At 72.3% G+C, this 56080-nt stretch carries 47 protein-coding genes (2 of these 47 running past the window's edge); 22 read left to right on the plus strand and 25 right to left on the minus strand.

From position 1 onward, the window contains the following. Window positions 1–426, plus strand: partial view of a hypothetical protein gene (locus ACLQ2N_RS20230; protein WP_425814889.1) — the 3' portion only. 12 nt of this gene lie to the left of the window's left edge; 426 of the gene's 438 nt are visible here — the last part of the coding sequence; its start codon lies off the left edge, out of view; its stop codon occupies window positions 424–426. 43 nt (window positions 427–469) lie between these two features. On the opposite strand, the gene ACLQ2N_RS20235 is transcribed toward ACLQ2N_RS20230, so the two are convergent. After that, window positions 470–751, minus strand: coding sequence for a hypothetical protein (locus ACLQ2N_RS20235; protein ID WP_425814891.1), 282 nt, complete (start codon window positions 749–751; stop codon window positions 470–472). A 143-nt stretch (window positions 752–894) separates the two neighbouring features. On the opposite strand from ACLQ2N_RS20235, the gene ACLQ2N_RS20240 reads away from it, so the two are divergent. Further along, a complete protein-coding gene (locus tag ACLQ2N_RS20240; RefSeq protein ID WP_425814893.1) occupies window positions 895–1260 on the plus strand; it encodes an arsenate reductase family protein in 366 nt (121 codons plus the stop codon). Between the two features lie 160 nt (window positions 1261–1420). On the opposite strand, the gene ACLQ2N_RS20245 is transcribed toward ACLQ2N_RS20240, so the two are convergent. After that, entirely contained in the window at window positions 1421–2314 is an 894-nt protein-coding gene (locus ACLQ2N_RS20245) for an alpha/beta fold hydrolase (protein WP_425814895.1), read from the minus strand. Window positions 2315–2384: 70 nt separating this feature from the next. Between ACLQ2N_RS20245 and ACLQ2N_RS20250 the strand changes: the two genes are divergently transcribed. Continuing rightward, window positions 2385–2852 (plus strand): MarR family transcriptional regulator, encoded by a 468-nt coding sequence (locus ACLQ2N_RS20250; RefSeq protein ID WP_425814897.1) that lies wholly within the window; start codon window positions 2385–2387, stop codon window positions 2850–2852. Between the two features lie 72 nt (window positions 2853–2924). Here the strand turns inward: ACLQ2N_RS20250 and ACLQ2N_RS20255 are convergent, their stop codons facing one another. Continuing rightward, window positions 2925–3836 carry a Gfo/Idh/MocA family protein gene (locus ACLQ2N_RS20255; RefSeq protein ID WP_425814899.1) on the minus strand — a complete coding sequence of 304 codons (912 nt, stop codon included), beginning with the start codon at window positions 3834–3836 and terminating at the stop codon, window positions 2925–2927. 224 nt (window positions 3837–4060) lie between these two features. On the opposite strand from ACLQ2N_RS20255, the gene ACLQ2N_RS20260 reads away from it, so the two are divergent. The 5 genes from ACLQ2N_RS20260 to ACLQ2N_RS20280 all read left to right on the plus strand — a co-directional run bounded on the left by ACLQ2N_RS20260 (window position 4061) and on the right by ACLQ2N_RS20280 (window position 9749). Continuing rightward, window positions 4061–5533: a hypothetical protein gene (locus tag ACLQ2N_RS20260; protein WP_425814901.1), complete on the plus strand. Its 1473-nt coding sequence runs from the start codon at window positions 4061–4063 to the stop codon at window positions 5531–5533. Next, a complete protein-coding gene (locus tag ACLQ2N_RS20265) occupies window positions 5530–6657 on the plus strand; it encodes an ARPP-2 domain-containing protein (protein ID WP_425814903.1) in 1128 nt (375 codons plus the stop codon). Before ACLQ2N_RS20260 ends, ACLQ2N_RS20265 begins: the two co-directional genes overlap by 4 nt. Before the next feature lie 171 nt (window positions 6658–6828). Continuing rightward, a complete protein-coding gene (glnII, locus tag ACLQ2N_RS20270) occupies window positions 6829–7863 on the plus strand; it encodes a glutamine synthetase (protein ID WP_425814905.1) in 1035 nt (344 codons plus the stop codon). A gap of 80 nt (window positions 7864–7943) precedes the next feature. After that, a complete protein-coding gene (locus tag ACLQ2N_RS20275; protein ID WP_425814907.1) occupies window positions 7944–8855 on the plus strand; it encodes a DUF6891 domain-containing protein in 912 nt (303 codons plus the stop codon). Window positions 8856–9164: 309 nt separating this feature from the next. Further along, entirely contained in the window at window positions 9165–9749 is a 585-nt protein-coding gene (locus tag ACLQ2N_RS20280) for a winged helix-turn-helix domain-containing protein (protein WP_425814909.1), read from the plus strand. Window positions 9750–9823: 74 nt separating this feature from the next. On the opposite strand, the gene ACLQ2N_RS20285 is transcribed toward ACLQ2N_RS20280, so the two are convergent. Continuing rightward, a complete protein-coding gene (locus ACLQ2N_RS20285) occupies window positions 9824–11956 on the minus strand; it encodes an MMPL family transporter (RefSeq protein WP_425814911.1) in 2133 nt (710 codons plus the stop codon). A 240-nt stretch (window positions 11957–12196) separates the two neighbouring features. On the opposite strand from ACLQ2N_RS20285, the gene ACLQ2N_RS20290 reads away from it, so the two are divergent. Next, a complete protein-coding gene (locus ACLQ2N_RS20290; protein WP_425814913.1) occupies window positions 12197–13465 on the plus strand; it encodes a sensor histidine kinase in 1269 nt (422 codons plus the stop codon). Further along, window positions 13450–14097 carry a LuxR C-terminal-related transcriptional regulator gene (locus tag ACLQ2N_RS20295; RefSeq protein ID WP_425814915.1) on the plus strand — a complete coding sequence of 216 codons (648 nt, stop codon included), beginning with the start codon at window positions 13450–13452 and terminating at the stop codon, window positions 14095–14097. Before ACLQ2N_RS20290 ends, ACLQ2N_RS20295 begins: the two co-directional genes overlap by 16 nt. Before the next feature lie 19 nt (window positions 14098–14116). On the opposite strand, the gene ACLQ2N_RS20300 is transcribed toward ACLQ2N_RS20295, so the two are convergent. Beyond that, window positions 14117–14620, minus strand: coding sequence for a MarR family winged helix-turn-helix transcriptional regulator (locus ACLQ2N_RS20300; RefSeq protein ID WP_425814917.1), 504 nt, complete (start codon window positions 14618–14620; stop codon window positions 14117–14119). 69 nt (window positions 14621–14689) lie between these two features. Between ACLQ2N_RS20300 and ACLQ2N_RS20305 the strand changes: the two genes are divergently transcribed. The 3 genes from ACLQ2N_RS20305 (at window position 14690) to ACLQ2N_RS20315 (ending at window position 18064) form a co-directional block, all read left to right on the plus strand. Continuing rightward, entirely contained in the window at window positions 14690–15235 is a 546-nt protein-coding gene (locus ACLQ2N_RS20305) for a carboxymuconolactone decarboxylase family protein (RefSeq protein ID WP_425814919.1), read from the plus strand. Window positions 15236–15309: 74 nt separating this feature from the next. Beyond that, window positions 15310–17250 (plus strand): hypothetical protein, encoded by a 1941-nt coding sequence (locus tag ACLQ2N_RS20310; protein ID WP_425814921.1) that lies wholly within the window; start codon window positions 15310–15312, stop codon window positions 17248–17250. Between the two features lie 91 nt (window positions 17251–17341). Then, window positions 17342–18064: a TetR/AcrR family transcriptional regulator gene (locus ACLQ2N_RS20315; RefSeq protein ID WP_425814923.1), complete on the plus strand. Its 723-nt coding sequence runs from the start codon at window positions 17342–17344 to the stop codon at window positions 18062–18064. 36 nt (window positions 18065–18100) lie between these two features. Here the strand turns inward: ACLQ2N_RS20315 and ACLQ2N_RS20320 are convergent, their stop codons facing one another. The 5 genes from ACLQ2N_RS20320 to ACLQ2N_RS20340 form a co-directional block, all read right to left on the minus strand. Further along, the gene (locus ACLQ2N_RS20320) at window positions 18101–19336 is read right to left on the minus strand and encodes a hypothetical protein (RefSeq protein ID WP_425814925.1); all 1236 of its coding nucleotides are present in this window, start codon (window positions 19334–19336) and stop codon (window positions 18101–18103) included. Window positions 19337–19408: 72 nt separating this feature from the next. Continuing rightward, the gene (locus ACLQ2N_RS20325; RefSeq protein WP_425815050.1) at window positions 19409–19759 is read right to left on the minus strand and encodes a 5-carboxymethyl-2-hydroxymuconate Delta-isomerase; all 351 of its coding nucleotides are present in this window, start codon (window positions 19757–19759) and stop codon (window positions 19409–19411) included. 103 nt (window positions 19760–19862) lie between these two features. Then, window positions 19863–21899: an ATP-binding protein gene (locus tag ACLQ2N_RS20330; RefSeq protein WP_425814927.1), complete on the minus strand. Its 2037-nt coding sequence runs from the start codon at window positions 21897–21899 to the stop codon at window positions 19863–19865. A 140-nt stretch (window positions 21900–22039) separates the two neighbouring features. Then, the gene (pulA, locus tag ACLQ2N_RS20335) at window positions 22040–27364 is read right to left on the minus strand and encodes a pullulanase-type alpha-1,6-glucosidase (RefSeq protein ID WP_425814929.1); all 5325 of its coding nucleotides are present in this window, start codon (window positions 27362–27364) and stop codon (window positions 22040–22042) included. A gap of 94 nt (window positions 27365–27458) precedes the next feature. Further along, entirely contained in the window at window positions 27459–29177 is a 1719-nt protein-coding gene (locus ACLQ2N_RS20340; protein ID WP_425814931.1) for a carbohydrate-binding module family 20 domain-containing protein, read from the minus strand. A 714-nt stretch (window positions 29178–29891) separates the two neighbouring features. Between ACLQ2N_RS20340 and ACLQ2N_RS20345 the strand changes: the two genes are divergently transcribed. Continuing rightward, on the plus strand, window positions 29892–30710 hold the full coding sequence (locus ACLQ2N_RS20345; protein WP_425815052.1) for a hypothetical protein: 819 nt from the start codon (window positions 29892–29894) through the stop codon (window positions 30708–30710). Window positions 30711–30757: 47 nt separating this feature from the next. Next, window positions 30758–31225 carry a hypothetical protein gene (locus tag ACLQ2N_RS20350; protein ID WP_425814933.1) on the plus strand — a complete coding sequence of 156 codons (468 nt, stop codon included), beginning with the start codon at window positions 30758–30760 and terminating at the stop codon, window positions 31223–31225. A 43-nt stretch (window positions 31226–31268) separates the two neighbouring features. Here ACLQ2N_RS20350 and ACLQ2N_RS20355 read toward each other — a convergent pair whose 3' ends face one another. From ACLQ2N_RS20355 to ACLQ2N_RS20375, 5 genes are all read right to left on the minus strand, one after another. Next, window positions 31269–32339 carry a LacI family DNA-binding transcriptional regulator gene (locus ACLQ2N_RS20355; RefSeq protein ID WP_425814935.1) on the minus strand — a complete coding sequence of 357 codons (1071 nt, stop codon included), beginning with the start codon at window positions 32337–32339 and terminating at the stop codon, window positions 31269–31271. Further along, window positions 32324–34000, minus strand: coding sequence for an alpha-amylase family glycosyl hydrolase (locus tag ACLQ2N_RS20360; RefSeq protein WP_425814937.1), 1677 nt, complete (start codon window positions 33998–34000; stop codon window positions 32324–32326). The genes ACLQ2N_RS20355 and ACLQ2N_RS20360 overlap by 16 nt, the downstream gene beginning before the upstream one ends. Window positions 34001–34257: 257 nt before the next feature. After that, window positions 34258–35148, minus strand: coding sequence for a sugar ABC transporter permease (locus tag ACLQ2N_RS20365; protein ID WP_425815054.1), 891 nt, complete (start codon window positions 35146–35148; stop codon window positions 34258–34260). Next, window positions 35142–36158, minus strand: a complete 1017-nt coding sequence (locus ACLQ2N_RS20370; RefSeq protein ID WP_361019025.1) for a carbohydrate ABC transporter permease — start codon at window positions 36156–36158, stop codon at window positions 35142–35144. The genes ACLQ2N_RS20365 and ACLQ2N_RS20370 overlap by 7 nt, the downstream gene beginning before the upstream one ends. 21 nt (window positions 36159–36179) lie before the next feature. After that, window positions 36180–37463, minus strand: a complete 1284-nt coding sequence (locus ACLQ2N_RS20375; RefSeq protein WP_425814940.1) for an extracellular solute-binding protein — start codon at window positions 37461–37463, stop codon at window positions 36180–36182. A 371-nt stretch (window positions 37464–37834) separates the two neighbouring features. Here ACLQ2N_RS20375 and ACLQ2N_RS20380 point away from each other — a divergent pair, with 371 nt between their 5' ends. Then, on the plus strand, window positions 37835–38899 hold the full coding sequence (locus ACLQ2N_RS20380; protein WP_425814942.1) for a LacI family DNA-binding transcriptional regulator: 1065 nt from the start codon (window positions 37835–37837) through the stop codon (window positions 38897–38899). A gap of 162 nt (window positions 38900–39061) precedes the next feature. Beyond that, window positions 39062–39967, plus strand: coding sequence for a phosphatase PAP2 family protein (locus ACLQ2N_RS20385; RefSeq protein ID WP_425815056.1), 906 nt, complete (start codon window positions 39062–39064; stop codon window positions 39965–39967). A 178-nt stretch (window positions 39968–40145) separates the two neighbouring features. Here the strand turns inward: ACLQ2N_RS20385 and ACLQ2N_RS20390 are convergent, their stop codons facing one another. The 6 genes from ACLQ2N_RS20390 to ACLQ2N_RS20415 all read right to left on the minus strand — a co-directional run bounded on the left by ACLQ2N_RS20390 (window position 40146) and on the right by ACLQ2N_RS20415 (window position 46107). After that, window positions 40146–43136, minus strand: a complete 2991-nt coding sequence (locus ACLQ2N_RS20390; RefSeq protein ID WP_425814944.1) for a bifunctional [glutamine synthetase] adenylyltransferase/[glutamine synthetase]-adenylyl-L-tyrosine phosphorylase — start codon at window positions 43134–43136, stop codon at window positions 40146–40148. 85 nt (window positions 43137–43221) lie between these two features. Continuing rightward, the gene (locus tag ACLQ2N_RS20395) at window positions 43222–44025 is read right to left on the minus strand and encodes a putative protein N(5)-glutamine methyltransferase (protein ID WP_425814946.1); all 804 of its coding nucleotides are present in this window, start codon (window positions 44023–44025) and stop codon (window positions 43222–43224) included. A gap of 313 nt (window positions 44026–44338) precedes the next feature. Then, a complete protein-coding gene (locus ACLQ2N_RS20400) occupies window positions 44339–44692 on the minus strand; it encodes a hypothetical protein (protein ID WP_425814948.1) in 354 nt (117 codons plus the stop codon). After that, window positions 44689–45147, minus strand: a complete 459-nt coding sequence (locus ACLQ2N_RS20405; RefSeq protein WP_425814950.1) for a tetratricopeptide repeat protein — start codon at window positions 45145–45147, stop codon at window positions 44689–44691. The genes ACLQ2N_RS20400 and ACLQ2N_RS20405 overlap by 4 nt, the downstream gene beginning before the upstream one ends. Window positions 45148–45241: 94 nt before the next feature. Beyond that, a complete protein-coding gene (locus ACLQ2N_RS20410) occupies window positions 45242–45616 on the minus strand; it encodes a hypothetical protein (protein WP_425814952.1) in 375 nt (124 codons plus the stop codon). Window positions 45617–45618: 2 nt separating this feature from the next. Further along, on the minus strand, window positions 45619–46107 hold the full coding sequence (locus ACLQ2N_RS20415; protein WP_425815058.1) for an NUDIX domain-containing protein: 489 nt from the start codon (window positions 46105–46107) through the stop codon (window positions 45619–45621). An 18-nt stretch (window positions 46108–46125) separates the two neighbouring features. On the opposite strand from ACLQ2N_RS20415, the gene ACLQ2N_RS20420 reads away from it, so the two are divergent. The 3 genes from ACLQ2N_RS20420 (at window position 46126) to ACLQ2N_RS20430 (ending at window position 48458) form a co-directional block, all read left to right on the plus strand. Continuing rightward, window positions 46126–46905 (plus strand): GntR family transcriptional regulator, encoded by a 780-nt coding sequence (locus ACLQ2N_RS20420; RefSeq protein ID WP_425814954.1) that lies wholly within the window; start codon window positions 46126–46128, stop codon window positions 46903–46905. A gap of 642 nt (window positions 46906–47547) precedes the next feature. Continuing rightward, window positions 47548–48069, plus strand: coding sequence for a contact-dependent growth inhibition system immunity protein (locus ACLQ2N_RS20425; protein WP_425814956.1), 522 nt, complete (start codon window positions 47548–47550; stop codon window positions 48067–48069). A 26-nt stretch (window positions 48070–48095) separates the two neighbouring features. After that, window positions 48096–48458, plus strand: a complete 363-nt coding sequence (locus tag ACLQ2N_RS20430; protein ID WP_425814958.1) for a hypothetical protein — start codon at window positions 48096–48098, stop codon at window positions 48456–48458. Between the two features lie 80 nt (window positions 48459–48538). Here ACLQ2N_RS20430 and glnA read toward each other — a convergent pair whose 3' ends face one another. Further along, window positions 48539–49900 carry a type I glutamate--ammonia ligase gene (gene glnA / locus ACLQ2N_RS20435; protein ID WP_365679520.1) on the minus strand — a complete coding sequence of 454 codons (1362 nt, stop codon included), beginning with the start codon at window positions 49898–49900 and terminating at the stop codon, window positions 48539–48541. 226 nt (window positions 49901–50126) lie between these two features. Between glnA and ACLQ2N_RS20440 the strand changes: the two genes are divergently transcribed. Next, complete coding sequence (locus ACLQ2N_RS20440) at window positions 50127–50810, plus strand: DUF3105 domain-containing protein (RefSeq protein WP_425814960.1); 684 nt, start codon at window positions 50127–50129, stop codon at window positions 50808–50810. Between the two features lie 293 nt (window positions 50811–51103). Then, on the plus strand, window positions 51104–52858 hold the full coding sequence (locus tag ACLQ2N_RS20445) for an NAD+ synthase (RefSeq protein ID WP_425814962.1): 1755 nt from the start codon (window positions 51104–51106) through the stop codon (window positions 52856–52858). A gap of 91 nt (window positions 52859–52949) precedes the next feature. Here the strand turns inward: ACLQ2N_RS20445 and ACLQ2N_RS20450 are convergent, their stop codons facing one another. From ACLQ2N_RS20450 to ACLQ2N_RS20460, 3 genes are all read right to left on the minus strand, one after another. Then, window positions 52950–54176 carry an MFS transporter gene (locus ACLQ2N_RS20450; protein ID WP_425814964.1) on the minus strand — a complete coding sequence of 409 codons (1227 nt, stop codon included), beginning with the start codon at window positions 54174–54176 and terminating at the stop codon, window positions 52950–52952. Window positions 54177–54425: 249 nt separating this feature from the next. Continuing rightward, window positions 54426–55454 (minus strand): endonuclease/exonuclease/phosphatase family protein, encoded by a 1029-nt coding sequence (locus tag ACLQ2N_RS20455; protein WP_425814966.1) that lies wholly within the window; start codon window positions 55452–55454, stop codon window positions 54426–54428. Between the two features lie 165 nt (window positions 55455–55619). Beyond that, window positions 55620–56080 carry the 3' portion of a TetR/AcrR family transcriptional regulator gene (locus tag ACLQ2N_RS20460; protein ID WP_425814968.1) on the minus strand. The gene runs 202 nt beyond the window's last position, so the window shows 461 of its 663 coding nt (coding positions 203–663); its start codon lies off the right edge, out of view; it ends in the stop codon at window positions 55620–55622.

The following is a 56080-nucleotide window of genomic DNA, read 5'->3' on the forward strand; positions in this document are numbered from 1 at the left end:
ACTCCGCCCGGCGGTCCGGTCCCGCCGCCTCCCCGGCGGCGGATGTGGCCGTGGGTGCTGCTGCTCGTCGCCGTGCTGCTGGCACTCGCCGCGGGCGCGGTCATGGCGGTGCTGTCGGACGTGCTCCGCTCGGAGGGCTCGCGGAAGGTGCACATCCGGTACGAGGTGACGGGGACCGCCCGCGATGCGGTGCTGACGTACAGCACCTGGCGGGGCGAGGAGCTGTCGACCGGGCGGCTGGCGCTGCGGTCGCTGCCGTGGGCCGGGGAACTGGACACGAAGGGCTTCATGAGCGGCGGCTCGTTCGTGGTGAGCGTGGGCCGGGGCGGCGGCGACGTGTCGTGCTCGGTGATCGTGGACGACGGCACGCGGCGTACGGACTCGGCCTCGGGGGCGTACGCGACGGCGACCTGCGACGGGTACTGAAGGGCGGGCCCCGGAAGGTTTCCGGGGGCCCGCCCTGTGCCGGTCAGCGGCCGTAGCGGATGAGGGCGCGGACCATGCGGCAGGTGATGTCGGACGGCGGGTGTATGCCGAGGCGCGCGGCGGTCGTGCGTATGCGGGCGTTGTTGGCGCTGGACGGGAGGTAGACGCCGGTGTCGAGCAGGGCGATGGCGAGGCGCATCGCCTTCAGCCGGCGGTTGTGCGAGACGTACCACTCGCGGGGGCGGCCGGCGGGGAGCGGCTTCTTGGTCAGGGGCTGGTGCGGGGGCTTGTCGAGCGGCTTGGTCGTGACTGCGGCGACGGCCATGGGGCGACCTCCTGGCACGGTGGCGGAACTCTTCGGAAACCCTCACGAACTGACTCCCATTCTACCGGTCCGCACTGACAATCGGCCCTGGCCAGAGGGGCTTTCGGCCCTTCCGGCGAGGTCCGTCCCGTACCTTTGGCCCCATGGAGATCTGGATCAATCCCGCGTGTTCCAAGTGCCGCAGCGCGGTGCAACTGCTCGACGCGGAGGGGGCCGATTACACGGTCCGCCGTTACCTGGAGGACGTGCCGTCGCCGGACGAGATCCGGGCGGTGCTCGACCGGCTCGGCCTCGAACCGTGGGACATCACGCGGACCCAGGAGGCGGACGCGAGGGAGCTGGGCCTGAAGGACTGGCCGCGTGAGGCGGGTGCCCGGGAGCGGTGGATCGCCGCGCTCGCCGAGCACCCGAAGCTGATCCAGCGGCCGATCATCACGGCGGAGGACGGCACGGCGGTCGTAGGCCGCACGGACGAGGCGGTCCGGGACGCGCTGGGACGTAATGCCTAAGGGCTGTCCCGTCATCCCTGGTGGATCAGCGCGCGGCGTCGGATGCGGTGCATCGCAAGGCGGAAGGGCGCCCGCGTACTGGATGTATTCGGGCGTTCCGACAACGCGGCGAGGCGCCGTAGCCGTCGTCGTGCGCCCGCCGGGGATGACGGGACAGCCCTTAGGGCTTTTCGTTTGGATCAGGCCGGAGGAACTCGCCCATCCTGCGGTTGAGTTCCGGGGCCGTCGGGGCGTGCAGGGGCAGCGCGTGGTGGGAGACGTCCGGGAGGACGGCCGTCTCCGCCCTCGGCAGCAGCCGGTGCGCGGTGGCGGCCGTCTTCGCCGCGTCGTGGGCGCGGCTGTCACCGGCGAGCAGGATCAGCGTCGGTACGTCGAGGGCGCGCAGGGCGTCCGGCTGGGGGCGGGGTCCGGTGACCGGGCGGGCCGAGGGGAAGCCGGCCGCCGCCTCCCGCAGCCGCAGCCAGTGGGGTTCGAGCTCGGCGCCGCCGGTCTCCCAGGCCAGGAAGGCGCGGGTGCGGGCGGCGTTCGGGCGGAGCAGCATCGGCAGGGCGTGCAGCAGGTAGCCGGGGCGGAATCCGCTGAAGCAGCCGGTGGGGTCGAGGAGGACGAGCTTCCGCAGCCGGTCGGGCGCGTGCAGGGCGTAGTGCAGGGCGATCCAGCCGCCGTACGAGTGGCCTGCGAGGGCGACCGGGCCGGTGGCGCCGAGGCCGTCGAGCAGGGCGTCGAGCCAGCCGCGGAGGTCGGCGACGCTGCGGACGGGGCGCTCCCCCGCCGTGCTGCGACCCGGTTCGCCGATGAGGTCGGCGGCGTGGACGCGGTGGGTGCGGCCCAGGGCGGCGGCCTGGGCGTACCAGGCGGTGGAGGTCGCGCCGCCGCCGGGCAGCAGGACCAGGGGCGGGGCGTCTTCGGGGCCGTAGCTGTTGAGGTGGGTGATGCCGTAGGGGGTGGGGACCGTGGTCGGCGTGGTGCCGGGCGGCCAGGTGGCCGCGATGGTCGCGTCGTAGGCGGCGAGGAAGGCCGCGTCGGCGGTCGTCGCGGGCGGGGTGGGTGTCATGGGCGCTCCCTGGACTCCGTACACCTGGATATTATCTCGCTGAGCGAGACAATAGCGGGAGGTGTCGGAGATGAGTGAGCAGGGGCCGGAGTTGGAGATCGTGCATCTGCTGCGGAAGGTGACGTCCGCATTCGGGCTGCGCCAGGCGGAGTTCGCGGCCCGGCACGGGATGCATCCGACGGATGTGCGCGCCCTGGTGTGCCTGCTCGACGCGGAGCGCGAGGGGTCCGGGGTCACCGCCGGGCGGCTGGGGGCGGAGCTGGGGCTGAACTCGGCGGGCACCACGTCGCTCATCGACCGGCTGGAACGGCTGGGGCATCTGACCCGGACGCGCGACGAGCGGGACCGGCGGCGGGTGCTGCTGCGGGTGACGCCGCAGGCGGTGGAGCTGGGCTGGGTGGCGTTCGGCCCGGCGATCGGGAGCGCGGTGGCGCTGCTGCGGGAGTTCGACGCGGGGGAGGTCGCCGCGGTGCGGCGGTTCCTGGACGGGTTCCTGGCGGCGGTGTCGGAGGGCGGCGGGGCGGGGTCCGCCGGCTGACCCCGCCCCACCCGGCGCCTAGGGCCTGTCCGGCCCTGATCCGCCGGACAGGCGGGACTTTCGAAACACGTCCTAAGCGCCGCGGACCTGGGCCTCCGCCTCCGCCAGGAGCTCCGTCAGCCGGAGGCCGAACCGTACGTCGCAGGGGTGGGCCTCGCCCGTACGCACCGAGGCGATCAGCGCGTCCACGGCCGCCGCGAAGGCGTCCACCGCCCCGTCCCACCTCGGCAGCGCGGCGACACCGTGCTCGCCCCGGAGGACGACCTCCACCCCGGCGGCGGCCACGGGTGCGCCGAGGGCCAGGGTGACCGTGCTGGAGGCTCCCGAGGCGTGGCGCAGGACGAGGTGGTGGACGTCGGAGGGACCCCGGGCGGCGGTCAGCTCGGTGACGTCGCCCAGGACCGGGAGCAGGATCGAGAGGGCGTGCGGGCCGACGTCCCAGAGGCCGCCCCGCTCGCGGCGCCAGGGGGACGCGGCGTACGCGCTGTCGGTTCCGGGGGCCCAGAGCGCGCCGATCCACTCGGCCCGGGCGGTGAACCAGTCGCCCGCCGCGGCCTGTTCGGCGATCCAGGCGGCGGGCTGCGGGGCGAACCTGAGCGTGCAGAACACGACGGAGGCGACCCGCGCCTGCTCGGCGGCCTCGGCGACCTCCCGGGCACCGGCGACCGTGGTGGCGACCGGCTTGTCCAGGATCAGGTGGCAGCCGGCCGCGGCGGCGCGGGCGGCCAGCGGGGCCTGCACGTCCGGCGGCAGCGCGAAGGCGACGGCGTCGCTCGTGGCGAACAGCTCGTCGAGCCCCGCGTCACCGGAGAACGCCGGGGCGCCGTGCGCGGCGGCCAGCTCCCCGGCGGCCTCGGCCCTGCGGCCCCACACCCCGCTGAGCACGACGCCGGGGTGTGCGGCGAGGGCGGGGGCCTGGGTGGTGCGGGCCCAGGGTCCGGTGCCGGCGAGGCCGATGCGCAGGGGGTTCTCGGGTGTCGTCATGGGTCCCAGTGTGCCGGGTGGGGGGCGGGGCGTCGGGGCCCGCCCGCACAATGCGGTGGCGTCCTCCCCGCCCGGGCGGTTACGTTGGCCGGGCCGGCCGCGGGACTCCGGTGCGACTTCCGGGACTTGCCTCTGAAGCAATCATTTCGCTGCTCGCCCCTCCTTTCCCCGGCCGGCTTCCGCATGCGCGACCGGCCGTGCGGGACACCACGGGGGACCCCACCATGACGACCGCCGCACCGGGCACCGAGACCTTCGCCGACCTCGTCGCCGCCGAGGACGTGCTCCTCTTCGTGAACGCCGCGATCACCGCGACGGGGCAGCGCGAGTTCCGCACGACGGCGGACCGGCAGCGGCTCTCGCTGGACTTCCTGCACGCGTACGTGCGGATCAACTACCGCCGGGTGTACGCGTCTTCGCTGGCTCTGGACATCAACGACCACAACGCCGTACGGATCGTGCGCGGGCTGCTGGAGTACGCTGCCGACGCCTCGCCGGAGGAGAAGCACACCGAGGGGCGGCTGATCGCGGCCCGGCTGTCGGCGCTGCCGCCGCAGCGGGTCTACCGGCTGTTCCGGGAGCTGCGCACGGCGAAGGTGAACAACCGGCGGACCCGGGCGATCATGCGGGACTGGCTGGCCGCACGGCCGGACGCGGCGCACGACGCGGTGAAGTACCGGGCCGGGCTGAAGGCCGCCGTCCGCCACGCCCATCTGCGGCTCGGCGAACCGTCCGGCGAGCTGGGCGCCTTCCTGTTCCGGCCGGGGACGCTGCCGCGCTACGAGCACCGGCTGCTGGACGCCTGGCGGCGCGCGCACCACGAACAGGGCGCGGTGGGCGAGCTGCCGTTCACCGTCGCGGAGGGCTTCGCGGCCCGGCACGGGATGGCGCGCGAGGCGTTCGTGGAGCGGATGGCGCCCCGGATGACCCGCCTTGAGAGGCTGCGCTCCCAGGGGCGGCGGGCAGCCGCTCCGGACGGACTGCCGGACGTCGATCTGACGGTGATGCCGCTGACCCGGCTCGCTCTGTACGTCCTGTCGCTGGACCGGGACGCGCGGGTGCGGTACCGGGCGGAGCTGACCCGCGCCCTGCGTGCCGCCGCCCGGCGCGCGGCCGGGCCGCATGCCGGGGGCTGGGGGCGGGTGGCCGGCGTGCTGGACGACAGCTACTCGTCGTCCGGTTCGGGCGAGAAGCGGCGGCGTCCGCTCGCCGTGGCGCTGGCCTGCCACTACCTGTTGGAAGCGCTCGCCGGGCCCGGCGCGTACACCCCGCTGTGGACCACCGGGGCCGGCGATCCGCTGCTCGTGCGCCCGTGGGGGCCGACGCCGCTCGGCACCCGGATCATCGACGCCCTGGAGCACGGCCCGGAGCGGCTGGTCATCGTCTCGGACGGCTGGGACAACGCGCCGCCGGGGCTGGCGGGCGAGGTGCTGCGGGTGTGGCGGACCCGGCTCGATCCGGACCGGCGGACGGCGGTGGCGCATGTGAACCCCGTATACGACGCGGACGGTTTTGACGTGCGGCGGCTGTCGGCGAGCGTGCCGACGGCGGGCATCCGGGACGCGGAGGACCTGCCGGCGCTGGTGGAGATCGCGCGGTTCTCCGAGGGGCGCACGGGGGCCGCCGAGCTGCACGCGTATCTGGACCGGCGGGTCGCCCGGTTCACGGCGACGGGTGAGGAGGCGGGGCCGCGATGAACAGGCTGGAGCTGACCGGGCTCGCCATCCGGCCGTCGCAGGTGTGGGGCGGCATCCGGATGGTGCCGCTGGTGCGCGAGAGCCCCGTGGCCGGGCTGCGGCTGCACCGGGAGGTGTACGGCGGGCTCGGCGCGGGGGCGGTGGAGGTGGGTCCGCGGGCCCACTACACCTCGTACATCCCGCACGGTTTCGTCGCCGACTGGTCCGGCGAGGGGGCGCGGAGCGCCGCGTACGGGACGCAGCTCGGCGCGGACGGCGGGGCTCCCGCCCGGACCGTACGGCTGCCGCGCCATCGCCATCACCGGCTCGCCAAGCGGCGGCCCGGGGACCGGCTGCGGTTCCTGCCACTGCACCTGGCGCTGGAGGGCTATCTCGCGCTGCATTTCGGGGGCCCGTCGACGGCCTGGGAGGAGTGGTCGCGGCAGGCGCTGCGGGACGGGCTCTCGCCGCGCGCCGAGGACGCGTACCTCGGCTGGTCGGTGCGCGGACTGGGGGACGCGCTGAGGGCGTTCGAGATCCACCCGGGCCAGTGCGGGGTGCTGGTGTACGCCGCCGATGCCCTGGCCGCCGCGTTCGTCGTCCCGCACCCGGACGACTACCGGATCCTGCACCCGACGCTGGTGGAGGACCTGTACGGGGAACTGGTGCACCAGTACGCCTGGTACGGCGCGCCGGTGCCGGAGTACGGGGCGCGTATCGCGGACGGCCCGCACCTGCGGACGCTCGACGCGCTGCGGGCGGCCGCGCGGGAGGAGGAGCGGGCGTGGGCCGAGGCGCACGGGACGCTGTTCGCGCGCGACCTGCTGGACGGCTCGTACGGCTTCGACCAGGTGTACCGGATGGGGGCGTTCACACTGTGGCGTTTCCTGCCGCCCTTCGTACGCGACGGCAGCGGGCAGCACATCGGCGAGACGGTCACCGACCACAAGGGCCGGGTCGCGTACCTGAAGACGTTCCGCCTGTCCGACGCGCAGATCCGCCGCGGCCACCTGCTGCACCGGCTGGCCGGCGTGGACTGGCGGCTCCCGGACGCGGCGCGGGCTCTGGGGACCAGCGAGGCGGAGCTGCGGCGCAGGATCAGGAGCGCGGGCTTCGATGCGCTGCTGAGGGACCGGACCGCCTGAGCCTCCAGGGATTCGGCGAGCCGGATGATCACCGACCGCCCGGGGGCCGACCGGCTCCAGGCGCCGGGGGAAACCTCGGTAACACGGGGTTCACACGAGGGCAACGGCCGGGAAATCGCGGCTTGCGAGGCTGCGGCGCATAGACCGCAGCACCCGCAAAGGATGGCGTCCGTGACGTTCAAGGCTGAGTACATCTGGATCGACGGCACCGAGCCGACCGCCAAGCTCCGTTCCAAGACGAAGATCATGTCCGGCAGCGCGTCGTCCGACGTGGCCGCGCTGCCGGTCTGGGGCTTCGACGGGTCGAGCACCAACCAGGCCGAGGGCCACGCCTCGGACCGGGTGCTGAAGCCGGTCTTCAGCTGCCCGGACCCGATCCGCGGCGGCGACGACATCCTGGTCCTGTGCGAGGTCTTCGACATCGACATGACCCCGCACGCGTCCAACACGCGGGCGCTGCTGCGTCCGGTCGCCGAGCGGTTCGCCGGGCAGGAGGCGATCTTCGGCATCGAGCAGGAGTACACCTTCTTCGACGGCCACCGGCCGCTCGGCTTCCCCGAGGGCGGCTTCCCGGCCGCGCAGGGCGGCTACTACTGCGGCGTCGGCTCGGACGAGATCTTCGGCCGCGAGATCGTGGAGAAGCACCTCGACAACTGCCTGAAGGCCGGTCTGGGCATCTCCGGCATCAACGCCGAGGTCATGCCGGGCCAGTGGGAGTTCCAGGTGGGCCCGCTGTCCCCGCTGGAGGTCTCCGACCAGCTGTGGATCGCCCGCTGGCTGCTCTACCGCACCGCCGAGGACTTCAACGTGTCCGCGACCCTCGACCCGAAGCCGGTCAAGGGCGACTGGAACGGTGCGGGCGCGCACACCAACTTCTCCACGAAGGCGATGCGCGAGGGCTACGACGCGATCATCACGGCCTGCGAGTCGCTGGGCGAGGGCTCGAAGCCGATGGACCACGTCAAGAACTACGGCGCGGGCATCGACGACCGGCTGACCGGTCTGCACGAGACCGCCCCGTGGAACGAGTACAGCTACGGCGTGTCCGACCGCGGCGCTTCGGTGCGCATCCCGTGGCAGGTCGAGCAGGACGGCAAGGGCTACATCGAGGACCGCCGCCCGAACGCCAACGTCGACCCGTACGTCGTCACGCGGCTGATCGTGGACACCTGCTGCACGGCCCTGGAGAAGGCCGGCCAGGTCTGATCCCCACCGACGACGAAGGGCGCCCACCGCACGAACGGTGGGCGCCCTTCGTTGTCGGTGCCGTATGCCAGGCTGATCCCATGCTCAGCGTCAAGGTCGAGACCGAGAACCAGCAGACCCACACCCGTGTTTCCGCCGGGAAGCTCGGGGAGCTCGTGCACCGCATCGGCGGGCGCGGGGACAACTTCCTGGTCGTCCAGCGGATACCGGACCTCCCCGGCACCTTCATCCAGGTGTGGCACGAAGCGGGCGGGGACTACGAGTTGGAGCACCGTACGGGCACGGCGACGAGCCATGTCCGTACCGTCATCGGCGATCCCGAGCGCGTCGTCGCACTGATGACCCGCTGGGCGCGCGAGGAGCCCGGCTGGGACGCGGGGACCGCGTGGGAGAGCGCCGGGATACCGGAGCCGGAGCCCGTGCCGGAGCTCGCGGAGGAGGTCCGGGAGCAGGTGGAGGCCCGGGTCCGGGAGATGCTGCGCGGCGGTTACGGGACCGTGCGGACGCTCACCGAGTCGGCCGAGGACCACCTGGTGAAGGACGGGGTGCGGCCGGTCTCCCGGGAGCAGGCGCGGGAGTTGGCGGAACGGCTCTGGCTGGAACGGGTCCAGGAGCAGCGGGGCTGGGCGGATGTGACGGACCCGGACCGGCTGGAGCGGGCGTTCGCCCGGCTGGACTGGGGCGGCATCACGGCCAGGGAGCACTTCACGTGCTGCCGCTCGTGCGGGATGAGCGAGATCGGGGCGGCCGGGCGCGAGGACGCCAGGGGCTTCGTCTTCTTCCACGGTCAGGGCACGGAGAGCGCGGCGGCCGGACACGGCCTCGCGCTGTACTACGGCGGGTTCGACGACTCCGCGGAGACGACGGCCGCGGTGGGCCGCGAGGTGGTGGCGGCGCTGGAGGAGGCCGGACTGGCGGTGGAGTGGGACGGTTCACCGGACAAGGCGATCGGGCTGACGGGCCTCGACTGGCGCAAGCGGCTGGTGGGGTAGGGCGGTTGAGGCCGGTCCGCCCCCGGAGTGAGGAACGTAACGCACAGGGGCCGTATCGACGGGTGAGAGAGGTCTGCTCCCCGGCCGGGTTCTCTGCTTCAATGGGGGCATGGCCAGCTTCCCGCACCCCTCGACCGGTCGCAGCGACCTCGAGCCGTTCTGGCCCTCCCGTCAGCACCACGACTTCGACCGGGTGTGTTGCCGCGCGCTGAACGCGCCGGCCCACTGAGCCCTCACCCGGCCTTCGGTCCGCGCGCACGCAGCAAGTCCGTCCACCGACGACTCCTTCGCGCGAAAGAGCTGACCCTCATGGCGAACACCCGTACCTTCTCCGCTGTCGCTGCGACCTCCTCGGTCCGCCCCTCCCCCCCCGACCGGCACCGGCTGCGTGCCGTCGCCCCCGACGAGGTCGTCCGGCCGGCCGACGTCTCGGCGCTCCTGACGCCGGGCGCGACCTGGCTGCCCGCCCCCCAGCACACCCTGCCCAGCCTGCCGGGCCGCCCGCCGATGGTCGGCTACCTGGTGCTCGTACCCGCCGACCAGCAGCCGGCCCTCGCCGCCGTCGCCGCGCAGTACGCGGTGGCGGAGCCGGCGAAGGCGGAGCCGGGGACGGCGGGCCCGGTGACCATCGACTCCGTACGGCGCTCCGCCTCGGTGAGCGGGCGGACGCTGGACCTCACCTACCTGGAATTCGAGCTCCTGGCCCACCTGGTGGCCCATCCCCACCGCGTCCACACCCGCGACCAGCTGGTGACCACGGTCTGGGGTTACGGGCACGTGGGCGACGGCCGCACCGTCGACGTCCACATCGCCCGGCTGCGCCGCAAGCTGGGCGCCGAGCACCGCCGCTCGATCCAGACCGTGCGCCGGGTCGGGTACAAGTACACGCCCTGACGGGCAGGCCGCAAGGGCGGGCCCCGGTTCCGGTACGCGCTGCCGGAGCCGGGGCCCGCCCTCGTACGCCCGGGTCAGCGCGGTGCGGGCCCGACCGGGTACGCCGGCGCGGGGGCCGCGGCGGGCTCGCCGCGGTCCAGGCCCGGCAGCCGGCCGAGGCCGCGCGGGGTGCGCCAGTTGCGCTCGCCGAGCAGCGCCATCGCGGAGGGCAGCAGCACCATCCGTACGAGCGTGGCGTCCAGCAGGACCGCGACCGCGAGGCCGACGCCCATCTGCTGCATGTCCTGCATGGACAGGGTCGCGAAGACCGAGAAGACCGCCACCATGATCACGGCCGCGCCGGTCACCGCGCCGGCCGTGCGGCGGATGCCCTCGTCGATCGCGGCCCGGTTGCCGATCCCCCGGCCGTGGGCCTCGCGGATCCGGGAGACCACGAAGACGTGGTAGTCCATCGAGAGGCCGAACAGGACGACGAGGACGAACAGCGGCATCCAGGACTCGACCGCGCCGACGCCCTCCGAGCCGATGAGCCCGGCGCCCCAGCCGTGCTGGAAGACCGCGGTCATCACCCCGTACGCGGCGGCCACGGAGAGCAGGTTGAGGACGATGGACGTCACGGCGATCACGTACGAGCGGAAGCAGAACAGCATCAGCAGGAACGTCACGGCGGCGATGAAGAGGAAGACGGGGGCGATGCCGCGCTTCAGCTGGTCGTTGAAGTCGACGGACCCGGCCACCTCGCCGGTGACGTGGGCGCGGGCGCCGGTGGAGTCGAAGGCGGCGGGCAGGCGGTCCTCGCGCAGGGCGGTGAGGTCCTTCTCGCCGCCGGGCAGCGGGACCTCGAACTCGGCGACGTTCTCCGCCCGGTGCACGGTGACGTGGTCGAAGCCGGCGAGGGCCTTGCGTACGGCCGGGGCGGTGATGTCGTCGGCCTCCACGACAACCTGGGCCGGGGCGGGGCCGCCGGGGAAGGTCTCACTGATGTGGCGGTAGGCGACGGACAGCGTGGAGTCGGAGCCGAACTGCTTCTCCAGGCCCAGGGATTCGGTCTTCATGCCGATCGCGGGCGCGGCGAGTACGAGCAGGACGGCGACGGAGGCGGCGGCGAAGAACTTCGGGCGGTCGAGGACGGGGCGCAGCACCCGGCCGGCGATGCGGCCGCTCTGCTTGTCCCCCCGCTCGCCGCGCCGGTTCAGCAGCGGCACCCGCCCGGCATCGACGCGGTCGCCGAGCCAGGACAGCAGGGCGGGCAGCACGGTGACGGAGCCGAGCATGGCGATGAACACGACGGTGATCGTGGCGAGGGCGAAGCCCTTGAAGAGCATGAGCCCGGACAGGAACATGCCGGCCATGGCGACCATCACGGTGATCCCGGAGACCAGGACGGCCCGGCCGCTGGTGGCGGCGGCGATGCGCAGGGCGGTCTCGGCGTCGCGTCCGGCGGCCCGCTCGTCGCGTTCGCGGCGCAGGTAGAACAGGCAGTAGTCGACGCCGACGGCGAAGCCCATCAGGAACATCACGGAGTACGTGGTCTGGAACAGGTGCAGCTGGTGGCTGGCGAGCGAGAGCAGGCCGAACGCGGCCATGCACGCGGTGAGCGCGAGCCCGACGGGCAGCAGGGCGGCGACGACGGCGCCGAAGGCGACCAGCAGGATACCGAGGGCCAGCGGTACGGCGGTGAACTCGGCCTTCTTGAAGTCGTCCGTGAGCAGGTCGCCGAGCCACTTGCCGGCGCTGGCGTCCCCGAACTGGCTCACGGTGACGCCGGAATGCCGCTGCTCAACCCCGGCGACCGCGTCCAGCACGGGCTGCACCCGGTCGGGGGCCGTGTCCGGGTCGCCCTTCATCTCGAAGGTGATCAGCGCGTCCTTGCGGTCCTGGGACGCGACCGGGTGCGCGAGGCCGGTGACCTCGCCGGTGTCCTGGATGGCGGTGGTCAGCTCGCGGGCCGCCGTGCGCCAGCCGTCGGGCTCGGTGGAGGAGACCATGACGAGTTCGCCGGCCCGGTGGCTGAGTCCCGCGTCGGAGAGGATCTGCTCGGCGCGGGCCGAGTCGCCCGCGCCGTTCTCGGCGTCGGTCATCTCGACCATGCCCGAGGCACCGCCGATGCCCGCGGCGAGTACGACGAAGAGCAGCCAGCCGAGAACGGCCGTCTTGCGGTGGTGTGCGCTCCACACACCGATACGTGCCGCGAGGTTACGCCTCATGGCGGGTTCGCCCCCTGTGGGTGGAAGTCCGACGATGCCCCTCGAATCTAGGAACGCCGGGCCGGCCGCCCCAGCCGGTGAAACCCCCGGTCACCCGGTACACAGGGCGAGGAACGGGGGGTGGTGCTGGGTACACCCCCGCCGGGTGGCGAACCGGCTGCCCGGCGCGGGGTGCGCCGGGTCAGACTGGGTGCGTCACGGGGCCGGAACGAGGGCCCGGCGAGGGGAAGAGGGACCGGGATGGACGCGAAACGGGGCCGGATCGGGGCGGCGCTGCTGGCAGCGGGGCGCGGGCTGGTGCTGTCCTTCGCGGCTCTCGCGGGGTCGTGCACGCTGTTCGTGCTGGCGCTGGTCTCCATCGTCATGATTCCGCTGGGCATCGGCCTCGTGACCACGCCGTACATCCTGGAGGCGGTCCGCAAGCACGCCAACCGGCGCAGGCTGCTGGCGATCACCTGGTCGGACGTGCGCATCCCGGTCCCGTACCGGCCGTTCCCGAAGGATCTGCGGAGCGGGTTCGCCGGGCAGGTGGAGCGGACCACGCTGATGCTGAAGGACCCGGCGACCTGGCGGGACATGCGGTGGATGGTGGTCGACATGACGGCCGGCTACACGGTGTCGGTCCTGGCGGCGGCGCTGATGGTCTACCCGGTGGAGGGGTTCGTCCTGGCGGCGGGGCTGTGGCGGGTGTTCACGGACGACCGGTACTGGTACGCGTTCGTCCCGGTCGACAGCCAGGCGACGGGGCTGATGGCCGCCGCGCTCGGCGTGGTGATCTTCGCCTGCGGGGTGCTGGTGAGCGAGCGGCTGCTGCGGGCGCACTTCGTGCTCGCCCGGTCGGTGCTCGCCCCGACTCAGGAGCAGGAACTCGCCCAGCGCATCGACCGGCTGACCGAGACCCGGCACGAGGCGGTGGACACGGCCGCCTCCGAGCTGCGGCGCATCGAGCGCGATCTGCACGACGGGGCGCAGGCCCGGCTGGTGGCGATGGGGATGAACCTCGGCACCGTCGAGGCGCTGATCGAGAAGGACCCGGCGCAGGCGAAGCGGCTCCTGGCGATGGCCCGGGAGTCCTCGGCCGAGGCGCTGACCGAGCTGCGCGACCTGGTCCGGGGCATCCATCCGCCGGTGCTCGCGGAGCGCGGGCTCGGGGACGCGGTGAAGGCGCTGGCGCTGCGGCTGCCGGTCCCGTGCGAGGTGGACGTGGAGCTGGACGGCCGGGCGGAGGCGCCGGTGGAGTCGGCGGCGTACTTCGCGATCAGCGAGGCGCTGACGAACGCGGCGAAGCACGCTCGGGCCGGGCGGATCTGGGTGGACCTGCGCCACCGGGACGGGGCGCTCAGGTTCTCGGTCACGGACGACGGGAAGGGCGGCGCCTCGGTGGGCGCGGGCTCGGGGCTGAGCGGAATCGAACGGCGGCTCGGTACATTCGACGGCATCATGGCCGTCAGCAGCCCCGCGGGCGGTCCCACCATGGTGACCATGGAGATCCCTTGCGAGTTGTCCTAGCCGAAGATCTCTTCCTGCTGCGCGACGGTCTGGTGCGGATGCTGGAGGCGTACGACTTCGAGATCGCGGCCGCCGTCGAGACCGGGCCGGAACTCACCAGGGCCCTCGCCGAGTTGGAGCCGGACGTCGCCGTCGTCGACGTCCGGCTGCCGCCGTCCCACACGGACGAGGGCCTCCAGTGCGCACTGGCGGCCCGGCGGGCGCGGCCCGGGCTGCCCGTCCTCGTACTCTCCCAGCACGTGGAGCAGTTGTACGCGCGCGAGCTGCTGGCGGACGGCGCCGGCGGGATCGGGTACCTGCTCAAGGACCGGGTGTTCGACGCGGACCAGTTCATCGACGCTGTCCGCCGGGTCGCGGCGGGCGGTACGGCGATGGATCCGCAGGTCATCTCGCAGCTGCTGACGCGGCGTTCGCAGGACAAGCCGATGGGCGGTCTGACGCCGCGCGAGCGGGAGGTCATGGAGCTGATGGCCCAGGGCCGGTCGAACGCGGCGATCGCCTCGCAGATGGTGATCACAGAGCGGGCGGTGGCCAAGCACACCTCGAACATCTTCGGGAAGCTGGGCCTGCCGCCGTCCGACGACGACAACCGCCGCGTTCTGGCCGTACTGGCGTATCTGGACCGGGGCTAGGGCGTCCGGAGGGCCGCGCTCAGCCGTTGAACCAGGCCGCCACATCGAGCCGGAAGGCGCCGTCCGGGGCCATCGTGCGCAGGTCGTCCTCCAGGGCGCGGACCCGCTCGGCGCCGAGGACCCGGGCCCACTCGGCGCGCAGCCGGTCGAAGCCGTCGGCGGACCGCCGGAGCACATCGATGCCGCGCGAGGTCAGCAGGACCAGCTTGCGGCGCCCGTCGGCGGGGTCGTCGGCGCGTTCCACGTAGCCGAGGCTTTCCAGCCTGTCGACGGTCTTGCCGGCGGCCTGTTTGGAGACGCCGAGGCGGCGGCCGATCTCGCTGGCGGTCGCCCCCTCGACACCGACGGCCTGGAGGGCGTAGCCGTACGCGGGCCGCATCTCGGTGTGGCCCTGCTCGGCGAGGTCGCGGTGGAGCGCGTCGATGACCGTGCGGAAGCCGGCGAACAGCAGAAGGGGCAGCTCGAAGCCCCTGCCGATCTCCTCAGGAGGCACTTCTCCACGCCCGCCCGCACGCTCAGCCATTGCGAAACTCGACAACCTGGTTTACGTTTTCGTCAATCACGTTGTCGAGCTTACGCGAGAGGCCCCACCATGCCCGCGACCGCCTTCCCCGACCACACCCTCGAATCCGCCCCCGCCGCCGCCCGCCCCGCACTGGCCGCCATCGCCGGGAAGCAGGGCTTCCTGCCGGCCGCCGCCGGGCGGATGGCCGCCTCCCCCGAGGTGCTGAACGGCTTCCTCAGGATGAACGCGCTCTTCGAGTCCACCACCCTGGACAAGCTCTCGCGCGAGGTCCTGAGCATGACCATGGCCACCCGGAACGGCTGCCACATCTGCGTGGCGATGCACACCGGCATCCTCACCGCCCTGGACGCCGCGCCCGCGCTCGTCGCCGCCCTGCGCGAGGGCACCCCGCTCCCGGACGAACGGCTGGAAGCCATGCGGCAGTTCATTCTTGCCGTCCTCGCCGCGAACGGGGCCGTGGACGACGCGGCGATCGAGGCGTTCACGGCCCACGGCTACACCGCGCGCAACGCGCTGGAGGTGACCCTCGGCATCGCCGCCTACACCCTGTCCACCTTCGCCAACCGGATGACCGGAGCCCCGGTCGACGGCCCCCTGGCCCGGTTCGCCTGACGCCTGACGCCTGCGGAGCATCCGGCGCACGCCGCCCGGAGTGACCATCGCACCATTCGCTCGTTCAGCTGCACGTGCGCCCACCGTCAGAGCTACCGCCGCCCGTCGCCCCGGCCGACGCGGAACAGGCCGAGGCCGCGCTGGTCGAGCACTACCCGCGGCTGGCGCGGATCGGCTACCTCCTGCTGCCGCCCTCGCCGAGCCGTGCCCGGCGCGTGTTCGCCGCCCACGCCCTCGCCCAGCGCTCACTCCAGGCGGCCCACCGCGCCGGAGCCGCCGCCGTCCCCCTCCCCCGACGAGCCGGCCGCCCCGGCCGCACCGACGACGCCGACCCCGCGTACACCTACGTGCGGCGCCAGGTGCTGCGCCGGGCGCTGGCGGCGGGGCGCGCCCGGCGCCTCCGGTTCTGGCCGCGCCGCGCCCCGTTGCCGCCCGCCCTTCCGTCGGCATGGGGCCTGCGCCTGCTCCCGCACCCGGGCGGCGCCGGGGAACTCGCCCTGGAACGGGAGTTGGCGGCGCTCACCGCCCCCGCCCGGGCCGCGTTCGTCCTGCGCGGCCTGGAGGGGCTCGCGGACGGGGAGGTCCGGCGGGAGCTGGCCGCCGCCGGGGTCGCCGATCCGCACGCGGCCCTGACCGAGGCGGACGGCGTGCGGGCCGGCTACGCGCTGCTGCGCTCACCGGAGTTCGACCCCTGCTCGCTCCAGGCCCGGCCGCCCGATCTGCCGGGCCGCCGCAGACGCGCCCGCACCGCGCTCGCGGCCGGCGCCGCGCTCCTGGTGTGCGGGGCGCTGCTCGGGCTGCCCGGCGACGGCTGGGGGCACGCGTCGCGGTCCGCCCCGCTGTACGCGCGCAATCCGGCGTCCGAAGCGGCCCTGGACCCGGGCGCGTTGCGCCGGGTGCCCGCGTCGTACTGGCTCCACTCCGCACGCACGGACTTCACCGTCTGGCCCACCCGCGGCGACCGCACCCAGGACACCCGGCTGCTGCGGCGGGCCCTTGAGGTATGGGCCCGGCCGGGCGCCGGAGTCCGGACCTCGGCGACGCCCGGCACCCCCACGGGCCCGCCGATGGGCGCCCCGCAGCTGCTGTACGCGGGTGAGGTGGGGGACTCCGCCGTGGTGCTGTTCCACGACGGGCTGCGCGCCGTGCGGTACGCCGAGCCGCGCAACGCCGACCCCGCGCTGGGCGCCGCCCTCGACTTCGCCCGGGTGGACGGGGCGGACGAGGCGTCGTCGGGTGCGCTGGTGGTGGCCCGGACCGGGGGCCAGGTGCGCTATCTGACGGCGCCCTGGGTGCGGGGGGTCACCGTGCGGGACCTGCGCGGCCCGGACCGGGCGCCCCGCCCGCTGGACCGCTCCCCCGACGGGGTGACCGCCCCGCTGGCCGACCCGGCGGCGGGACCCGGCTGCCGGTCCTGGGCGGCCGTCGAGCTGACCGGGGGCTCATCGGCGCGGCTGGTCACGGACCTGGGCGAGCTGGCCCCGGCCCGGCTGACCGCGGGCGCCCCGGGGAGCCCGCACGACGTCACGGGGCGGGCCGAGCGGGAGAGCTGGGCGCGGGCCGCGTGTCTGCTGCGGGAGGTCCGGTCGCACGGGGTGCGGTCGGTCAACTCCTGGGCCTACGCCCGGCAGGCGCTGCCCGAGGACGGTGGCACGGCGCGCTGGCTGTGCACCCGGGCGGAGACCTGGCGGGGCTCGGGGAGCAGGGTCATCGCCCAGTTCCAGGCCCCGTCCGCCCGCCCGGCGGCGCCCGGCGCGGTCGCGGCGCGCGCGCAGGACGTGCCGGAGTGCGGGGCGCGGACGCCCAGGGTGTTGGCGGGCGTGCTGTGGCAGTCGCCGGGCGGGCGGTGGTACGTCCTGGCGGCGGGCAGCGCGGAGTTCGCGTCGCTGTCCACGTCGGGCGGGGTGACGGGCACCGCCCGTGGGCGGCTGCTCGCGGTCCCCGCGGCCGAGGGCGTCCGGCCGCGGCTCGACGGACGGCTGAAGGACGGCAGCCGGGTCGGGGCGCTGCACTGAACCCGCGGGCGGTTCCGGCAGCGGACGCGGTCGTTCCGGCCGCGGCGGACCTGCGATCCCGGCGGACCCACCGGTCGGTACGCTGGGGGCCATGACGACCGGGGTGCGGCGCAGGATGGGCGTCGAGGAGCGCAGGCAGCAGCTGATCGGCGTCGCGCTGGAGTTGTTCAGCCACCGGGCACCGGACGAGGTGTCGATCGATGAGATCGCGGCGGCGGCCGGCATCTCGCGGCCCCTGGTCTACCACTACTTCCCGGGCAAGCAGAGTCTGTACGAGGCTGCGTTGCGCCGCGCGGCCGACGAGCTGGCGGCCAGGTTCCTGGAGCCGCGCGAAGGTCCGCTCGGCGCCCGGCTGCTGCGGGTGATGGACCGGTTCTTCGACTTCGTGGACGAGCACGGACCCGGGTTCGCCGCGCTGATGCGGGGCGGCCCCGCGGTGGGCTCGTCCACGGCCAACGCCATGGTCGACGAGGTGCGCCGGGCCGCCTGCGAACAGATCGTGGCCCATCTGGACGTCGGGGAGCCCCCGGCCCGGCTGGAGTTGGTCGTACGGTCCTGGGTCTCGCTCGCCGAGTCGACGGCGCTGCTCTGGCTGGACGGCCGGCGGGTGCCCCGGGCGGAGCTGGAGTTGCAGCTCGTGCACGACTTCGCCGCGCTGGCCGCCGTGAGCGCGGCGTACGACGAGGAGATGGCGGGGATCGTGCTGCGGGTGCTGGCGCAGGAGCCGGCGGACGGGCCGTTCGGGGACCTGCTGGCCCGGCTCTCCGCGCTGGCACCGGCCGTGCCGGCGGTGCCCGCGCAGCGGGTGCCGTAGGGGCGGCACGCGAGGGTCGCGCACCGCCCCCGGGCGTCACCGCCGTACGGACACGAACGGCTGGGGCTCGGCGCCCTGGGCGGTCGAGGTGCCGACCACCGTGAGCCCCGCCCGGCCTCCGGTCACCGCGCTCGCGACGTTCTCCACGGGGACCGAGGGGTCCGTCGCCGAGGGCTGCGGAAGGGCCAGGTCCTTCCACGGGGTCCGGCTCCCGGGCTGCCAGGCCCACGCCAGCGCGTTCCGCCGCTCGCCGAGGGTCTGGCCCACGACGGCGATCCCGCCTCCGGAGCGTGCGGTGACGCCGAAGAGCCGTGCGGGCACGTCCGGCACGGCGAGCTTGTGCCAGCCCGTGGCGTCGTGGCGGGCGACCAGGGCGCGCGTCGATCCGTCCTCCGGCGACCAGTCCTCGCCGACCACCCACACCGCGCCGTCCTCGGACAGGGCGAGCTTCTGGGCCTGGCCGGGGATGTCCGTGACGCCGGGGGCGTCCACCCGCTCCCAGGAGGTGCCGTCGTAGTGCAGCAGCAGCGGGCTGCCGCTGTCACCGTCGTAGCCGGTCGCCCAGACGTCGTCGTCGGTGACCGCCTGGACCCCGTTCAGGTACCAGTAGTCGCCGGGCAGTTCGGGGAGCGGCACGTCACGCCAGGCCGTCCCGTCGAAGTGGCGGACGATCCCGGCGTCCCGGTACTGGATGCTCCAGTTCCCCTTCGCCTCGTTCCAGGTGCGGGAGACCTCGATCTGCGCGACGCCCGCGGCCCAGGCGCCGCCCGGACGGGCGTCCACGTCCAGCAGGGAGCCGTAGTCCGCCTTCTCCGGCAGGTCCATCGGCACGACCTGCCAGCCCTTGCCGTCGAAGTGCTGGGTGTAGACCCGCCCGTCGAGAGCGGCGGAGTCGTCGCCGACGAGCCAGACGTCACGGGCGCCGTTCGCGTCCATGGCGTTGACCCGGCTGCTGATCTCCCCTGCGGCCGTGGTCGCCGCGGGCACGGGCGTCCACGCCGCCCCGGGCTCGGCCCGTTCGGCCACGACGGGCTGGAAGCGGGTCACCTTGCCCTCCTGGCGGATGGCGAACCCGGCCGCCCAGGTCTTCCCCCGCCCCATGTTCACGAGGTCGAGCAGAGTGGTGTCGCTGTACGGTGCCGCCTCGGCCGCCCAGGGGCGTACGGACGTGCCGGCCAGGGCGGACGCGGGCAGGGGGGCGGACAGGGCGACGGCCAGGGCGGCCGTCGCCGTGGCGGCCCGGAGCAGCGGGCGGCGGCTGTACTTCAGCACAGGTGGTTCCTTCCGAAGAGGTCTCACCCGGTAAGTGCCGTGGCCCGTCTGCCGGGTTGCACCCGGTCCGGGTCAGATCTTGCGGTAGGAGGGGTCGAGGTCCCGGGTCTCGGCCGAGAGGTGCAGGGCCGTGCCGGTGACCGTGCCGAGGTGGGCGCGCAGGAGCTCCAGGACGGCCTCGGTGAGCCGGGCCTTGGTCTCCGGGGTACGGCCGGGCAGCAGCGAGATGTCCACGTGCACGAGCGCGTCACCGCCCGGGGCGTCCGCCACCACGGTCTCCTCGGCCCGCCGGAAACGGGTCTTGCAGGCGGCGATCTTGGTGTTGACCGTCTCGGCGACGACCGGGTGCAGCGCGAGGGCGAAGGCGGGGCGGTCGAAGGCGTCGCCGAGTGCGGCGGAGTAGTCGACGGTGATCTGCGGCATGGCGGTCTCCAGGTCGGGCGCGGGGACGGACACCGTCCAGCCTTTCCCGTACGGGCGGTGGCGCACAACACCGATTCACTATGTGAACCGGTGGGCCGAGCCGTTACGTCAGCAGCTCCCCGTGGAGCGCCAGCGCGAGGCCGGCCTCCGCGCTGTCGGCCCGGCCCTGTTCGAACGCGCGCCGGTACGCCGCGTCGCCGACCGCCTCCCGGGCGCGCCGCTCGCAGGTCTCGCGGACCGGGCCGAGCTCGGGGGTGCCGCGCTGGGGGTGGCCGACCATGCGCCAGTAGACCTGTCCGGTGCCGTAGACCCGGGCGGCCCTGGCCCCCTCGCCCTGGGCGGCGATGGCGGCGGCCAGGATGTCCAGGCCGAGCGCGATGCCGAAGCGGTCGCGGAGCCGGTGCTTGCCGGCGAGCATGGCCCGGGCGTGCGCGGCGGCGGGTGCGGCGCGGCCCTGGAGCAGGGCGATCAGGGCGAGTTGGTAGTCCACGTAGGACCGGGTCCAGCACTCGTCCTGGGCCTCGCAGGCCGCCCGCAGCACGACGGCGGCCGACGCGGCCTCCTCCAGCCGGCCGAGCCCGGTGAGGGCGAAGACGGTGATGAGGTGGCAGCGCAGCCGGTAGGCCGCTTCGAGGCGGGTGCCCGAGGCGGTGGTCCGGAGCACCCGCCGCCCCTCGCGGAGGCCCTTCTCGGGTTCGCCGGTCATCAGGTGGGTGAGTCCGCGCAGATACGCGGCGGCCAGGATGCCCTCGTCGGTGCCGTCGGCGGCGGCCTCGCGGACGCACTCGCGGCCGATGTGCTCGGCGGCCGGGTAGTCGCCCTGGAGCAGGACGCAGATGCCGAGCACCCACAGCACCCGGGTGCGGTGGGGGCCGTCGGCCGGTCCGGTGTCCAGGGCACGCTGGGCGTATCCCCGGGTCTGCGGGAGGTGGCCGCAGCAGCACCAGAAGAAGCCGATGCGGCCGGCCATCTCCTGGGCGGCGGCGGTGTCGTGCGCGAGGAGGTGGTCGAGCGCGGCGCACAGGTCGGCGTGCGCGTCGGCGATGCGGTGGTACCAGAGGATCTGGTCGTCGCCGGTCCAGCCGGCGTGGGCGTTCCGGGCGAGGCTCAGGAAGCAGGCGGCGTGCCGGTCGGCGGCGGCCCGTTCCTCGCCCAGCTCCGCGAGCCACATCCGGCCGTACTCGCGCAGCGTGTCGAGCATGCGGTGGCGGGTGCCCTCGCGGGTGACGACGGACTTGGCGGCCAGGCCGCGCAGGGCGGTGCGGACGCCGTCCCCGGTGAGGGGGCCGCCGGCGCAGACGGTGACGGCGGTGTCCTCGTCGAAGTCGCCGCGGAGCACGGTGAGCCGGGCCCAGAGGAGCCGTTCGAGCGGGGTGCACAGCTCGTGGGACCAGCCGATGGTGGTGCGCAGGGTCCGGTGGCGGACCGGGCGGAGGGTGGTGTCGGCGAAGGCGTCGAGCCGGGTGCCGAGGCGCTGGGCGATCTCCTGGACGCTCTGCCGGCCGACCCCGGCGGCGGCGAGTTCGATGGCGAGCGGGATGCCGTCGAGGCGGCGGCAGATCTCGGCGGCGGCCTCGGCGGTGCCCGGTTCCCTGAAGGGGGTGGCGGGGGCGGCGGCCGTGGCCCGTTCCCGGAAGAGGGTGAGCGCGTCGGCGGCGCCTTCGACGGGCAGCGGGTCGACCTCCACGAGCTGTTCGCCCCGGAGTTCCAGGGGCTGGCGGCTGGTGGCGAGGACGGTGAGTCCCGGCGAGGTGGTCAGGATCTCGCCGAGGAGGTGGGCGCAGGCGGGGCGCAGGTGCTCGCAGGAGTCCAGGACGAGCAGGAGCTGTTTGTCGGCGAGCCATTCGCACAGCACGTCGATGGGCGGGCGCAGGGTGTGGTCGCTGAGGCCGACCGCGTCGGAGACGGTGGCGAGGAGGAGTTCGTCGTCGTGCAGGGGGGCGAGGTCGGCCCACCGGACGCCGTCGCGGTAGCCGGGTGCGGCACGGCGGGCGGCGCGGAGCGCGAGCCGGGTCTTTCCTACGCCTCCGGTGCCGGTGAGGGTGGTCAGCCGGCCGGTGGCGAGGGCGTGTTCGAGCCCGGTGAGCTCGGCCGTCCGTCCGACAAAGCTGGTGGTCTCCTCGGGGAGGTTGCTGGCCATCGTCACCGTCGCTGCACAGGTGGAATGAAAGGCGTGCCCGGGGGTAGGGCGTGCTCCGAAAGCCCCGCCTGCCGGGCCTCATTTCGGAGCACGCCCTGCGACACCCCCGGGCGGCTGCCCATACGGTAGCCCTGTGGCGGTCAGCGCAGGGTGAACACCGCCACTGTGCGTCCCGGAACGGTGAAGCTGCCTGAACTCCGCTCGTACGAGGACTTCTTGACGGTAGAATCCGCGCCCTTCGCCTGGACGGGGTGCAGGGCGTAGTCCTGGCCGGCGAGTGCGGGGACCTTCTGGGTGGTGGTGCCGGGCGCGGCGTCGAAGACGACGACGAGCGTGCCGAGGCGCATGGTGATCACGCCGGGCGTCTCGTCCTCGCCGGACAGCGGGAAGGAGAGCCGGGACTGCACCTGCGCGGCGGACGTCAGGTCGAAGTCCTTCTCCGTGGTGCGGATGGTGAGCAGGTCGCGGTACGCGGCCGAGGCTCCGTTGATCTGTGCGCAGCCCGGGGTGACCGTGTCGTTCGTCAGCAGGGGCTTCGCGTAGGGCCACTTGGCCTCGTTGTCCGCGGCCGGCGGCAGTCCGCGCCCGAAGCCGTTGCCGGCCCGGCAGTCCCAGTGCAGGGCGTTGAACCAGTCGCCGCTGTCGAAGGAGTTGCGGTCCAGCGACTTGGAGCGCAGCAGGTCCGTGCCGGCCTGGGAGAGCGCGGGGCCCTGCGAGAGGGTCGCCGTCGCCATGGCCAGGACCTGCGTGCGGGCCCGGTCGGCGGCCGGGGTGCCCGCCGGGAGCTTGAACGCGAGCGCGTCGTACAGGGTCTCGTTGTCGTGGGCGTCGGCGTAGGCGAGGGCGTCACCGGGTGCGGCGGCGTAGCCGGCCGGGGCGCCGTTGTAGTCGACGCCGGAGCCCTTGACCGTGTTCCCGGAGGTGTCGGTGAAGGTGTAGTCGGCGAGGTTTCCGGTGAGGCCGACCTTGATCAGGTCCTGGTAGTGCAGCAGGCGGGCCTTCTGCTCGGCCCGCGTGCCGTTGGCGGTGGAGGTGTTGGGGTCGGTGTAGAGGCCGGTGGCGAAGCCCTGCACGCCGGGGTCCTCGTCGAACGGGGAGCCGCCGCGTACGGCGTCGCGGGCGCGGTCGGAGAAGGTGGCGATGCCGGTGCCGGCCATGTTCTTCTGGGTGGCCTGGACGAAGCGGGCGTCGTCGGCGATCTCACCGAAGTTCCAGCCCTCGCCGTACAGGATGATCTTCTTGCCGTCCACGCCGTCCTTGGCGACGGTCAGCGCGTCGAGGGCCTTGCGGACGGCCAGGATGTTGGCCTTGGGGTGGTGACCCATCAGGTCGAAGCGGAAGCCGTCGACCTTGTACTCCTTGGCCCAGGTGACGACCGAGTCCACGACGAGCTTGCCCATCATGGTGTTCTCGGGGGCGGTGTTGGCGCAGCAGGTGGAGGTGGCGACGGTGCCGTCCTCCAGGAGCCGCTGGTAGTAGCCGGGCACGATCCGGTCGAGGACGGACTTGCCGTCCTGGCCGGAGGCGACGGTGTGGTTGTAGACGACGTCCATGACGGTCCGCAGTCCGGCGCCGTTGATGCCCTGGACCATCTGCCGGAACTCGACCGTGCGCTTCGTGCCCTCCGGGTCGGAGGCGTAGCTGCCCTCGGGGACGGTGTAGTGCAGCGGGTCGTAGCCCCAGTTGTAGGCGTCCTTCGCGGCGGCCTTCGCCACGCACGCCTGCTGTTCGGCGGAGTCGGGGGCGTAGACGGACAGGTCGCAGGCGGGCTTCTGCTGGTCCTTCTTCCTCTCGGGAATGGTGCCGATGTCGAAGGCGGGCAGCAGGTGGACGTAGCCGGTGCCCGCGTCGGCGAGCTGCCTGAGGTGCTTCATCCCGTCGGAGCGGGTGTCGGTGAAGGCCAGGTACTCGCCGGGGTGCTTCGAGGTGGGGTCCGCGAGGGAGAAGTCGCGGATCTGGAGCTCCTGGATCTGCGCGTCGCGCAGCGGCACGGCGGCGGGCTTGCGGAGTTCGTCCCAGCCCTTGGGGGCGAGCTTCCGGTCCTCCAGGTCCACGACGAGGCTGCGGGCGGAGTCGGTGGTGAGGGCGGTGGAGTAGGGGTCGGTGACCTTGTTGGTGACGAGCTTCTGGACGGTGGGCGCCCAGACGTTCACGACGTACCGGTAGGGCTTGCCGGTCCAGTTCTTCTTGCCGGTGACCGACCAGACGCCGGTGCGGTCGTCGCGCCGCATGGGCACGGTCTTCCCGTCGAGTTCGAGCGCGACCGTACGGGCGGTGGGGGCCCACACGGAGAGGGTGGGGGTGCCGTGGCGGAAGACCGGGCCGAGTGCGGCACCGCGCGCCTCCTCGCCGTAGAGGTCGTCGAGCACTCCGGCGCTCTGCACGCCGGTGGCGGCGAGCAGGGCCCCGTTGGCGGCGCGCTGGGTGGCGATGAGCTGGCCGCGCAGGGCCTCGCGGACGCGGTCGCGGTCCCGGGGTTCGACGGTGAAGGCGGGGTAGTCCTTGAGGTGCGGGTACTTCGCCTCCTGGGCGTCGGTCAGCGCGGACGGGGTGAGGCGCAGCCACTGGCCCTCGTCGCTGAGGGCGCCGTCCTCGACGGTGATGCCGCCCTGCTTCGCGTACACGAGCTGCTGGCTGGTGGCCTCGGTGGCCTTGACCTTCCAGACGACGGTGCCGGCGTCGATCCACTGCGCCTCGGCCTTGGTGAGGTCGGGCGTCGGGACACCGCCGGCCTGCGGGAGCAGGTAGCCGGCCCGGCCGCCGAGCAGCCACACCTCGTGGCCGTACGTGGCGAGGTCGAGGGCCTGGTCGCTGGGCAGGTCCTTCTCATCGCCCCGGTGCAGGATGTAGCTGAGGGTGGTGGCCCCGTCGGTGAGCGGGACCTCGAAGGTGAGCCCGGAGGCGTCCCTCTTCACGGGCCGGAGCGGCTTGGCCCAGTCCGTGGGCTCCTTGGCACCGGTCCAGGTGTGCAGCCCCCAGCCGTCGTAGTCGCCGTCGGCGCGGTAGTAGTGCAGGACGGCCTTGGTGGTGTCCGGGGCGGGGTAGGCGCCGTCGGGCGCGGTGCCGGCCTGGCCGTCCTCGCCCTGCGCGATCCACACCTCACCGGTCTTCGCGAGGTCCACGGTGCGCTCGGGCCCCTCGGTGGTGCCGCCCTTCTCGACGGTGTACGGGACGGTCGCGGCGCCCTCGGGGACCTCGACCCACGCGAACGCGCCGTACGCGTCGCGTCCGGCGAAGGCGGCGGTGGTCCCGCCGGACTTCACCTCCCAGCCGTCGTAGTCGCCGTCGGCGCGCTGGTAGTGGACGACGGCGTAGTCGCGCTCGACGGCGACGGGCTTCGCGGGGGCGGGCGCCTGTCCGGCGGTGGAGGAGGCGGTGGCGCTGGCGGTGCGGCCGGTGCGGTCCACCACGACGGCCTTGTAGCGCAGCGGTGTCCCGGCGGCGGTCCGGTCGCTCAGCGTCTGGGTGACCTTGTACGGGGCGTGGTCGGCGGTGCCGAGGGTGGTCCACTTGCCGTTGCCGGTCTGGGCGGCGAAGACGACCCGGTTGAGCGAGCCGCCGCCCACGTCGGCGGTCAGCTCGACGGTGCCGGTGGCGCCGGCTGCGGGGGCCTTCAGGGTGACGGAGGGCTTGGTGGCCGGGGCGGCGAGGGGCTCGGCCGCGCGGAGCACGATGCTCGACAGGGCCGGGACGGTGACCGTGATCTTCTTGTCGGCGCCGCTGCGGACCGTGCCGGTACCGCCGTACAGGGTGCGGAAGTCCATGCGGGCGGACCCGGTGGACAGCTCGACGGTCTTCGCGGAGGCGCCGTTGTTGACGGCGACCAGGTACTCGTCGCCGCGCTCGGCGTCCGTACGCGAGAAGGCGTACACCGGCCCCTCGGCGTACCGCTCGGTCTGGACTCCGTCGCGGAGCGCCGGGTTGTCCCGGGTCAGCTTCGAGAGGGCGGCGATGGAGCGGTAGAGCGGGTGGGTCTCGTCGTACGCGTCGGAGGCGTGCGTGCGGTCGGTGCCCAGCTCGTCGTCGTCCAGGTAGTCGGCGGTCTTCGAGGCGAACATCGTCTGGCGGGCGTCCTTGTCGCCGCCCGCGCCCGTGAAGCCCTGCTCGTCGCCGTAGTAGACGACGGGGTTGCCCCGGCTGAGGAACATCAGCTCGTTGGCCAGCTCCGCGCGCTTCACCAGCTCCGCGTCACCGGCCTTCGGGTTGTCCTGCCCGAGGAAGGTCCCGATGCGGCCCATGTCGTGGTTGCCGAGGAAGGTCACCTGCTCGTAGGCGTTGGCCTTGTCGGTGGTGTACCGGTAGTCGTCGGCGAAGACGGCGGCGAGCTTCGAGGCCGGGGCGCCCTGCGAGGCGTACTGGCGGGCCGCCTCCTGGAACGGGAAGTCGAGCGTGGCGTCCAGCCGGCCCTGCGTGACGTACGGCGAGGTGACGGCGGTGTCCGAGGAGTAGACCTCGCCGAACATGAAGAAGTCCTCGCGCCCGTGCCTGGCCGCGTAGGCGTCGAGCGCGGTGGCCCACTGGGTCCAGAAGTCCAGGTCGACGTGTTTGACGGTGTCGATCCGGAAGCCGTCGATGTCGAAGTCGCGGACCCACTTCTCGTAGATCTTCTCCATGCCGGAGACGACCTCGGGCCGCTCGGTCCACAGGTCGTCCAGGCCGGAGAAGTCGCCGTACGTGGTGGATTCGCCGGCGTACGTGGAGTCGCCCCGGTTGTGGTACATCGTCGGGTCGTTGAGCCAGGACGGCGTCTTGCCGCCGCCGCTCACCGGCTTGTACGGGAAGGAGTCGGCGTCCGTCTTCGCCATGCCGGCGGCGTCGTCGAAGGGACGTCCGTCGCGGTCGAGGTAGGGGTAGGCGCCCTTGGACTTGTAGCCGTAGGTCTTCTCGGCGTAGTCGACGGTGTCGGCGGTGTGGTTGGTGATGACGTCGAAGAAGACCTTCATGCCCTTGCGGTGGGCCTTGTCGATCAGCTTCGTCAGGTCGGCGTTGGTGCCGAAGTGCGGGTCGACCTGGGTGAAGTCGGTGATCCAGTAGCCGTGGTAGCCGGCCGAGGCGTCCTTGCCGGTGCCCTGGACGGGCCGGTTCCTGAAGATCGGCGCGAGCCAGATGGCGGTGGTGCCGAGCCCCTTGATGTAGTCGAGCCGGCCGGTCAGCCCCTTGAGGTCGCCGCCCTGGTAGAACCCCTTGTCCGTGGGGTCGTAGCCGGTCTCCAGACGCGAACCGGTCAGCCCGCCCCGGTCGTTGCCCGTGTCGCCGTTCGCGAACCGGTCGGGCATCACGAAGTAGAACTGCTCGCGGGTCAGGTCGTGCCGGGTGGCCTGGCCGGCCAGCTTGGCGTCCGAGGGCGCGGCGGGCGGCCGGGCCGCGGCGGCGGGCAGCGCGGGCACCAGGGCCGCGCACAGGGCGGCCGCGACGACGGCGGCAGCCGTTCCGCGTGCGGGCACGCGCGGGTACGGACGTTTCACTCGGGCTCTCCTCGACGTGGTACGGGGGGTGTGCGGGGCCGGACTGGCCGCTGGGGGACGGCCCGTCCGGCGGGTGGGGGTGGAGGGCGGAAGGTCAGCCGCGCCAGACGTCCGAGGACAGCGTGACCCTGCCGGAGGACGGCACCGTGGCCGTGCGGTTGGCACCGCTCTCCCAGGTCACGTTGCCGTTCGTGTCCTTGCGGATGTACTTGTACTCGAACGTGGTGCCCGCGGGCAGGTTCACGTCGAGCTTCCAGACCGGGTACGTCGCCGGGTCCAGCTTCGGCGCGCTGCCGGTGTTCCAGTTGCCGAGGGCGGGCTGGTTGCCGGTGACGTAGATGTTCTGGCCGGGCTGGGTGGTGGCGTTGACGCCGAAGGAGGCGCCGGGGGTGCCCGTCTCCGTGCCGGGGCCGGTCGGGTCGGTGGAGCCGCCGCCGCAGGTGCGGGCGCCGGTGTGCAGGGCGAGCGCCGTGCCGGCGCCGAGGGTCGCGGTGAACTGGCCGGAGCCGTTGACCGTGACGCCCTTGCCGGACTGGACGTCGCAGTAGTCGCCGGCGGGCAGCGAGGTCTGGAACGTGCGCGTCAGCGAGGAGCCCTCGTGGTTGATCGCCACGTACGCCTTGGAGCCGCGCCCGAACGCGATCCGGTCGCCGCCGTCGTCCCACCAGTTGGTGACGGCCTCACCGCGCGCGGTGTTGCGGAAGCCGACCATGGAGGAGATCTCGCGCCAGGCGTGCTGGCACTTCCAGCCGTCGCTGTAGCAGGCGTTCACCGTGCCGCCGTTGGGCGGGCCGGCGTCCTTGTCGGACCACTCGTAGCCGGAGTGCACGTCGGGCGAGCCGTAGGGCCAGGCCAGCATGAACACGCTGGCGAGCGTGTAGTCGGCGCCGTCCTTGTAGTTCAGCGTGTCGCCGCCCCGCTCGGTGTCGTGGTTGTCGACGAACACCGCGGCCTTCGAGGACGGCATGAAGCCCCAGCCCTCGCCGAAGTTCTTCAGGTTGGCGAGGTTCTCGTTGTTGAACACCTGCTTGAGACCGCGGGCGTAGCGGAACTCCTGGACGTCACCCGTCCCGGCGTACTCGTCGGGTGAGACGGCCTCGCCGGCTCCGTAGATCGCCTCCTGCTTCCAGTAGACGCCCGGGTTGCTCAGCCGGGACTTGATGGGGGCGAGGTCACCGGCGGGCATGTGCTTGGCCGCGTCGATGCGGAATCCGTCGACGCCGAGCGAGAGCAGGTCGTTGAGGTAACCGGCGATCTTCCCGCGTACGTAGTCCTCGCCGGTGTCCAGGTCGGCGAGCCCGACCAGCTCGCAGTTCTGGACGTTGGCGCGGTCGCCGTAGTTGCTGATCTGGGCGGTGCAGTCGTCCATGTCGGCCGAGGAGTAGAGCCCGGGGTAGTTGTACTTGGTGTACGAGGTGCCGCCCGTGCCGGTGCCCGAACCGCTGGTCATGTGGTTGATGACCGAGTCCGCGACGACCTTGACGCCCGCGCTGTGGCAGGTGTTCACCATGTTGGCGAAGGACGTACGGTCTCCGAGCCGCCCGGCGATCTTGTAGCTGACCGGCTGGTACGAGGTCCACCACTGGCTGCCCTGGATGTGCTCCTGGGGCGGCGAGACCTGGACGAAGCCGTATCCGGCCGGGCCGAGGGTGTCCGTACACGCCTTGGCGACGGAGTCGAACTTCCACTCGAAGAGGACGGCGGTGACGTCCTTCGTGCCCGGGGCGGACGCCTCGGCCGTCGTGGCGGGGACCACGAGGGCGGCGGCTCCCGCGACGAGGGCGAGCGCGGCAGACAGGGGTCTGCTGGCCATGTTTTCCTCCTGCTGTGGGGGAAATGCGGGTGACGGTTCGGAGGGTGCCGGGTTGCCTCGGACCGGGCGGACGCGGCCTGGCACGCACGCTTCCGGCGTTGTCGTCGGTCGCCAACGCTCCGCGTTGACTCCCTCCTCCGCCTTGGAATCGCACGCACCAGACCGCGTCCGCTATCCGATCCGAGACAACCCGGCACCCTCAGCCCTTACGGCAACGCGCCCTGCCCTCAAGGCTCCTGAAGGTTCTTGCTGCAAGAATGCAAACCTTGCCGCAGCGAGACCGTACGAGCCCGGCAGGTCCCGGTCAACCCTTTGGACACCGCCCGCTCACATCCACGAAATACTGCGGATTTCTTCCTGCAAGGCCTTACGCAAGACATTGCAGCCCTGTTACGTTTCTCCCGACTCCGGTCCGGTCGGCCGGGGGTCCCGATACCCGGGCCCCACGCGCCCGGCCGGCCGGGCCGGTCAGACATGAGAGGCACCGGCAGTCACACCTCCCCGCCGGCCCGACCGGGCCGACTGCCGGTGCCTCTCCTGCGACCACCCGCCCCGGGCGACGGGTCGTCCCCGGACCACGATGAGGCTCGCGCCATGTGGCCAGGAGAACAGTCGTCCCCCGATCAGCCGAACACGCCGGGCGCTCACCGCAGTTCGCCTCCGGCGCAGCCCGGCCGGGGCAGCCCCGATTGGCACGCGGAGCCCACGGTCGGCATCAACGCCCCCGAACCGCCCCACCCCGGCCGGAACCGGACCACGGTCACCGTGGTGGCCGCCTGCGCGGCGGTCGTCGTGGCCTGCGCGGCGGTGGGCTACCTGGCACTCCGCGACGGCGGGAACGATGAGGCCGGTCCTCGGCCGACGCCCACCGCGAGCGCGTCCGCGCGGGCCGATGGCACGGACCGGGGCGCCGGAGGCGGCGGCTCGGACCCGCTCGTCCCCGGCTGGAACACGGTGGTCAACGCCAAGCGCGGCATCACCTTCGACGTGCCCGCCTCCTGGGAGCGCCAGTCCGCGGACTGGGTGAGCTACGTCTCGGAGAACGACGACCCCGAGGATAAGCCGCTGGCCGCGATGATGGCCCCGGCGGTCCTCAAGGAGAAGTGGTGCACGTCCGACGACGACAAGGACGGCACCCCCGAGGAGAGTTCGCTCGCCTCCGTCGGCACCACCGGGGAGCAGGGCGCCAAGAGCGCGGCCGAAGCCGCCGAGGACACCGCCGAGACCTGGGTCTACGGCCTCTACACCCAGCCCGACCGCTCGCGCCTCACGGTCGGTGAGCCCGAGTCGTTCCGGACGAAGTCGGGCGTCGAAGGCAGCCTCGTGACCGTCACTTCGTCCGGGGCGCCGAAGAAGGGCAAGTGCGACACCGACGGCAAGGCGGTGACCTTCGCCTTCAAGAACGCGGAGGGCAAGTTCGTCTCGTGGACCTACGTCGGAGCGCACGGCGTCCAGGACGAGGTACCCGACGCCACGATCCGCCAGATCCTCGGGACCGTACGCCTCTTCAACGAGGGCGACGGCGCGGGCTGACCCGCCCCGACCGGTACGCACGACACGACACGACCAAGGATCACGCCATGCAGACCGGTCGGCCCCTGACCAAGCGCGGACGTGTCTTCGTCCGCATCGCTGTCGTCTTCGTCCTGCTCGTCTCGCTCGGCGGTGGCCTCGGCCTGGCCGCCGAGGGCATCGAGGGCCGGGCCGCGTTGCGCGACGGCCCCGTCGGATCGCTGGCGCCCGCCGATCGCACGTGCGGCAAGGAGTCCTGCTCCTGGACGGGCACCTTCACCAGCACCGACGGCTCCGTCACCGCGCGCAACGTCGAGCTGAGGGATGCCGTCGACGTACGCCGCGGTGACCCCGCGCCCGCCCGGATCGACGGCGTCCGGCTCGCCGAGGACGCCGGCGCCGCCTACACCGCCGACTACGGCTGGCACGGGCCCGTCGTGAAGGGCTCCGTCCTCGCCCTCGTGGGCCTGGCCGTCGCGACCGGCCTGGTCCTGATGCTGCGCCGGCAGCGCACCGCCGCCCCCGGACACGCGTGAGGGCCAAGTCCCCCCTCCGGACCCGGCCCCCTCGGCCGCCCGCTCACGCGCTCCGCAGCGCCGCCGTGGACCCCCGGACCACCAGCTCCGGCTGGAACACGTACTCCGTGCGCTGGACGGGGCTGCCGCCGATCTCCTCCAGCAGCGCGCCCACCGCGGCCGCCGCCATCGCCTGGACCGGCTGGCGGACCGTGGTCAGCGGCGGGTCGGTGAACGCGATGAGCTGCGAGTCGTCGAAGCCCACCACGGACACGTCGCGCGGCACGTCGAGCCCGCGGTCCCGGGCCGCGCGGACCACGCCCAGCGCCATCAGGTCGCTGCCGCAGACGATGCCGGTGCACCCGCGGTCCAGCAGCGCGCCCGCCGCCACCTGGCCGCCCTCGACGCTGAACAGCGTGGAGCAGACGAGGAGTTCGGCGTCCACGCGGTCCAGGCCGAGCACGGAGACCGCGGCGTCCACGAAACCGTCCCGCTTCCGGCGGGAGGGGACGTAGCGCTGCGGCCCTATGGCCAGGCCCACCCGGCGGTGGCCGAGTTCGGCGAGATGGCTCACGGCCATCCGCACGGCGGCGGTGTCGTCGGGCGAGACGAACGGGGCGCTGATCCGCTCGTTGTACCCGTTGATCAGGACGAACGGCACCCCGCGCTCGGACAGCGCGGCGTAGCGCGCCGGGTCGGCCGAGGTGTCGGCGTGCAGCCCGGACAGGAAGACGATCCCGCCGACGCCGCGCTCGACCAGCTGCTCGACCAGCTCGTCCTCGGTGGCGCCGCCGGGCAACTGGGTGCAGAGCACCGGTGTGTAGCCGTGCCCGGCGAGCACCTGCTCCACGGACTGGGCGAACGCCGGGAAGATCGGGTTGGTCAGCTCGGGGGTGACAAGACCGATCAGCCCGGCGCTGCGCTGCCGCAGCCGCACGGGCCGTTCATAGCCCAGGATGTCGAGCGCCGCGAGCACCCGCTGACGCGTGGTGTCCGCGACGCCCGGCTTGCCGTTGAGGACCCGGCTGACGGTCGCCTCGCTGACGGACGCCTGGCCGGCGATGTCCGACAGCCGCAGCGCACCGCCCGCGCCGGGGCCCCTCGGCAGGGGGACGGTCGTCACACCGTCCACCACACCGTGGTGTCCGCGGGCAGCTCCACCGTGTCGCCGTCGGCCTCGACCGGCGCGCTGGCCAGCAGGACCGTGCCCGGCACGGGGATGCGGACCGGGGCGCCCGTGGTGTTGACGGTGCAGACGAACCCGGGGCGGGCGAACGCGAGCAGCCCCTCCGGAACGTCCAGCCAGCGCACCTCGGCGCCCGCGCCGAGCCCGGGGTGCGCCCGGCGGGCGGCGATGGCGGCCCGGTACAGCTCCAAGGTGGAGCCGGCCGCACCGGTCTGCGCCTCGACGCTCAGCTCGCCCCAGCCGGTGGGCTGCGGGAGCCAGCTGCCGCCCGCGCCGAAGCCGTACGAGGAGCCCTCGCGGGTCCACGGGATCGGGACGCGGCAGCCGTCGCGGAAGCCGTCCTGGCCCTCGGCCCGGAAGAACGACGGGTCCTGGCGGGCCTCGTCGGGCAGGTCGGTGACGTCGGGCAGGCCGAGCTCCTCGCCCTGGTAGACGTAGGCGGAGCCGGGCAGCGCCAGCATCAGCAGGCTCGCCGCGCGGGCCCGGCGCAGGCCGAGTTCGCGGTCGCCGGGGGTGCGGATCTGGGTGCCGAGGCCCGCCGGGTTGGCGAACCGGGTGGCGTGCCGGGTGACGTCGTGGTTGGAGAGCACCCAGGTGGTGGGGGCGCCGACCGGCCGCATGGCGTCGAGCGAGGTGTCGATGACCTCGCGGAGCGCGGCGGCGTCCCAGGCGGTGGCCAGGTACTGGAAGTTGAACGCCTGGTGCATCTCGTCGGGGCGCACGTAGTTGGCGGTGCGCTCGACGGTCGGCGTCCACGCCTCCGCGACGGCGATCCTGTCACCGGGGTACTCGTCCAGGATGGTGCGCCAGCTGCGGTAGATCTCATGCACCCCGTCCTGGTCGAAGAACGGCATGACATCGTTTCCGAGCAGCTTCAGCTGGTCGTGGGTGCCGAGGTCCGGCAGCCCCTCGGCCTTGACCAGGCCGTGCGCGACGTCCACGCGGAACCCGTCGACGCCCATGTCGAGCCAGAAGCGCAGGATCGAGCGGAACTCGTCGGCGACCGCCGGGTGCTCCCAGTTGAAGTCGGGCTGCTCGGGCGCGAAGAGGTGGAGGTACCACTCGCCGGGGGTGCCGTCCGGATCGGTCGTGCGGGTCCAGGCGGGGCCGCCGAAGATGGACTCCCAGTCGTTGGGCGGGAGTTCGCCCGATGTGCCCTTGCCGGGGCGGAAGTGGTAGCGGTCGCGCAGTGCGGAGCCGGGGCCCTCGGCGAGAGCGCGCTTGAACCACTCGTGCTGGTCGGACGAGTGGTTGGGCACCAGGTCGACGATGATCCGCAGGCCCAGGCCGTGGGCGTCGCGGATCAGCGCGTCGGCGTCGAGCAGGCTGCCGAACATCGGGTCGATGGCCCGGTAGTCGGCGACGTCGTACCCGGCGTCGGCCTGCGGGGACGCGTAGAACGGGCTGAGCCAGACCGCGTCGACACCGAGGTCCTTGAGGTACGGGAGTCTGCCGCGTACGCCTGCGAGATCGCCCATGCCGTCGCCGTCGCCGTCGGCGAAGCTGCGCGGATAGACCTGGTAGATCACCGCGTCCTGCCACCAGCCGGTGCGGTGGCCGGCGGCGTCGTCGGACGTACCGGTGGAGGGGGCAGCGAGGTGCTGGGTCATGTCGTCCCTGGAGTGTCTGGGTGGGGGGTGGCGCCGGGACCGGGTCGGGATTCCGGCGCCACCGTGACTGGTGCGTGCGGTCGTGGGGGCGTGCGGGGGGCGTCTTGCCGGTCAGGGGCGGATAGGCCGCGGCGTCTGGTGCGGTGCATCGCAAGGCGCCGGGGCGTCCTCATCGCGGAGCGATCAGGGCGGTTCGGCAACGCGGCGAGGTGCCGTGCCAGGCGTCGCGGACCCGGCCCTGACCGGCAAGACACCCCCTAGCCCTTGACGGCTCCGGCGGACATGCCGGTGACGAGGTGCTTCTGCGCGAACAGGAACACCAGGGCCGCGGGTATCGCGATCAGTACGGACGCGGCGGTCATCGGGCCCCACTGGGCGCCGTACTGGTTGACGAACAGCTGGAGGCCGCCCGCGAGGGTGAGGTTGTCCTCGCCGACCATGAAGGCGGAGGCGTACGCCACCTCGCCCCAGGCGGTGATGAAGGAGTAGAACGCGGTGACCGCGAGGCCCGGCTTGGCCAGCGGCAGGATGAGCCGCCAGAACGTGCCGAACGGGGTGAGTCCGTCGACCTGCCCGGACTCGTCGATCTCGCGCGGGATGGTGTCGAAGAAGCCCTTCATCATCCAGGCGCAGAACGGCACCGAGATGGTCAGGTACGTGATGACGAGACCGGCGGGCTTGTTGAGCAGCCCCATGCCCGCCATGATGTTGTAGATCGGCACGATGAGGACGGCGACCGGGAACATCTGGGTGATCAGCAGCGTCCACATCAGCCCGCGCTTGCCGGGGAACCGGAAGCGGCTGACGGCATAGCCGGTGGAGGCCGAGACGATCACGCCGATGAGCGTGGTGAGGCCCGCGACGACCAGCGAGTTGCCGAACCAGGTCAGGAACTTCGTGTCCTTGATGAGGTTCGTGTAGTTCTCGAACGTCGTTTCCTTGAAGAAGTCCGTGGTGGTGGCGAGTTCGGCGGGCTTCAGCGAGGTGAGCAGGACCCACAGCACGGGGAAGACGGCGATCACGGACGCGACGATCAGCGTCAGGTGCAGTGCGGTGGAGGCCAGCGGCGAGCGCTCGCCGCGCAGCCGGACCTTTTCCGGGCGCGGCGCGGAGTGCCGCGCGGCGGGGGTGGGTGCGGTGGTCACCAGTCGTCTCCCTGGGTGCGCAGGACTCGCCGGTAGACCGCGGCGAAGATCAGCAGGAGTACGAGGATCAGCACGCCCCACGTGGAGGACTGCGCGAAGTCGCGCGGGCTGATCTCGAAGGAGAACTTGTACGCCTGGGTGACCAGGATCTGGGTGGCTTCGCCGGGTCCGCCGCGGGTGAGCAGGAAGATCACCGGGAACATGTTGAAGGTCCAGATGGTGGAGAGCAGGATGACGGTCGTGGAGACCGGCCGCAGTCCGGGCAGCGTGACGTGGCGGAAGCGCTGCCAGGCGGTGGCGCCGTCCATCTCCGCGGCCTCGTACTGCTCGCTGGGGATGGACTGGAGGCCGCCGAGCAGGGCGACCATCATGAACGGCACGCCGAGCCACACGTTGACGACGATGACGGAGACCTTGGCGATGGTCGGGTCGCCCAGCCAGTCGATCCCGTCGATGCCGCCGCCGGCGAGGATCTTGTTGAGCAGCCCGCGGTCCTGGTTGTAGAGGAAGCGCCAGGCGAAGACGGAGACGAAGCCGGGGATGGCCCAGGGCAGGATGAGCGCCATCCGGTAGGCGGAGCGGCCGGCGATCTTCCGGTTGAGGATGTTGGCCAGGGCCATGCCGAGGCCGAAGGTGATGGCCACGCAGGAGACCGTCCACACCAGGGTCCACCCGAGTGTGCCGAGGAACTGGTTGCCGGTGAGCGCGTCGGCGTAGTTGTCCAGGCCGACGAACTCGTACGTGGCGGGCAGGTGGTTGACACCGATGGACCGCGCGACGTTGCGCTCGTTGGCGTCGGTCAGCGACAGGTAGATGCCGCGGACCAGGGGGTAACCGATGATCACGCCGATCACGACGACGACCGGAGCCACCATCGTCCAGGCGTACCAGTGCGTCGACAGGGCCCGCCGTATCCGTCCCGGCGGCGGGGGGTTACCAGTTCCGCGGCTCCGGCCGCGGGCGACGTCGTCGCCCGCGGCCTTCACCACCGACTGGCTGGTGTGGACAGCCATCAGCCGGCCTGCCTTCCTGAGTTACTTCCAGCCCTTGAGGAGCTTGCGGTAGGAGTCGCCGGTCGCCTTGACCGCCTTCTCCGGGGTCGTCTGACCGGTGAGGACCTTGGTGTACTCGGTGACGAGCGGCGCGAAGAGGCTGCCGGTCTCCGGGATCCACGGGCGCTCGACGGCGCTCTCGACGACCGGCTTGAAGAAGCCGACGATCTCGTTGTTGACGACCGGCTCCTCGGCGTAGGCGGAGGTACGGGTCGGCAGGAGGTTCAGCTCCTTGGTGACCTGGGCCTGCGTCTTGACGGAGGTCATGTAGTCGACGAAGGCGTAGGAGGCGTCCAGGTTCTTGGAACCGGCGTAGACGGCCAGGTTGTGACCGCCCTGCGGGGCGCCCTGCGCGGCGGAGCCGGACGGGACCGGGGCGACGCCCAGGTTGGCCTTGTCCTTGAACTCCTTGCCGGTGTAGGTGTCGGCGACGGCCCACGGGCCGTTGATCATCATCGCGACGTCGCCGTTCTTGAACGACGCCTGCATGTTCTCCCAGCCGTCCGTGGCGTCCGTCTTGGCGGCACCCGAGTCGACCAGGTCCTTGACGACCTTCATGGCCTTGACGCCGGCGGCGTCGTCGATGGTGACCTTCTTGTCGGCCGCGTTGACCATGTCGCCGCCCTCGCCGTAGAGGAAGGGCAGGAACCAGTAGGCGTCGTCGCCGCGCAGGTAGAAGCCGGTCTTGCCGGTCTTCGCCTTGATCTTCTTGGAGACGGTCTTCAGCTCGTCGATGGTGGTGGGGACCTCGACGCCGGCCTCCTTGAACATCTTCTTGTTGTAGAAGATGCCCATGGAGTCGATGACCTGCGGCACCGCGTACGTCTTGCCGTTGTACTCGGTGGACGCGGCGGCCTGCTTCAGGAAGTCGTCCTGCTTCTGCAGGGCGGAGGTGCCGTCCAGCGGGGCCAGGTAGCCGAGGTCCGCGAACTCGGGGGTCCAGGCGACCTCGGAGCGGATCACGTCGGGGGCGCCGGAGCCGGCCTGCGCCGCGTTCTTGAACTTGTTCTGCGCATCGCCGAAGGGCACGTTGACGTACTTGACGTCGACCTTCGGGTGCAGCTTCTCGAAGCCCTCGGCGATCTTCTTGAAGACCTTGTCCTCGCTGCCCGCGGTGGAGGTGTCCCACCACGTCACGGTGCCGGAGAGCTCGCCGGAGCCCTTGGAGGTGCCGTTGCCGCCGGAACTGTCGTCATCGCTGCCGCAGGCGGTCGCCGCGAGCGCCAGGGCCGCGACCAGGGCGGTGGCCGTTATGCCACGTCGCATCTGAACTCCTTCAACTGCCGTACCGCTCCGTCGCGGCGCCGGGTCGACGTGAACGTAACAAGGATGAAAGACGACCGAAAGAGTTTGCGGAAGATTTCTGCAAGCTCCGACGATCGTTACATTGGCGTGTCCGCAAGGTTGCCGTCAAGCCACTTGACGAAACTTCCCGACCCCTGCCACAGAGGGCCCACGAGCCCCGATTCCGCAGTGCGACGATCTGACCGCAGCCGGCAAACGGGCTCCGCAAGACCTTGCAAGACGTTGCCGCCGGATGCGTCGGGGCGCCGCTCCGGCCGCCCCGGGGCGGCCGGTCCCGCCCGATTCCTGTGCATGGTGGGCAATCCGACCCGCTCCCGGTACAGTCCATTGCCATGACCGCACGGCTTGCCGATATCGCAACTCAGGCGGGGGTCAGCGAAGCGACGGTCAGCCGCGTACTGAACGGCAAGCCCGGGGTAGCCGCTGCCACCCGCGAATCCGTACTCGCCGCTCTCGACGTACTCGGCTACGAACGGCCCGTACGGCTGCGCAGGCGCAGCGCGGGGCTCGTCGGCCTGATCACGCCCGAGCTGGAGAACCCGATCTTCCCGGCGCTCGCCCAGGTCATCGGGCAGGCACTGACCCGGCAGGGCTACACCCCGGTCCTCGCGACCCAGACCCCGGGCGGCTCCACCGAGGACGAGCTGACCGAGATGCTGGTCGACCGGGGCGTCTCCGGGATCATCTTCGTCTCCGGGCTGCACGCCGACACCTCCGCCGACATGGGGCGTTACGAGCAACTGCGCGCCCAGGGCGTCCCCTTCGTCCTGGTCAACGGCTTCTCGGCCAAGGTGCAGGCACCTTTCATCTCGCCGGACGACCGGGCCGCGATGCGGCTGGCGGTGACGCATCTGGTGTCGCTGGGACACACCCGGATCGGCCTCGCGGTCGGCCCGAAGCGCTTCGTGCCGGTGCTCCGCAAGATCGAGGGCTTCCACGCCACGATGCGCGAGCAGTTGAACCTGACGGCGGACGAGGTCGAGGAGCTGATCCAGCACTCCCTCTACACGCTGGAGGGCGGCCAGGCCGCCGCCTCCGCGCTGATGGAACGGGGCTGCACGGCGGTGGTGTGCGCGAGCGACATGATGGCGCTGGGCGCGATCAGGGCCGCCCGCCGGCTCTCCCGCGAGGTCCCGCGCGACCTGTCGGTGGTGGGATACGACGACTCGCCGCTCATAGCGTTCACCGATCCGCCGCTGACCACGATCCGCCAGCCGGTGACGGCGATGGGCCAGGCCGCGGTGCGCACGCTCCTGGAGGAGATCGGCGGCACGCCCGCGCCGCACAGCGAGTTCGTCTTCATGCCGGAACTGGTGGTGCGCGGCTCCACCGCGGCCGGCCCCGGCCAGGACACGGCCGCCCCCGCCACGGTTCCAGGATCGCACGCGAGGGCATAACCGGCCCGTCGCACACCCCTGGGCCCTCCCGCCGCACATGCAACTCGCGCTCCGCCGGAGGATCATCGGGCAGAGAAGGCAAATCTGGCAGACTCTGTGCCTATGGGTGAATTGAGCGTGAAACGACAGGAAGGCCGTACGGAGGCCACCCCGTCACCCATCGTGAACGAGGCGGCTCCCGAGGCGAACACCAAGCAGTCCGGTCGCGGGCACGGACTCGGCAGAGCGCTCGACAGACCACTCGATCACGTCGCGTCCCGGCTGCGCTCCCCACGGTCGCCCCGGCGGCCCCGCCTCTGGTTCGAAATCCTGCTCGTCGCGGTGAGTTACTGGGTGTACTCGCTGGTGCGCAACGCGGTGCCGGAGCAGAAGGCCGCCGCCCTCGCCAACGCGGACTGGCTGTGGTCGGTCGAACGCTTCCTCGGCATCGCGGTCGAGCAGTCGGTCAACCACGCGGTGAACTCGGCGACATGGCTCATCGTGTCGATGAACTACTACTACGCGACGCTGCACTTCATCGTCACGATCAGTGTGCTCGTATGGTTGTTCCGCCGGCATCCGGGCCGGTACGCGGCGGCCAGGCTGGCCCTGTTCGCCACCACGGCCGTCGCGCTCCTCGGCTACTACCTGTACCCGCTGGCCCCGCCCCGCCTGATGAACGGCGGCCACTTCATCGACACGGTCCTGGTCCACCAGACCTGGGGTTCGATGGCGTCGGGCAACTTCAAGGCCATGTCCAACCAGTACGCGGCCATGCCGTCGATGCACATCGGCTGGTCCCTCTGGTGCGGTCTCACCGTCTTCGCCCTGGCCTCCGCCCCCTGGGCGCGCATCCTGGGGCTGCTGTACCCCGCGATCACCCTGATGGTGATCGTGTCGACGGCGAACCACTTCTGGCTGGACGCGGTGGGCGGCATGGCCTGCCTGGCGTTCGGCTACGCGGTGTCGTACGCGTGGTACGGGTCGCTGCCGCACCGGCTGCCGAAGCGGATCCCGCCGAAGGCGGGCCGCCCTCGCCTCAGCGCGCTCGGCGCGCAACGCAGGGAACCGGCCCCCACCCGCAACTGACCCGGGGCTCCGCCCCGGACCCCGCTCCTCAATCGCCGGAGGGGCTTGAAGTTGGCGCGGGTCGGATGCCGCCTGCGGGAGCAAACCACCTTTTCCCCGCAGGCGAAGGCCGGGGAGCGGCAGATCGAGCCCCTCCGGCGATTGAGGAGCGGGGTGTGGGGCAGCGCCCCACAAGGGCTCAGCCCCCGTAGAACCGCTCCTCGACGACACCCCGCGCCCGCCGCGTCACCCGACGGTAGTCGTCCAGCATGTCCCCGACGTGCCCCTCCTCGTACCCCAGGTACCGCCCCACCGCGCTGAGCTCGCGCGGGACCGAGGGGAACGTGTCGCCCGGGCGTCCCCGTACGAGCATCACCGCGTTGCGGACCCTCGTCGCCAGGACCCACGCCTCGTCCAGGGTCTGGGCGTCGTCCTCGGAGATCAGGTCCGCCGCGCGCGCCGCGGCCAGCGCCGCGCGGGTGCGGGTGGTCCGCAGGCCGGGCACCTCGTGGCCGTGGCGCATCTGCATCAGCTGGACCGTCCACTCGACGTCGCTCAGCCCGCCGCGCCCCAGTTTCGTGTGGAGCGTCGGGTCCGCGCCGCGCGGCAGCCGCTCCGACTCCATCCGGGCCTTGAGCCGCCGGATCTCGCGGACGGCGTCCTCCCCCAGCCCGTCCGCCGGGTACCGCAGGGGGTCGATCAGCTCCACGAACTGCGCGCCCAGGTCCAGGTCTCCGGCCATCGGCTCGGCCCGCAGCAGGGCCTGGCTCTCCCAGCCCAGGGACCAGCGCCGGTAGTACGCGCCGTACGACTTCAGGGTGCGTACGAGGGGCCCGTTCTTGCCCTCGGGGCGCAGGTCGGGGTCGATGAGGAGCGGCGGGTCCGCGGTGGGCAGCTGGAGGAGGCGCCGCATCTCGGAGACCACCCGGTTCGCCGCCCGGCCCGCCTCCTGCTCGTCCACGCCCTCACGCGGTTCGTGCACGAAGAGGACGTCCGCGTCGGAGCCGTATCCCAGCTCGTGCCCGCCGAACCGCCCCATGCCGATGACGGCGAACCGGGTCGGCAGGGTGTCGCCCCACTCCGCGCGCACGGCGGCCCGCAGCGCACCGGCGATGGTGACGGCGTTCAGGTCCGTGACGGCGCTGCCGACCCGGTCCACGAGCGCGCCGGGGTCGGGCTCGGCGGGGCTCTCCTCCGTACCGTACGAGCCGATGAGGTCGGCGGCCGTCGTGCGGAACAGCTCGCGCCTGCGCACCCCGCGCACCACCGCGACGGCCGTCTCCGCGTCGTCCGCGCGGCCGACGGCGGCCAGCACCTCCTGCTCCAGGTGCTCCCGGCTGCGCGGGGCGAGGCCCTGCGGGTCGCCGAGGATGGAGACGGCCTCGGGGGCGCGCAGCAGCAGGTCCGGGGCGAGCCGGCCGGCCGACAGGACCCGGGCGAGGTTCTCGGCGGCGGCCCCCTCGTCGCGCAGGAGCCGCAGGTACCACGGGGTCTTGCCCAGCGCGTCGGACACCTTGCGGAAGCCGAGGAGCCCGGCGTCCGGATCGGCGGAGTCCGCGAACCAGCCGAGGAGCACGGGCAGCAGGGTGCGCTGAATGGCGGCCTTGCGGGAGACCCCGGACGACAGCGCCTCCAGGTGCCGGAGGGCGGCGGCCGGGTCCTCGTAGCCGAGGGCGACGAGCCGGGCGGTGGCGGCCTTGGTGCTGAGCCGGGACTCGCCGGGCGCGAGCTGGGCGACGGCGTCCAGCAGCGGCCGGTAGAACAGCTTCTCGTGCAGCCGGCGCACGACGGAGGCGTGCCGCCGCCACGCCTGGTTCAGCTCGGCGATGGGGTCGGTGCGCAGCCCCAGGGAGCGGCCGAGGCGCCGCAGGTCGGGCTCCTCGTCGGGGACGAGGTGGGTGCGGCGCAGCCGGTAGAGCTGGATGCGGTGCTCCATGGCGCGCAGGAAGCGGTAGGCGTCGTCCAGCTGTACGGCGTCGACGCGCCCCACGTAGCCGCCCTCGGCGAGCGCCCCCAGCGCCTCCAGGGTCGATCCGCTGCGCAGGGCGGGGTCGCTGCGGCCGTGCACGAGCTGGAGGAGCTGTACGGCGAACTCTACGTCCCGCAGTCCGCCGGGGCCGAGCTTCAGCTCCCGGTCGACGCGGTCGGCCGGGATGGTGTCCACGACGCGGCGGCGCATCTTCTGGACGTCGGGGACGAAGTTCTCCCGGTCCGCGGCCTGCCAGACGAGCGGCGAGACGGCCTCGACGTACTCCTCGCCGAGCGCCCGGTCGCCGGCCACCGGGCGGGCCTTCAGCAGCGCCTGGAACTCCCAGGTCTTGGCCCAGCGCTGGTAGTACGCGAGGTGCGAGGAGAGCGTGCGGACGAGGGGGCCGTTGCGGCCCTCGGGGCGGAGGTTGGCGTCGACGGGCCAGATGGTGCCCTCGACGGTGGTGTCGGAGCAGATCCGCATGAGGTGCGAGGCGAGCCGGGTCGCGGCCTGCATGGCCTTGCTCTCCTCGGCGCCGTCGGCGGGCTCGGCGACGAAGATGACGTCCACGTCGGACACGTAGTTCAGCTCGTGCCCGCCGCACTTGCCCATCGCGACGACCGCGAGCCTGCACTGCGCGGCGTCCTCGGGGGCGGCGGCCGAGGCGATACGGAGAGCGGCGCGCAGGGTCGCGGTGGCGAGGTCGGCCAGCTCGGCGGCGGTCTCGGCGACGTCGGTCGTGCCGCAGACGTCCCGGGCGGCGATGGACAGCAGGCACCGCCGGTAGCCGACGCGCAGGGCGTCCGGATCGTCCGCCCCGGCCAGCTCCCCCTCGAACTCGGCGATCCCGGGGTGCAGGTCGGCGGCCTCGTACGTGACGAGGGCCTGCCAGTCGCGCGGGTGCCGGGCCAGGTGGTCGCCGAGCGCCTCGGACGCGCCGAGCACCCCGAGCAGCCGGTCCCGCAGCGGCTTGGCGGTGACGAGGGTGTCCAGCAGGATCTGCCGCTCCCCCGCCTCCTCCGCCTCGACCAGCCGGACGAGGCCGCGCAGCGCGAGGTCAGGGTCGGCGGTGGCCCCGAGCGCGTCGAGGAGCACGGAGTCGGAGCGTACGGACGAGAAGTCCGGCAGGTCGAGCAGCCGCTCGGCGGCGGACGGGTCCGTGAAACCGTGCCGCAGCAGTCGGGTGAACGTACTGCTCCTGCGCCCCGGCACCATGGTCATCCCGCGCTCTCCCGCTCGCCGCCCGATCAGCTCCCAGCCTTCGGAGTTTAGGCGGTACGGGCGCGGGGAGCGGGGAGCGGCCGGGTCACGACGTTCCGGGCGGTACCGGAAGCGTGCCGGTGACGACGGTCGCGTACCGCTCCTCGCAGGAGACGACGCGCGCGGCGAGCCCGCCGTCCGCCAGGACCTTCTCCGCGGCCTCGGCCTGCCGCTCGCTCGTCTCGACGAGGAGGCTGCCGCCCGGGGCGAGCCAGCCGGGCGCCTGGGCGGCGACCCGGCGCAGGACGTCGAGACCGTCGCCGCCGCCGTCGAGCGCGACGAGCGGTTCGTGGACGCGGGCCTCGGCGGGGAGGAGGGCGACGTCGCCGCTCGGGACGTACGGCACGTTGGCGAGGAGCACGTCGACGCGCCCGCGCAGGGTGCCGGGCAGGGGCGCGAAGAGGTCGCCCTCGTACACCTGCCCCCGGTCCCCGATGTTGCGCCGGGCGCAGCGTACGGCGGCGGGCTCGACGTCGGCGGCGTGGAGCTCGACCCGGTCCAGGGCGGCGGCGAGCGCGGCGCCGAGCGCCCCGGACCCGCAGCACAGGTCGACCACGACGGCCGGGTCCGGGGCGAGGGCGACGGCGCGGTCGATCAGGAACTCGGTGCGGCGGCGGGGGACGAAGACGCCGGGGTCGACGGCGATCCGCAGCCCGGCGAACTCGGCCCAGCCGAGGACGTGTTCCAGGGGGTGCCCGGCGGCGCGCCGTTCGGCCATGGCGGCGACCTGGGCGCGATCGGCGGCGGTGGCGGCGATGAGCCCGGCCTCGTCCTCGGCGAAGACGCAGCCGGCGGCGCGGAGGGTCGCGGCGAGGGAGGAGAGGTCGGACGGTGACAGGGGGACCGGCATGGTGCGGAGCCTTTCGGAGGAACGCCGAGGGGTGCTCCGCGGCCGGTCAGGTCCGGTCGGCCACGCGTTCGCGGGAGGGGAGCACCCGGGTCGATACAGCGGTGATGGGTCCCACCTCCTTGGTCATGTCCCCGTGCGGGGATGCGAAAGACTACCTCAGGTCTCGGCCCCGCCCGGGCCGGTGGTCGTTGCCGCCGTTGCCGAAGCCGTTGCGGACGGCGTCCGCCCGGTTCGCGGCGCGGATGCGGCGTATCCCACTGGCAGTCCTCCCCCCTTCCCCCTGGTCCCGTCCATTGCGGGGCAGGGGGCGCCCTCAGCGGAACTCGTGAACCACCTGGATCCCGCCCACGATGTGCGCGTTGAACTCGTCCAAGTCCTCTGCCGGGACCCATCGTTCCAGGATCGTCTGTCCACCCGCCTGCTGAACGGGATACCGGCTGAGGAACTCGGTCTCGACCTCGAACCGGGTGACGTAGCCGACGCCGCTGTGCTTGACGTTCCAGTCCCTCGCGATCCGGATCGCGTAGTCCTCGTTGAGGACCGGGTAGAAGATCGGCTGCTCGGGGAGGCGAGGGGGCCAGGCGCGCCAGTCCAGGTCGCGCACCAGCGCCAGTTCCTCGGGCCCGGTGGGACGCCACAGGGTGGTCGTGGCCTGCCGACTGATCACGAGGCCCCCTCTGCCCTGTCCCGCCGGATCGCCAGCACCTTCCGGGTCCACCGCGTCTCGGGGTCGTCCTCGCCCAGCACGCGCACCATGTCGGCCAGGACCTCTTCGTACGCGCCCAGGGCGCCGGCCTTGTCTCCGGCATCCCATATGTGGCCGGCATGGTTGAAGCGCGTGACGAGCACCTGCGGGTGGTCCGCGCCCAGCGCGTCCGCCCGGGCAGCCAGCAACCGTGCGTGAACCTCCAGCGCACCGGCCGCGTCACCCAGTTCACGCAGCCGATGAGCCTCGAACCGGAGGTCGGCGGTCTCCGGCGCCTCCTGGCGCACCACCTGGTCCCGGACGTCGAGTTCCCGGTTCGCCCGGGCCACCCAGCCCCCCCGCCACCGCCTGCGCACCACCTCGGCAGCGCACCCGACGGCCAGCAGGGCCGCGGCGGCCTTCCATCCCCGTGACATACGCGTCCTCCCGGTCACACCGACGTTTACGGTATCGACGGCCCACACGGGTGTCCGGGTTCCCGCAGCCCCGGTCCACTCTGCTCGGCCGCCGCTACACCACGGGCGACGGCACGGCCTCGATGGCCTCGAAGATGTCGGCGTCGGTCTCCCTCTGCCACTCCGGCAACGCGTCCCAGTCGGCGACGTAACCGGGCTTCGGCTCCTCGAAGTGCCGGTACATCTGCGCCGTCCAGCACAGCGCGACGAACCGCCCCTTCTGCTCCCGCGAGAGCCGCGCCACGTGCCCGCCGCTCACCTCGACGAACTGCCGCACCTGCGCGTACACGGCCCCTGCCGCGTCCCGCTCCCACTGCGGGGTCTCCTCCCACGGCGTGACGTACCCGGCCTTCGGCTCCCCGGGAAAGTACCGCCGCACACCGGCGATCCAACTCTCCCGAAACAGCCGCGCACCTTCGGCCTGCGACACAACTACCCCTCCTTCGCGCTGTTTTCAGCGCACTGAGCGAACGCCCTGCCATCGTGCGTGCGCACCTGCGGCGCACCGTCGAGCAAGGCGTCGGCGACCCGGACCGCGTAGACCTCGGCCATTCGGGCCGCGACCTCGTCCGGGGTCAGCCACTCGACCGCGGTTGATTCGTCGGACAGTTGCTCGCAGCCTCCCTCGGTCCGGCAGCGGAAGACCAGAGCGACGATGCCTCGCGACGTGTTCTTGTAAACCCCGGTCAGCCGGTCGACCCGCACCTTCAGGCCGGTCTCCTCGTAGACCTCACGCCTGACGCCGTCTTCCGGCGCCTCGGCCAGTTCGAGCACACCACCGGGCGGTTCCCACGTCCCGTTGTCGGCTCGTCTGATCGCGAGTACGCGGCCGTCCTCCCGGACGACGACTCCGGCCACGGACACGGAGTGAAGCGGCGTTGACGGGCTCTCTCGGCGGATGTTACTCATGTACATGAGGATAGGAGACTCAGAAGGACCATGACGGGCAGCGACGTAACCTCTTCGGCCAAGGCGAAGTATCTTCAGATCGCCGACGACCTCACGGCACAGATCCGGTCCGGCATGCTGGCAGCCGGGGACCCTGTGCCGAGCGAAACAACCCTCATGGAGCGTTACGGGGTCGCCTCGGGAACCGTACGCAAGGCGGTCGCGGAACTGCGAGCTACGCAGTTGATCGAGACCCACCACGGGCGCGGCTCGTTCGTCCGTTCCCGGCCGCCCGTGCAGCGCAAGTCCTCCGACCGGTTCCGCCGCATACACCGGAGGGCGGGCAAGGCCGCTTACCTCGCCGAAGCGGAGCAGTCCGGCGGCAAGCCCTCCGTGGCCGTGCTCTTCATCGGCCCGGCCGAGGCCCCCGAGGAGATCGCGAAACGGCTGGGCGTGCCCGCCGGTTCCCAAGTACTCGCACGCAAGCGCCGATACTTCCGCGAGGGCATCGCGACCGAGGAGGCCACCTCCTACCTGCCCTGGGACATCGCGAAGGACATCCCGGAGCTGTTCGCCGAGAACCCCGGTGGCGGCGGGATCTACGCACGCCTCGAAGAGAACGGCCACACCCTCGCGCAGTTCAGCGAAACCGTCCGCGCCCGCCTCGCCACCAAGAGCGAGGCATCCGCGCTGTCACTCAGCCCGGGATCCCCGGTCGTCCACCTCGTGCGCGAGGCCGCAACGACGTCCGGCCGGATCGTGGAAGTGTGCGACACGCTCATGGCCGCCGACCAGTTCGTCCTGGAGTACCGCTTCCCGGCCGAGGACTGAGGCCCCGTCAGCCACAAGCGCTTCCGTGAGCGTTGAGGCGAAGACAGCCGCTTGACTCATGTACAGAAGTCAGGCATTGTCATCCACGTCACTCATGTACATGAGTGCATGACATTTGCTCTTACACATGAGGTGCCCATGTCGTCGTTCAAGGTTGCTGCTACGCGTATGACGCTGCGGGTGTCGCGCGACTCGGGCCGGACGTGGGGCCCCATCACGGTGGTGCAGGCGCCGGACACCCGGGCACTACCCGACCTTGGCGGGTACCCGCCGTGCGGCTGCGCGCGATGCGCGGATCGGTACCCGCTCGCATCCAGCCGGGCGGTGCGGTGATGCGGTGCACGCTCTGGCGCAGGCTACCGCTGCCCCTTGCCGACGAGGCGCGCCGGATGACGGCATCGGGTTGCGTCGACGCGGCCGTACAGTGCCAACTCCCCCGCCACACCGGCGGCCCGCACTACGCGCTCCTTGACGAGGCCGGTCCCGCCACGGCCGTGTGGCTCCGATGGCACGACGCCGGAGCCGGGCTCAGCGTCCTCCCCGACTGCCCGTCCACCGCCCCCGGGCACGACGGCGACGCCTGCTGCCTGTTCGCCGGGCACACCGGGCGGCACACGTGGAGCGAGGCCGACAATGAACGCCATGGGCCTTCTCCTGCACCTCGACCGCACGCTCGATGAGCTGGATCCGCCGCGCTGGCCGGATCCGCCCTCCGACACGACCCACCTGGTGCGGACGGTGCACGCGCTGCGGCGCGTACCGCTGCGCGAACTGCGCCCGGCGGACCTGCGCACGCTCGTCTCCCAGCAGGTGGCACTGCCGTACGTCGTCCCGCTCGCCGTGCGCCTGTTGCTGCAGGACCCGCTGCTCGACGCCTGCTTCTACGAGGGCGACCTGCTGCTCGCCACCGTGAACGTGCCCGCGACGGTGTGGACCCTGCTGCCGGACCTGGCGGCACAACTGCGCACGGTCCTCTCGAACCTGCACGCGGAGACCCTAGCCGAACTCCCGCGGGGTGGCGCCGAGGAGGTCGCCCGCTTCGTCGCCGGGGCGGAAGCGCCGGTAGGTGACGGTGGGGGCGACCCCGGCCCGTCTGCGGTAAAACTCAAGACCGGCAGAGGAGTTGGCCGCAGTGTGCCGGGGTGGGGAAAGGGTGGCAGTTGATGTGGCCGCGTCCCTAGAGTAACCGGATGGGACTCTTCAAGCGGAACAAGGCGACGTCCGGCCTGCTGCTCGTGTCCGACAGGGGCATCCAGCAGGTGAAGACCGCGTCGTACGGAATGGATCTCGTCCAGGAGATCGCTCGTCTTCTCGGTTCGGAGCACATACGCTCCACCAAACTCGGCGAGGAGCTGACCCTCTGGTACGCCGAGGCCGGTCCCGGCGTGGCGCGCTCCGGCCCGCCCAACCCCGTGGCAAGCCGGCTCGCCGCCGACCACGGCGCGGCGCCGGTCACCGGCCCCGCCGTCGTCACCGGTCCGCTGCTCTACGGCAGCCCGTACCCGCTGGGCGCGGAGGAGATCACGCAGGTCACGGGGCAACTGCGCGGATAGCCGCGGCGCAGCCACACCGGGCCGTCCGCGATTCCGGGCCCGCGGTGTGCCGCCGCCGGCCCGGAACAGCGTACGGAGACCTACAACACCGGCAGCAGCGCCTTCAGTTCGAAGGCCGTGACCTCGCTGCGGTACTCCTCCCACTCGCGCTTCTTGTTGCGCAGGAAGAAGTCGAAGACGTGCTCGCCCAGGGTCTCCGCGACCAGTTCGCTCTTCTCCATCAGGGAGATCGCCTCGCCCAGGTTCTGCGGGAGCGGCTCGATGCCCATCGCGCGGCGTTCCGAGTCGGAGAGGGCCCAGACGTCGTCGTCGGCGCCGGCCGGGAGTTCGTAGCCCTCCTCGATGCCCTTGAGGCCCGCGGCGAGGAGAACCGCGTACGTCAGGTACGGGTTGGCGCCGGAGTCGATGGAGCGGACCTCGACACGGGCGGAGCCGGTCTTGCCGGGCTTGTACATGGGGACGCGGATCAGCGCGGAGCGGTTGTTGTGGCCCCAGCAGATGTACGAAGGGGCCTCGCCGCCGGCGCCCGCGGCGCGGGAGGAGCCGCCCCAGATGCGCTTGTAGGAGTTGACCCACTGGTTGGTGACGGCGGAGATCTCCGCCGCGTGGCGCAGGAGGCCCGCGATGAAGGAGCGGCCGACCTTGGAGAGCTGGTACTCCGCGCCGGACTCGTAGAACGCGTTGCGGTCGCCCTCGAAGAGGGAGAGGTGGGTGTGCATGCCCGAGCCGGGGTACTCCGAGAACGGCTTCGGCATGAACGTCGCCTGCACGCCCTGCTCCAGCGCGACCTGCTTCATGACCAGGCGGAACGTCATGATGTTGTCGGCCGTCGACAGCGCGTCCGCGTACCGCAGGTCGATCTCCTGCTGGCCCGGCGCTCCCTCATGGTGGCTGAACTCGACCGAGATGCCCATGGATTCGAGCATCGTGATCGCCTGACGGCGGAAGTCCATGCCGACGTTCTGCGGGGTGTGGTCGAAATAGCCGGAGCTGTCGGCCGGGGTGGGCCGGGTGCCGTCGACGGGCTTGTCCTTCAGCAGGAAGAACTCGATCTCCGGGTGGGTGTAGAAGGTGAAGCCCAGGTCCGAGGTCTTGGCCAGGATGCGCTTGAGCACGAAACGCGGGTCCGCGAAGGACGGCGAGCCGTCCGGCATGAGGATGTCGCAGAACATCCGGGCCGTGCCCGGTGCCTCCGCGCGCCACGGCAGGATCTGAAAGGTCCCCGGGTCCGGCTTGGCGATCATGTCCGATTCGTAGACGCGCGCGAAGCCCTCGATCGCGGAGCCGTCGAAGCCGATGCCCTCGTCAAACGCCTGTTCCAGCTCGGCCGGGGCGACCGCAACGGATTTCAGGTACCCGAGGACATCGGTGAACCACAGCCGTACGAACCGGATGTCGCGCTCCTCAAGGGTCCTGAGGACGAATTCCTGCTGCTTGTCCATAGCCACATCCTTGCAGTTCAGACGGTCCGTGCTCCACCTCCCGGGGCTGGGGAGAGACTCCAGTGTCGCAACCCCGGATTTCCCCCAGATTACGCACCCGACGTGACATGAAGCACTCGGCCGCCCACTACGATCGGCGGCCGTGGTGTGCGCGGGCGGGAACCGTCCCGTCGCCCACCCCGAGCCGCCGCTCCCCGTCCCCCTTCGCAGAAGGACCACATACGACATGAGCTACGACCGCAGGGCCCGAATAGAGCAGATGCGCAACGCCGACCGCGCGCGGGACCGCCGCAACCGGATCCTGACCGTGAGCCTCAGCGCCGTCGTCGTGGCCGGGCTCGTCGCCTTCGGTTCGTACACGATCCTCGACAAGGACTCCGGCGGCTCAAAGAGTTCGATGACCGGCGACGGGAAGGGCTCCACGCCCTCCGCCGGTGAGAAGGACGAGAACCTGGCCACCGGGCCGATCGAGGGCGAGAAGTCCTGGGACGCGAAGAAGCTCACCCGCAACCATGTGACGGAGGACGTCCACTACCCCATGAAGCCGCCGGTCGGCGGGGACCACAACCCGGTCTGGATGAACTGCGACGGCGAGGTCTACAAGAAGGCCATCCCCGACGTGAACGCCGTGCACGCCCTGGAGCACGGTTCGGTCTGGGTGACGTACACCGACGACGCCCCCGCCGCCGACGTCCAGAAGCTCGCCGACCGGGTCGCGAAGACGCCGTACTCGCTCATGAGCCCCTACAAGGACCAGGCCGGCGCGATCATGCTGAGCGCCTGGGGCAAGCAGGTCACCGTGGACGGGGCGGACGACCCGCGCGTGGCGCAGTTCTTCGCGCATTACGTACAGGGGCCGCAGACGCCCGAGCCGGGCGCGGCCTGCACCGGCGGCCTCGACGGCTCCTGACCCGGGCCACCGCATCGGCACGCCCGGAACATTCCCTCGTACGGCGAATGCACCCGCAGGGGCTACAGCGGTCGCATCCCCGAACGGGCCCATGACGAGGGGTTCGCTCGGGGACAGAAGCGGTCGGCATGATCCGCGAGGCCGACCTCGCACGGCACCCGTCCGACGACCAGATCGCCGACCGGGCGGAACGGGTCCACTCGCGGACCGCCTCCGGCTGACCGGCCGCGTGAATCGCCCTTTCGCACGGCCCGCCGGGACATCGCGTCAGTCAGACGATTAGAGTGGTGTGCGTGCCTCAACTACGCCTCGCACTGAATCAGATCGACTCGACCGTCGGCGACCTCGCAGGGAACGCCGAGGCGATCGTCCACTGGACCCGGCACTCCGCCGAACAGGGCGCCCACTTCGTGGCGTTCCCCGAGATGGTGCTGACCGGCTACCCCGTCGAGGACCTGGCCCTGCGGTCGTCCTTCGTCGAGGCGTCACGCGCGGCGCTGCGCGCGCTCGCCGCCCGCCTCGACGCGGAGGGCTTCGGGGAGATCCCCGTCCTCGTCGGCTACCTCGACCGATCGGAGTTCGCGGCGGAGCGCTACGGCCAGCCGGCCGGGTCTCCGCGCAACGCCGCCGCGGTGCTGCACCGCGGCGGGATCGCGCTGAACTTCGCCAAGCACCACCTGCCGAACTACGGCGTCTTCGACGAGTTCCGCTACTTCGTGCCGGGCGACTCGATGCCGGTCGTACGCGTGCACGGCATCGATGTCGCCCTCGCGATCTGCGAGGACCTGTGGCAGGACGGCGGCCGTGTCCCGGCCGCGCGCGCCGCCGGGGCCGGGCTGCTGCTGTCGGTCAACGCCTCGCCGTACGAGCGCGACAAGGACGACACCCGGCTGGAACTGGTCCGCAAGCGCGCCCGCGAGGCCGGCTGCACGACCGCCTACCTCGCGATGATCGGCGGCCAGGACGAGCTGGTCTTCGACGGCGACTCGATCGTGGTCGACCGGGAGGGCGAGGTCATCGCCCGCGCCCCGCAGTTCGCCGAGGGCAGCGTGATCCTGGACCTGGACCTGCCCGCCGCCCCGGCCGAGGCGCCGTCCGGCGTGGTCGACGACGGACTGCGGATCGACCACGTGGTCCTCTCCGAGGAGCCGCTGCCGCCGTACGAGGCGGAGCTCGCCGGCGGTTACGCGGACCGGCTGGACGACGACGAGGAGCTGTACACCGCCCTCGTGGTCGGCCTGCGCGCCTACGCCGCGAAGAACGGCTTCACCAGCGTGCTCATCGGGCTCTCCGGCGGCATCGACTCGGCCCTGGTCGCCGCCATCGCCTGCGACGCGCTGGGCGCGCAGCAGGTGTACGGGGTCTCGATGCCGTCCAAGTACTCCTCGGACCACTCCAAGGACGACGCGGCCGAGCTGGCCCGGCGCACCGGGCTCAACTTCCGGACCGTCCCGATCGAGCCGATGTTCGACGCGTACATGGGGTCGCTGGGGCTCACCGGGCTCGCCGAGGAGAACCTCCAGTCGCGGCTGCGCGGCACGATGCTGATGGCCATCTCCAACCAGGAGGGCCAGATCGTCCTGGCCCCGGGCAACAAGTCGGAGCTGGCGGTCGGCTACTCGACGCTGTACGGGGACTCCGTCGGCGCGTACGGGCCGATCAAGGACGTGTACAAGACGTCCGTGTTCCGGCTGGCCAAGTGGCGCAACCGGGCCGCCGAGGAGCGCGGGCAGACCCCGCCGATCCCGGAGGCGTCCATCACCAAGCCGCCGAGCGCCGAGCTGCGGCCGGGCCAGGTGGACACGGACTCGCTGCCGGACTACGACGTGCTGGACCGCATCCTCGAGCTGTACGTGGACCGGGACCAGGGCATCGAAGCGATCGTCGCGGCCGGGTTCGACCGGGCGCTGGTGGCGAAGACGCTGCGGATGGTGGATACGGCGGAGTACAAGCGGCGGCAGTACCCGCCGGGGACGAAGATCTCGCCGAAGGGGTTCGGGAAGGACCGGCGGCTGCCGATCACGAATCGCTGGCGCGAGGCGGTCTGAAGCCCGCGGATTCCCCGATACGTGAGCCCGTCCGGGGCCGAGGGTTAGTCCTCAGCCCCGGACGGGCTTGTTTTCGGCTGGTCGCCGCCGGTCAGGTGCGGCTCGTTCCCGCCGAGGTCTTGCCCTCAAGCGCCGGACGGGCCGCATTCTGGCGCGCCACCACCTTGGACGTGCCGCCGTCCCGGTCCAGCGCGCCCGCTGTCACGGCGACGGCCAGGCCCACAAGGGCCAGTACCGCGCCCACCAGGGCCGGGGACGTCCAGCCCCAGCCCGTCGCGATCGCCGCGCCGCCCAGCCACGCACCGCCCGCGTTGGCCAGGTTGAACGCGGAGTGGTTGGAGGCCGATGCCAGGGTGGGGGCGTCCTTCGCCTTGTTCATCACCAGCATCTGGAGCGGCGTGGTCGTCATGAAGCCCACCGCGCCCAGCAGCACCACCATCAGCAGCGCCGCCCACTTCACCTGGGCGGCCAGCGGGAAGACCGCCAGGACGACAGCGAGGGCGCCCAGTGACCCGTACAGCGTCGGGCGCAGCGCCCGGTCCGTGAGCGGGCCGGCGGCCAGTGCGCCCAGGGTCATGCCGATGCCGAAGAGCGCGAGCACCGGCGTCACCGCGGACTCGCCGAAGCCCATGGCCTTGGTGGTCATCGCCGAGAGGTACGAGTAGACCGCGAACACGCCGGCGAAGCCGAAGACCGCGGTGAGGAGTCCGAGCAGGACCTGCCGGTTGCCGAGCGCCCGCAGCTCGTGGCGTACGTCCTGCCGGGCCTCGACGGGGATCTGCGGGACGAGCCGGGCGAGGGCGGCCATCGCGCAGACGCCGATGGCCGCGACGACCAGGAAGGTGGCCCGCCAGCCGAGGTGCTGGCCGAGCAGGGTGGCGGCGGGTACGCCGACGATGTTGGCGACGGTCAGGCCGAGGAACATCGTGGCGACCGCTCGCGCCCGGCGCCCCTCGTGCACCAGCCGGGAGGCGACGACGGCCCCGACGCCGAAGAACGCGCCGTGCGGCAGACCGGCCAGCAGCCGGCCCGCGACCAGCCAGCCGAAGCCGGGGGCGAGCGCGGAGGCGAGGTTGCCGACGGTGAAGAGGGCCATCAGGAGCAGGAGCATCCGCTTGCGCGGGACACGGGAGCCGAGGGCGGTGAGCAGCGGGGCGCCGATCACCACGCCGATCGCGTACGCGGACACGAGGTAGCCGGCGGTGGGGACGGAGGTGCCGAGGTCGTCCGCGACGTCGGGCAGCAGGCCCATCATCACGAACTCGGTGGTGCCGATGCCGAAGGCGCTCACGGCCAGCGCGAGCAGGGCCAGGGGCATGAGGAGAGACCTTTCCGCTTCAGGCCCCCGCCGCAGCCCGGCGAGACCCGGTCGGGGCCTGCGGACGTGCGGAAGGGGCGGGAGGGGACGTGGTCGTACGCACGCCCGCGCGGTCCGCCGGTCGGCGGGGCGCACGGCGGCGGGCCGGCCTCGTCGCCGGTGACCTTGTTCCCGTACGGAACAAAATCTCTCAGAGGATTGGTGCCATCCGGTAAACGGCCCGTTGCGCCGGACGAACGGTCCGTTGCGTCAGAGTTCGACGCGGGCGGCGATCGGGAGATGGTCGCTGCCGGTGGCCGGGAGCGTCCAGGAGGACATCGGCTCGACGCCCTTGACCATGATCTGGTCGATCCGGGCCATCGGGAACTTCGCGGGCCAGCTGAACCCGAACCCGTCGCCCGCCGCGCCCTGGGTGGAGCGCATCTGCGAGGTGACCGCCTTGAGCGCGCGGTCGTTCATCGTGCCGTTGAGGTCGCCGAGCAGGGCCACGCGGGCGAGCGGTTCGTGCGAGATGGCCTTGCCCAGGGCGTCGGCGCTCTGGTCGCGCTGGTTGGCGGTGAAGCCGGCGTGGAGCTTGACCCGTACGGACGGCAGGTGCGCCACGTAGACCGCGAGGGGGCCCTCGGGGGTCGCGACGGTGGTCCGCATCGCGCGGACCCAGCCCATCTTGAGGTCCACCGGCCGGGTGTCGCTCAGCGGGTACTTGCTCCAGAGCCCGACGGTGCCCTGCACCGAGTGGTACCGGAAGCGCCCGGCGAGCGCCTTCTCGTACGCCGCCACCTTGCCGGCGGGCAGCTCCTGGAGGGCGACGACGTCGGCGCCGGAGCCCGCGACCTGGTCGGCGGTGGCGGCCGGGTCGGGGTTGTCGGCGTTGACGTTGTGCGTGGCGACCGTGAGGTCGCCGCCGGTGCCCGACTTGTCGGAGAACAGGCCGCCGAACATGTTGAGCCAGACCACCACCGGCAGCACGAGCGCCACCAGGGCGGTCGCCGAGCGGCGCACCAGGCCCAGGATCAGCAGCACCGGGATCAGCACGGCGAACCACGGCAGAAACGTCTCGGTGAGGCTGCCCAGGTTGCCGATGGTGTTCGGGATCTGGGCGTGGAAGGCCATCACGAGGGTCAGCAGGAGCGACCAGCAGGCCAGGACGATCCCGCGCCGCCAGACGCCGGGGTCCCGGAAGGTCCGGGCGAGTCTGCCGCGCAGGTCCCGGAAGCGGGAGCCGGTGCGCTGCGGTCCCACGCCGTTCCCGGTGTCCGCCCTGTACGCCTGCACCATCGCGCTGTCCTCACTGCCTTGCCGTACACATCGCCGCGCCCTCGACCCTAGGGGATGCGCGATGCCTTTCATGCCGCCTGTGGCGGCCGTACTGCCACGAGGACGCGGGAGGCGGCTCCGGCAGTTCCGGACGAGCGGTGCGTCACGGCGTCTGTGACGCAACGATCACATCCGCCCGCGCCGGGGCGCCAGACCCTCCATCGCCAGGGCGATGATGCGGTCGGCGAGGTCTTCGGGCAGCGGCGCGTCGGGCCGGTGGATGGTGCGTACGAGCATGGGACCGAGGAACAGGTCGTCCATCAGCTCCACGTCCGTGTCGTCCCGCAGTTCGCCCGCCTCGATGGCGCGCCGGACGGCGGCGACCATGGCGAGGCGGCGGGGGGCGATCACGGTGCACTGGTACTCGTGCCACAGCTTGGGATGGCTCTTCATCTGCGCGAACACGTTGTGCAGCAGTACGGAGGAGCGCTGCGCGAGGCCGCGTTTGCGCATGGATTCCAGCAGGACGCGCAGGTCGCCCAGGCCTCCGGTGCCGGAGACCTCGGGTTCCGGGGGCTCGATGGCGCGGAGCACGTCGACGAAGAGCTCCTCCTTGCCCGCCCAGCGCCGGTAGATGGTGGCCTTGC

This window comes from Streptomyces sp. DT224 (genome assembly GCF_049844595.1).
Lineage (GTDB): Bacteria > Actinomycetota > Actinomycetes > Streptomycetales > Streptomycetaceae > Streptomyces.

Coding starts and splice junctions, on each gene's coding strand:
- ACLQ2N_RS20315 (WP_425814923.1), top strand. CDS start 17,342: ATGACGACCGGGGTGCGGCGCAGGATGGGCGTCGAGGAGCGCAGGCAG.
- glnA (WP_365679520.1), bottom strand. CDS start 49,900: ATGGACAAGCAGCAGGAATTCGTCCTCAGGACCCTTGAGGAGCGCGAC.
- ACLQ2N_RS20325 (WP_425815050.1), bottom strand. CDS start 19,759: ATGCCGCAGATCACCGTCGACTACTCCGCCGCACTCGGCGACGCCTTC.
- ACLQ2N_RS20255 (WP_425814899.1), bottom strand. CDS start 3,836: ATGACGACACCCGAGAACCCCCTGCGCATCGGCCTCGCCGGCACCGGA.
- ACLQ2N_RS20290 (WP_425814913.1), top strand. CDS start 12,197: ATGGACGCGAAACGGGGCCGGATCGGGGCGGCGCTGCTGGCAGCGGGG.
- ACLQ2N_RS20305 (WP_425814919.1), top strand. CDS start 14,690: ATGCCCGCGACCGCCTTCCCCGACCACACCCTCGAATCCGCCCCCGCC.
- ACLQ2N_RS20425 (WP_425814956.1), top strand. CDS start 47,548: ATGGGCCTTCTCCTGCACCTCGACCGCACGCTCGATGAGCTGGATCCG.
- ACLQ2N_RS20370 (WP_361019025.1), bottom strand. CDS start 36,158: ATGGCTGTCCACACCAGCCAGTCGGTGGTGAAGGCCGCGGGCGACGAC.
- ACLQ2N_RS20250 (WP_425814897.1), top strand. CDS start 2,385: ATGAGTGAGCAGGGGCCGGAGTTGGAGATCGTGCATCTGCTGCGGAAG.
- ACLQ2N_RS20440 (WP_425814960.1), top strand. CDS start 50,127: ATGAGCTACGACCGCAGGGCCCGAATAGAGCAGATGCGCAACGCCGAC.
- ACLQ2N_RS20300 (WP_425814917.1), bottom strand. CDS start 14,620: ATGGCTGAGCGTGCGGGCGGGCGTGGAGAAGTGCCTCCTGAGGAGATC.
- ACLQ2N_RS20455 (WP_425814966.1), bottom strand. CDS start 55,454: ATGGTGCAGGCGTACAGGGCGGACACCGGGAACGGCGTGGGACCGCAG.
- ACLQ2N_RS20330 (WP_425814927.1), bottom strand. CDS start 21,899: ATGGCCAGCAACCTCCCCGAGGAGACCACCAGCTTTGTCGGACGGACG.
- ACLQ2N_RS20395 (WP_425814946.1), bottom strand. CDS start 44,025: ATGCCGGTCCCCCTGTCACCGTCCGACCTCTCCTCCCTCGCCGCGACC.
- ACLQ2N_RS20260 (WP_425814901.1), top strand. CDS start 4,061: ATGACGACCGCCGCACCGGGCACCGAGACCTTCGCCGACCTCGTCGCC.
- ACLQ2N_RS20275 (WP_425814907.1), top strand. CDS start 7,944: ATGCTCAGCGTCAAGGTCGAGACCGAGAACCAGCAGACCCACACCCGT.
- ACLQ2N_RS20375 (WP_425814940.1), bottom strand. CDS start 37,463: ATGCGACGTGGCATAACGGCCACCGCCCTGGTCGCGGCCCTGGCGCTC.
- ACLQ2N_RS20450 (WP_425814964.1), bottom strand. CDS start 54,176: ATGCCCCTGGCCCTGCTCGCGCTGGCCGTGAGCGCCTTCGGCATCGGC.
- ACLQ2N_RS20420 (WP_425814954.1), top strand. CDS start 46,126: ATGACGGGCAGCGACGTAACCTCTTCGGCCAAGGCGAAGTATCTTCAG.
- ACLQ2N_RS20360 (WP_425814937.1), bottom strand. CDS start 34,000: ATGACCCAGCACCTCGCTGCCCCCTCCACCGGTACGTCCGACGACGCC.
- ACLQ2N_RS20245 (WP_425814895.1), bottom strand. CDS start 2,314: ATGACACCCACCCCGCCCGCGACGACCGCCGACGCGGCCTTCCTCGCC.
- ACLQ2N_RS20380 (WP_425814942.1), top strand. CDS start 37,835: ATGACCGCACGGCTTGCCGATATCGCAACTCAGGCGGGGGTCAGCGAA.
- ACLQ2N_RS20240 (WP_425814893.1), top strand. CDS start 895: ATGGAGATCTGGATCAATCCCGCGTGTTCCAAGTGCCGCAGCGCGGTG.
- ACLQ2N_RS20280 (WP_425814909.1), top strand. CDS start 9,165: ATGGCGAACACCCGTACCTTCTCCGCTGTCGCTGCGACCTCCTCGGTC.
- ACLQ2N_RS20430 (WP_425814958.1), top strand. CDS start 48,096: ATGGGACTCTTCAAGCGGAACAAGGCGACGTCCGGCCTGCTGCTCGTG.
- ACLQ2N_RS20405 (WP_425814950.1), bottom strand. CDS start 45,147: ATGTCACGGGGATGGAAGGCCGCCGCGGCCCTGCTGGCCGTCGGGTGC.
- ACLQ2N_RS20285 (WP_425814911.1), bottom strand. CDS start 11,956: ATGAGGCGTAACCTCGCGGCACGTATCGGTGTGTGGAGCGCACACCAC.
- ACLQ2N_RS20350 (WP_425814933.1), top strand. CDS start 30,758: ATGCAGACCGGTCGGCCCCTGACCAAGCGCGGACGTGTCTTCGTCCGC.
- ACLQ2N_RS20340 (WP_425814931.1), bottom strand. CDS start 29,177: ATGGCCAGCAGACCCCTGTCTGCCGCGCTCGCCCTCGTCGCGGGAGCC.
- ACLQ2N_RS20265 (WP_425814903.1), top strand. CDS start 5,530: ATGAACAGGCTGGAGCTGACCGGGCTCGCCATCCGGCCGTCGCAGGTG.
- ACLQ2N_RS20235 (WP_425814891.1), bottom strand. CDS start 751: ATGGCCGTCGCCGCAGTCACGACCAAGCCGCTCGACAAGCCCCCGCAC.
- ACLQ2N_RS20390 (WP_425814944.1), bottom strand. CDS start 43,136: ATGACCATGGTGCCGGGGCGCAGGAGCAGTACGTTCACCCGACTGCTG.